General features: G+C 41.6%; 55 protein-coding genes and 4 pseudogenes (1 of these 59 running past the window's edge). 29 read left to right on the forward strand and 30 right to left on the reverse strand.

Features of this window, described 5'->3' with window-relative positions; genetic code table 11:
* Positions 1 to 225: 225 nt before the first annotated feature.
* The 4 genes and pseudogenes from acnB to HGO23_RS15685 all read left to right on the forward strand — a co-directional run.
* Entirely contained in the window at positions 226 to 2823 is a 2598-nt protein-coding gene (acnB, locus tag HGO23_RS15670; protein WP_209027208.1) for a bifunctional aconitate hydratase 2/2-methylisocitrate dehydratase, read from the forward strand.
* A 158-nt stretch (positions 2824 to 2981) separates the two neighbouring features.
* Complete coding sequence (locus HGO23_RS15675; protein ID WP_099136370.1) at positions 2982 to 3347, forward strand: YacL family protein; 366 nt, start codon at positions 2982 to 2984, stop codon at positions 3345 to 3347.
* Between the two features lie 168 nt (positions 3348 to 3515).
* The gene (gene mscS / locus HGO23_RS15680; protein WP_099136371.1) at positions 3516 to 4388 is read left to right on the forward strand and encodes a small-conductance mechanosensitive channel MscS; all 873 of its coding nucleotides are present in this window, start codon (positions 3516 to 3518) and stop codon (positions 4386 to 4388) included.
* 224 nt (positions 4389 to 4612) lie between these two features.
* Positions 4613 to 4882: pseudogene (locus HGO23_RS15685) on the forward strand (LysE family transporter); the annotation flags it as partial.
* Positions 4883 to 4922: 40 nt separating this feature from the next.
* On the opposite strand, the pseudogene HGO23_RS15690 reads toward HGO23_RS15685, so the two are convergent.
* A pseudogene (locus HGO23_RS15690) lies at positions 4923 to 5598 on the reverse strand (IS6 family transposase).
* Positions 5599 to 5793: 195 nt separating this feature from the next.
* Between HGO23_RS15690 and HGO23_RS19995 the strand changes: the two are divergent.
* Both HGO23_RS19995 and mutH read left to right on the forward strand, forming a co-directional pair.
* A pseudogene (locus HGO23_RS19995) lies at positions 5794 to 5884 on the forward strand (hypothetical protein); the annotation flags it as partial.
* A gap of 668 nt (positions 5885 to 6552) precedes the next feature.
* On the forward strand, positions 6553 to 7242 hold the full coding sequence (gene mutH, locus HGO23_RS15700; protein ID WP_209027209.1) for a DNA mismatch repair endonuclease MutH: 690 nt from the start codon (positions 6553 to 6555) through the stop codon (positions 7240 to 7242).
* A 253-nt stretch (positions 7243 to 7495) separates the two neighbouring features.
* Here mutH and HGO23_RS15705 read toward each other — a convergent pair whose 3' ends face one another.
* The 4 genes from HGO23_RS15705 to HGO23_RS15720 form a co-directional block, all read right to left on the reverse strand.
* Positions 7496 to 7894 carry a hypothetical protein gene (locus HGO23_RS15705; RefSeq protein WP_099136330.1) on the reverse strand — a complete coding sequence of 133 codons (399 nt, stop codon included), beginning with the start codon at positions 7892 to 7894 and terminating at the stop codon, positions 7496 to 7498.
* A 212-nt stretch (positions 7895 to 8106) separates the two neighbouring features.
* Entirely contained in the window at positions 8107 to 8613 is a 507-nt protein-coding gene (def, locus tag HGO23_RS15710; RefSeq protein ID WP_099136329.1) for a peptide deformylase, read from the reverse strand.
* A gap of 252 nt (positions 8614 to 8865) precedes the next feature.
* On the reverse strand, positions 8866 to 10020 hold the full coding sequence (locus HGO23_RS15715) for a trans-sulfuration enzyme family protein (protein ID WP_209027210.1): 1155 nt from the start codon (positions 10018 to 10020) through the stop codon (positions 8866 to 8868).
* A 20-nt stretch (positions 10021 to 10040) separates the two neighbouring features.
* Complete coding sequence (locus HGO23_RS15720) at positions 10041 to 11411, reverse strand: pyridoxal-phosphate dependent enzyme (protein ID WP_209027211.1); 1371 nt, start codon at positions 11409 to 11411, stop codon at positions 10041 to 10043.
* A 357-nt stretch (positions 11412 to 11768) separates the two neighbouring features.
* Between HGO23_RS15720 and HGO23_RS15725 the strand changes: the two genes are divergently transcribed.
* On the forward strand, positions 11769 to 12689 hold the full coding sequence (locus tag HGO23_RS15725; protein WP_209027212.1) for a lipase family protein: 921 nt from the start codon (positions 11769 to 11771) through the stop codon (positions 12687 to 12689).
* Positions 12690 to 12798: 109 nt separating this feature from the next.
* On the forward strand, positions 12799 to 12990 hold the full coding sequence (locus HGO23_RS15730) for a type II toxin-antitoxin system HicB family antitoxin (protein WP_099136325.1): 192 nt from the start codon (positions 12799 to 12801) through the stop codon (positions 12988 to 12990).
* Positions 12991 to 13256: 266 nt separating this feature from the next.
* On the opposite strand, the gene HGO23_RS15735 is transcribed toward HGO23_RS15730, so the two are convergent.
* The 3 genes from HGO23_RS15735 to galE all read right to left on the reverse strand — a co-directional run bounded on the left by HGO23_RS15735 (position 13257) and on the right by galE (position 15072).
* Positions 13257 to 13691 carry a GNAT family N-acetyltransferase gene (locus HGO23_RS15735; protein WP_099136324.1) on the reverse strand — a complete coding sequence of 145 codons (435 nt, stop codon included), beginning with the start codon at positions 13689 to 13691 and terminating at the stop codon, positions 13257 to 13259.
* Between the two features lie 49 nt (positions 13692 to 13740).
* Positions 13741 to 13905 (reverse strand): hypothetical protein, encoded by a 165-nt coding sequence (locus HGO23_RS15740; RefSeq protein WP_169923066.1) that lies wholly within the window; start codon positions 13903 to 13905, stop codon positions 13741 to 13743.
* A gap of 147 nt (positions 13906 to 14052) precedes the next feature.
* Positions 14053 to 15072 carry a UDP-glucose 4-epimerase GalE gene (galE, locus tag HGO23_RS15745; protein WP_209027213.1) on the reverse strand — a complete coding sequence of 340 codons (1020 nt, stop codon included), beginning with the start codon at positions 15070 to 15072 and terminating at the stop codon, positions 14053 to 14055.
* A gap of 203 nt (positions 15073 to 15275) precedes the next feature.
* Here galE and HGO23_RS15750 point away from each other — a divergent pair, with 203 nt between their 5' ends.
* Positions 15276 to 16016 carry a 4'-phosphopantetheinyl transferase family protein gene (locus tag HGO23_RS15750; protein WP_209027214.1) on the forward strand — a complete coding sequence of 247 codons (741 nt, stop codon included), beginning with the start codon at positions 15276 to 15278 and terminating at the stop codon, positions 16014 to 16016.
* Between the two features lie 143 nt (positions 16017 to 16159).
* On the opposite strand, the gene HGO23_RS15755 is transcribed toward HGO23_RS15750, so the two are convergent.
* Together HGO23_RS15755 and HGO23_RS15760 are read right to left on the reverse strand one after the other, a co-directional pair.
* Entirely contained in the window at positions 16160 to 16726 is a 567-nt protein-coding gene (locus HGO23_RS15755; protein ID WP_244967828.1) for a LeuD/DmdB family oxidoreductase small subunit, read from the reverse strand.
* The gene (locus HGO23_RS15760; RefSeq protein WP_099136400.1) at positions 16723 to 18021 is read right to left on the reverse strand and encodes a 3-isopropylmalate dehydratase large subunit; all 1299 of its coding nucleotides are present in this window, start codon (positions 18019 to 18021) and stop codon (positions 16723 to 16725) included. Before HGO23_RS15760 ends, HGO23_RS15755 begins: the two co-directional genes overlap by 4 nt.
* A 223-nt stretch (positions 18022 to 18244) precedes the next feature.
* Between HGO23_RS15760 and HGO23_RS15765 the strand changes: the two genes are divergently transcribed.
* Positions 18245 to 19162, forward strand: coding sequence for a LysR family transcriptional regulator (locus tag HGO23_RS15765; protein ID WP_209027215.1), 918 nt, complete (start codon positions 18245 to 18247; stop codon positions 19160 to 19162).
* A gap of 99 nt (positions 19163 to 19261) precedes the next feature.
* Here HGO23_RS15765 and HGO23_RS15770 read toward each other — a convergent pair whose 3' ends face one another.
* From HGO23_RS15770 to speA, 7 genes are all read right to left on the reverse strand, one after another.
* Positions 19262 to 20041 carry an L-threonylcarbamoyladenylate synthase gene (locus HGO23_RS15770; protein ID WP_209027216.1) on the reverse strand — a complete coding sequence of 260 codons (780 nt, stop codon included), beginning with the start codon at positions 20039 to 20041 and terminating at the stop codon, positions 19262 to 19264.
* Between the two features lie 43 nt (positions 20042 to 20084).
* Positions 20085 to 20570 carry a YbhB/YbcL family Raf kinase inhibitor-like protein gene (locus HGO23_RS15775; protein ID WP_099136320.1) on the reverse strand — a complete coding sequence of 162 codons (486 nt, stop codon included), beginning with the start codon at positions 20568 to 20570 and terminating at the stop codon, positions 20085 to 20087.
* Between the two features lie 235 nt (positions 20571 to 20805).
* Positions 20806 to 21732 (reverse strand): agmatinase, encoded by a 927-nt coding sequence (gene speB / locus HGO23_RS15780; protein WP_209027217.1) that lies wholly within the window; start codon positions 21730 to 21732, stop codon positions 20806 to 20808.
* 391 nt (positions 21733 to 22123) lie between these two features.
* Complete coding sequence (locus HGO23_RS15785; RefSeq protein WP_209027218.1) at positions 22124 to 22339, reverse strand: hypothetical protein; 216 nt, start codon at positions 22337 to 22339, stop codon at positions 22124 to 22126.
* 593 nt (positions 22340 to 22932) lie between these two features.
* The gene (locus HGO23_RS19785; protein WP_244589941.1) at positions 22933 to 23247 is read right to left on the reverse strand and encodes a GrpB family protein; all 315 of its coding nucleotides are present in this window, start codon (positions 23245 to 23247) and stop codon (positions 22933 to 22935) included.
* Positions 23248 to 23286: 39 nt separating this feature from the next.
* The gene (locus HGO23_RS19960) at positions 23287 to 23421 is read right to left on the reverse strand and encodes a hypothetical protein (RefSeq protein ID WP_280176111.1); all 135 of its coding nucleotides are present in this window, start codon (positions 23419 to 23421) and stop codon (positions 23287 to 23289) included.
* Between the two features lie 296 nt (positions 23422 to 23717).
* Entirely contained in the window at positions 23718 to 25628 is a 1911-nt protein-coding gene (gene speA / locus HGO23_RS15795) for a biosynthetic arginine decarboxylase (RefSeq protein WP_209027219.1), read from the reverse strand.
* 686 nt (positions 25629 to 26314) lie between these two features.
* Here speA and metK point away from each other — a divergent pair.
* Both metK and HGO23_RS15805 read left to right on the forward strand, forming a co-directional pair.
* Positions 26315 to 27469, forward strand: coding sequence for a methionine adenosyltransferase (gene metK, locus HGO23_RS15800; protein ID WP_099136316.1), 1155 nt, complete (start codon positions 26315 to 26317; stop codon positions 27467 to 27469).
* A 121-nt stretch (positions 27470 to 27590) separates the two neighbouring features.
* Positions 27591 to 28100 carry a SprT family zinc-dependent metalloprotease gene (locus tag HGO23_RS15805; RefSeq protein WP_209027220.1) on the forward strand — a complete coding sequence of 170 codons (510 nt, stop codon included), beginning with the start codon at positions 27591 to 27593 and terminating at the stop codon, positions 28098 to 28100.
* Between the two features lie 111 nt (positions 28101 to 28211).
* Here HGO23_RS15805 and HGO23_RS15810 read toward each other — a convergent pair whose 3' ends face one another.
* Entirely contained in the window at positions 28212 to 28568 is a 357-nt protein-coding gene (locus HGO23_RS15810) for a DUF6694 family lipoprotein (RefSeq protein WP_099135774.1), read from the reverse strand.
* Positions 28569 to 28964: 396 nt separating this feature from the next.
* On the opposite strand from HGO23_RS15810, the gene HGO23_RS15815 reads away from it, so the two are divergent.
* The gene (locus HGO23_RS15815) at positions 28965 to 30446 is read left to right on the forward strand and encodes an aldehyde dehydrogenase family protein (RefSeq protein WP_099135775.1); all 1482 of its coding nucleotides are present in this window, start codon (positions 28965 to 28967) and stop codon (positions 30444 to 30446) included.
* Positions 30447 to 30506: 60 nt separating this feature from the next.
* Here HGO23_RS15815 and HGO23_RS15820 read toward each other — a convergent pair whose 3' ends face one another.
* Positions 30507 to 31799 carry a dicarboxylate/amino acid:cation symporter gene (locus tag HGO23_RS15820; protein WP_099135776.1) on the reverse strand — a complete coding sequence of 431 codons (1293 nt, stop codon included), beginning with the start codon at positions 31797 to 31799 and terminating at the stop codon, positions 30507 to 30509.
* Positions 31800 to 32249: 450 nt separating this feature from the next.
* The gene (gene cysS / locus HGO23_RS15825) at positions 32250 to 33632 is read right to left on the reverse strand and encodes a cysteine--tRNA ligase (RefSeq protein ID WP_209027221.1); all 1383 of its coding nucleotides are present in this window, start codon (positions 33630 to 33632) and stop codon (positions 32250 to 32252) included.
* Between the two features lie 282 nt (positions 33633 to 33914).
* On the opposite strand from cysS, the gene ppiB reads away from it, so the two are divergent.
* From ppiB to purK, 4 genes are all read left to right on the forward strand, one after another.
* A complete protein-coding gene (ppiB, locus tag HGO23_RS15830; RefSeq protein ID WP_099135778.1) occupies positions 33915 to 34409 on the forward strand; it encodes a peptidylprolyl isomerase B in 495 nt (164 codons plus the stop codon).
* A 43-nt stretch (positions 34410 to 34452) separates the two neighbouring features.
* Positions 34453 to 35175, forward strand: coding sequence for a UDP-2,3-diacylglucosamine diphosphatase (lpxH, locus tag HGO23_RS15835; protein ID WP_209027222.1), 723 nt, complete (start codon positions 34453 to 34455; stop codon positions 35173 to 35175).
* A gap of 144 nt (positions 35176 to 35319) precedes the next feature.
* The gene (purE, locus tag HGO23_RS15840) at positions 35320 to 35883 is read left to right on the forward strand and encodes a 5-(carboxyamino)imidazole ribonucleotide mutase (RefSeq protein WP_209027223.1); all 564 of its coding nucleotides are present in this window, start codon (positions 35320 to 35322) and stop codon (positions 35881 to 35883) included.
* Positions 35880 to 36947, forward strand: a complete 1068-nt coding sequence (gene purK / locus HGO23_RS15845; RefSeq protein WP_209027224.1) for a 5-(carboxyamino)imidazole ribonucleotide synthase — start codon at positions 35880 to 35882, stop codon at positions 36945 to 36947. Before purE ends, purK begins: the two co-directional genes overlap by 4 nt.
* 126 nt (positions 36948 to 37073) lie before the next feature.
* Here the strand turns inward: purK and HGO23_RS19790 are convergent, their stop codons facing one another.
* Together HGO23_RS19790 and HGO23_RS19795 are read right to left on the reverse strand one after the other, a co-directional pair.
* Entirely contained in the window at positions 37074 to 37223 is a 150-nt protein-coding gene (locus HGO23_RS19790; protein ID WP_244967829.1) for a hypothetical protein, read from the reverse strand.
* Positions 37220 to 37549: a riboflavin synthase gene (locus tag HGO23_RS19795; RefSeq protein WP_244967830.1), complete on the reverse strand. Its 330-nt coding sequence runs from the start codon at positions 37547 to 37549 to the stop codon at positions 37220 to 37222. The genes HGO23_RS19790 and HGO23_RS19795 overlap by 4 nt, the downstream gene beginning before the upstream one ends.
* Positions 37550 to 37627: 78 nt before the next feature.
* On the opposite strand from HGO23_RS19795, the gene HGO23_RS19800 reads away from it, so the two are divergent.
* The 4 genes from HGO23_RS19800 to HGO23_RS15870 all read left to right on the forward strand — a co-directional run bounded on the left by HGO23_RS19800 (position 37628) and on the right by HGO23_RS15870 (position 39809).
* Entirely contained in the window at positions 37628 to 37870 is a 243-nt protein-coding gene (locus tag HGO23_RS19800) for a hypothetical protein (RefSeq protein WP_244967831.1), read from the forward strand.
* A gap of 138 nt (positions 37871 to 38008) precedes the next feature.
* Complete coding sequence (locus HGO23_RS15860) at positions 38009 to 39295, forward strand: MFS transporter (RefSeq protein WP_209027225.1); 1287 nt, start codon at positions 38009 to 38011, stop codon at positions 39293 to 39295.
* Between the two features lie 47 nt (positions 39296 to 39342).
* A complete protein-coding gene (locus tag HGO23_RS15865; RefSeq protein ID WP_244967832.1) occupies positions 39343 to 39519 on the forward strand; it encodes a hypothetical protein in 177 nt (58 codons plus the stop codon).
* On the forward strand, positions 39513 to 39809 hold the full coding sequence (locus HGO23_RS15870) for a fatty acid desaturase (protein ID WP_244967833.1): 297 nt from the start codon (positions 39513 to 39515) through the stop codon (positions 39807 to 39809). Before HGO23_RS15865 ends, HGO23_RS15870 begins: the two co-directional genes overlap by 7 nt.
* 243 nt (positions 39810 to 40052) lie before the next feature.
* On the opposite strand, the gene speD is transcribed toward HGO23_RS15870, so the two are convergent.
* From speD to ybbA, 6 genes and pseudogenes are all read right to left on the reverse strand, one after another.
* On the reverse strand, positions 40053 to 41558 hold the full coding sequence (gene speD / locus HGO23_RS15875) for an adenosylmethionine decarboxylase (RefSeq protein WP_209027226.1): 1506 nt from the start codon (positions 41556 to 41558) through the stop codon (positions 40053 to 40055).
* A gap of 287 nt (positions 41559 to 41845) precedes the next feature.
* Positions 41846 to 43208: pseudogene (locus HGO23_RS15880) on the reverse strand (ISKra4 family transposase).
* Positions 43209 to 43231: 23 nt separating this feature from the next.
* On the reverse strand, positions 43232 to 43792 hold the full coding sequence (locus HGO23_RS15885; protein WP_209027227.1) for a recombinase family protein: 561 nt from the start codon (positions 43790 to 43792) through the stop codon (positions 43232 to 43234).
* A gap of 139 nt (positions 43793 to 43931) precedes the next feature.
* The gene (locus tag HGO23_RS15890) at positions 43932 to 44549 is read right to left on the reverse strand and encodes a plasmid pRiA4b ORF-3 family protein (protein WP_425330501.1); all 618 of its coding nucleotides are present in this window, start codon (positions 44547 to 44549) and stop codon (positions 43932 to 43934) included.
* Positions 44550 to 44584: 35 nt separating this feature from the next.
* The gene (gene ybbP / locus HGO23_RS15895; protein ID WP_209027228.1) at positions 44585 to 47002 is read right to left on the reverse strand and encodes a putative ABC transporter permease subunit YbbP; all 2418 of its coding nucleotides are present in this window, start codon (positions 47000 to 47002) and stop codon (positions 44585 to 44587) included.
* Positions 46999 to 47685, reverse strand: coding sequence for a putative ABC transporter ATP-binding protein YbbA (gene ybbA / locus HGO23_RS15900; protein ID WP_099135785.1), 687 nt, complete (start codon positions 47683 to 47685; stop codon positions 46999 to 47001). The genes ybbP and ybbA overlap by 4 nt, the downstream gene beginning before the upstream one ends.
* Here ybbA and tesA point away from each other — a divergent pair.
* The 5 genes from tesA to HGO23_RS15925 all read left to right on the forward strand — a co-directional run bounded on the left by tesA (position 47656) and on the right by HGO23_RS15925 (position 51608).
* Entirely contained in the window at positions 47656 to 48288 is a 633-nt protein-coding gene (gene tesA, locus HGO23_RS15905) for a multifunctional acyl-CoA thioesterase I/protease I/lysophospholipase L1 (RefSeq protein WP_209027229.1), read from the forward strand. The two genes, ybbA and tesA, sit on opposite strands and share 30 nt — an antisense overlap.
* 66 nt (positions 48289 to 48354) lie before the next feature.
* Positions 48355 to 49131 (forward strand): SDR family oxidoreductase, encoded by a 777-nt coding sequence (locus tag HGO23_RS15910; protein WP_099135786.1) that lies wholly within the window; start codon positions 48355 to 48357, stop codon positions 49129 to 49131.
* A 110-nt stretch (positions 49132 to 49241) separates the two neighbouring features.
* Positions 49242 to 50120: a co-chaperone YbbN gene (locus HGO23_RS15915; RefSeq protein ID WP_209027230.1), complete on the forward strand. Its 879-nt coding sequence runs from the start codon at positions 49242 to 49244 to the stop codon at positions 50118 to 50120.
* A gap of 45 nt (positions 50121 to 50165) precedes the next feature.
* The gene (locus HGO23_RS15920) at positions 50166 to 51095 is read left to right on the forward strand and encodes an SPFH domain-containing protein (RefSeq protein WP_209027231.1); all 930 of its coding nucleotides are present in this window, start codon (positions 50166 to 50168) and stop codon (positions 51093 to 51095) included.
* 54 nt (positions 51096 to 51149) lie between these two features.
* A complete protein-coding gene (locus tag HGO23_RS15925) occupies positions 51150 to 51608 on the forward strand; it encodes an NfeD family protein (protein ID WP_209027232.1) in 459 nt (152 codons plus the stop codon).
* Here HGO23_RS15925 and cueR read toward each other — a convergent pair.
* Positions 51599 to 52003, reverse strand: coding sequence for a Cu(I)-responsive transcriptional regulator (cueR, locus tag HGO23_RS15930; protein ID WP_209027233.1), 405 nt, complete (start codon positions 52001 to 52003; stop codon positions 51599 to 51601). The two genes, HGO23_RS15925 and cueR, sit on opposite strands and share 10 nt — an antisense overlap.
* A gap of 86 nt (positions 52004 to 52089) precedes the next feature.
* On the opposite strand from cueR, the gene copA reads away from it, so the two are divergent.
* From copA to ybaK, 3 genes are all read left to right on the forward strand, one after another.
* Positions 52090 to 54642 (forward strand): copper-exporting P-type ATPase CopA, encoded by a 2553-nt coding sequence (gene copA / locus HGO23_RS15935; protein ID WP_099135791.1) that lies wholly within the window; start codon positions 52090 to 52092, stop codon positions 54640 to 54642.
* Positions 54643 to 54770: 128 nt separating this feature from the next.
* Positions 54771 to 55574: a TraB/GumN family protein gene (locus HGO23_RS15940; RefSeq protein ID WP_099135792.1), complete on the forward strand. Its 804-nt coding sequence runs from the start codon at positions 54771 to 54773 to the stop codon at positions 55572 to 55574.
* 74 nt (positions 55575 to 55648) lie between these two features.
* A complete protein-coding gene (gene ybaK, locus HGO23_RS15945; RefSeq protein WP_209027234.1) occupies positions 55649 to 56125 on the forward strand; it encodes a Cys-tRNA(Pro)/Cys-tRNA(Cys) deacylase YbaK in 477 nt (158 codons plus the stop codon).
* A 634-nt stretch (positions 56126 to 56759) separates the two neighbouring features.
* Here the strand turns inward: ybaK and ushA are convergent.
* Positions 56760 to 57671: the 3' portion of a bifunctional UDP-sugar hydrolase/5'-nucleotidase UshA gene (gene ushA, locus HGO23_RS15950; RefSeq protein ID WP_209027235.1), read on the reverse strand. 747 nt of this gene lie beyond the right edge of the window; 912 of the gene's 1659 nt are visible here — the last part of the coding sequence; its start codon lies beyond the right edge, outside the window — the gene reads right to left on this strand; it ends in the stop codon at positions 56760 to 56762.

The following is a 57671-nucleotide window of genomic DNA, read 5'->3' on the forward strand; positions in this document are numbered from 1 at the left end:
TCATATATCCAGAATCTTATCACGGTCCAATGTTGATTTTATGTGAATGAATTAACATACCATTCAAATTTTGGTATGCTAATTGCTCGAAGCTCGGCATAATTTTATTAGTGTTATGTGAGCAAAATCCTCTGACCTGGCATCCTTGATGGTCATTTCATGGTGATCGTTACCGGATGCAGACAGCCGGGCATATAAAATGACAATGAGAGCGAGGAGTAAGTCGTGCTAGAAGAATACCGCAAGCACGTAGCCGAACGTGCAGCGCAAGGCATCGTCCCTAAGCCATTAGACGCAGCTCAAGCAGCCGCGCTGGTCGAATTACTAAAGAACCCAACTCAAGGTGAAGAAAATTTTCTGTTAGACCTGCTGACAAACCGTGTTCCCCCCGGTGTTGATGAGGCGGCCTATGTAAAAGCTGGTTTCCTTGCTGCGATCGCTAAGGGTGAAACAACTTCACCACTTGTTACGCGGGAAAAAGCCATTGAGTTATTAGGAACCATGCAGGGTGGGTACAATATTCATGCTTTGATTGACGCTCTCGATGATGAAAAATTGGCTCCAATTGCAGTGAAGGGGTTATCCCATACTTTGCTGATGTTTGACAGTTTCTATGATGTGGAAGAAAAAGCGAAAGCAGGTAATCCACATGCTCAACAAATTATCCAGTCATGGGCAGATGCGGAATGGTTCCTGGAACGCCCTGAACTGGCAGAAAAAATTACAATTACTGTCTTTAAAGTCACCGGTGAAACTAACACCGATGATCTTTCTCCTGCACCAGATGCGTGGTCACGTCCAGATATTCCATTACATGCCCTGGCAATGTTGAAAAACGCCCGTGAAGGTATCGAGCCTGATCAGGCGGGTGCCGTTGGCCCAATCAAGCAAATTGAAGAACTCAATAAAAAAGGCCATCCTCTGGCGTATGTAGGGGATGTAGTGGGTACAGGCTCTTCCCGTAAATCTGCTACAAACTCCGTATTGTGGTTTATGGGGGAAGATATCCCGTTTGTGCCAAACAAACGTGGCGCTGGTGTTGTATTGGGTGGAAAGATTGCACCAATCTTTTTTAACACAATGGAAGATGCAGGCGCATTGCCGATTGAGGTAGATGTTTCCAAACTCAATATGGGTGATGTTATTGATATCTACCCTTATAAAGGTGAAATTCGTCATCACAATACTAATGAAGTGTTGGCGACGTTTGAACTGAAAACTGATGTACTGATTGATGAAGTACGCGCAGGCGGTCGAATTCCATTAATTATCGGCCGTGGTCTGACAGCTAAAGCTCGTGAATCTTTAGGATTGCCACACAGTGATATTTTCCGTCAGGCAAAAGCGGTTGAGAAGAGCAGTCGTGGTTTCTCGCTGGCACAGAAAATGGTTGGCCGTGCTTGTGGTACTACTGGGATCCGTCCGGGAGAATACTGTGAACCGAAGATGACTTCTGTCGGCTCTCAGGACACCACTGGCCCAATGACTCGTGATGAATTGAAGGATTTGGCTTGCCTTGGTTTCTCGGCAGATCTGGTTATGCAGTCATTCTGCCATACAGCGGCTTATCCAAAACCTGTTGATGTGACGACTCATCATACTTTGCCTGATTTCATCATGAACCGTGGTGGTGTATCCCTGCGTCCGGGAGATGGAATTATCCACTCATGGTTAAACCGTATGTTATTGCCGGACACTGTAGGTACAGGTGGCGATTCTCATACTCGTTTCCCTATCGGTATCTCTTTCCCGGCGGGTTCTGGGTTAGTGGCATTTGCCGCTGCGACGGGGGTTATGCCGTTGGATATGCCTGAGTCTGTATTAGTTCGTTTTAAAGGCAAAATGCAACCAGGTATAACCTTACGTGATCTGGTTCATGCAATTCCTTACTACGCGATTCAGCAAGGTTTGTTGACTGTAGAGAAAAAAGGTAAGAAAAATATTTTCTCTGGCCGCATTCTGGAAATTGAAGGTTTGCCGGAACTCAAAGTTGAGCAGGCATTTGAGTTGGCAGATGCATCCGCAGAACGTTCCGCAGCAGGCTGTACGATCAAACTGGATAAAGCACCGATCATTGAATATCTGCAATCCAATGTTGTATTGCTGAAATGGATGATTGCAGAAGGTTATGGTGATCGCCGGACATTAGAGCGCCGTATCATCGGTATGGAAAATTGGTTGAAAGATTCACAATTACTGGAAGCAGATGCAGATGCAGAATATGCAGCAGTGATTGAAATTAATTTGGATGACATCAAAGAGCCTATTTTGTGTGCACCAAATGATCCGGATGATGCTCGCCTGTTATCAGAAGTTGCCAACAATAAAATTGATGAAGTATTTATCGGCTCTTGCATGACGAATATTGGTCATTTCCGTGCGGCTGGTAAGTTACTGGATCAACATAAAGGCCAGTTACCGACCCGCCTGTGGGTTGCTCCTCCAACGAAAATGGATGCTGCTCAACTGACAGAAGAGGGCTATTACAGTGTCTTTGGTAAGAGTGGGGCGCGTATTGAGATCCCTGGTTGTTCACTGTGTATGGGAAATCAGGCTCGGGTTGCAGATGAAGCGACGGTGGTATCCACTTCTACGCGTAACTTCCCAAACCGTTTAGGCGCGGGAGCCAATGTATATCTGGCATCTGCGGAGTTGGCTGCTGTGGCTGCATTGCTAGGTCGTCTGCCAAAGCCAGAAGAGTATCTGCAATTCATGGCTAAGGTTGATGAAACAGCGGCAGATACTTATCGTTATCTCAATTTTGATCAATTGAACCAATATACCGAAAAAGCAGATGATGTGATCTTCCAAACTGCTGTGTAAAAAATATATTGCAAAGACATGGGAGGCGGAGGCCTCCCTTTTTTATGTCTGTTTTTTGTGGCAAATTTTGTGTCAGTTTGTGGACAGCCTCTGAGGTGGAAATCGGAAATGTTTAAAATCCAGATGTGGCTGATATAACAAAAATGTGGAGGTATGTGATGGAATATGAATTTATGCAGGATGTCACTGGTCAGGTGATAACAAATTTCTCAATGGATCATGAAGCTATTGGTCACTGGTTGAATGAGGAAGTGAAAGGCGATTTGAGGGTTCTAGATAAAATAATTTCAGCATTGACGGATATAAAAGGTAGCGAACGTCAGTGGCAATTGAACGGTCATGAATACACACTGTTAATGAGTGAAGAAGAAATTATGATCAGAGCTAATCAACTCCAGTTTGATACAGAGATGCTGGAAGAGGGTATGAGCTACTATGATAATGAGAGCCTGGCACTTTGCGGTACAGATGATTTTATCGATATGTTGGTCATTTACAGAGATTTTGTTTTGCAAAACAATTAAAGGTAAGTGTTTATGTTCAACCAATGGCAGCTTTCTGCCATAATCGATATTTCATCACTTTTGTGTGACGTATTTGTGTGACATCGTATTGACTTTTTATTTATAAACAGGAACCTATGCTGTTAAGAGATTCTTCCCGGCAGGTTCCAACAAAAAAGGTAGGCTTTTATGGAAGAGATCAATCTATCAGGTGAGATTGGTAAGGCAGCTAATTGGCTTGTCAGTAATCAAAATCTACTTATCCAATATGCAGTGAATATTGTGTTTGCCATTTTAATTCTGATTGTAGGTTTGGCTGTTGCCAAACTGGCAAATAAAGCAGTGAAACGAATCATGACGCTACGTGGTATTGATGCGACTATTTCTGACTTTTTGTCAGCAATAATTCGTTATGCCATCATCGCGTTTACTATTGTTGCAGTGCTTGGAAAATTAGGTGTTCAGACCGCCTCTGTGATTGCCGTTATTGGTGCCGCAGGTTTGGCTGTCGGTCTGGCATTACAGGGTTCACTGTCAAACTTTGCCGCTGGTGTGTTGTTGGTAATTTTCCGTCCACTCCGTACTGGTGAATATGTCATTATTGGTGCAGTAGAAGGAACGGTTGTCCAAGTACAAATTTTCTCCACAACATTACGTACTACGGATGATCGTATTATTGTGATCCCTAACGGAAAGATTATTGCGGACAATATTATCAATACCAGCCGTGAACCAAACCGCCGTACTCAGATAATGGTCGGTGTAGCTTATGACGCTGATATTGATGAAGTAAAGAAAGTGTTGGGTGACGTCATCAAAGCTGATAAGCGCATTCAGCATGAGAAAGGTGTCACTATTCGGTTGCATGAAATGGCACCCTCATCACTCAATTTTATTGTGCGTGTGTGGACAACTAATGGAGATGCTTGGAGCGTTTACTGGGATCTGATGGAAAACTTCAAACGAGCTTTGGATAAACACAATATTGGTATTCCTTTCCCACAAATGGATGTTTATCTGCATCAACAGCAAGTTGCTCTACAGAAGAAAACGGATCAATAATCAATATACTTGGTGTGAGAAATAGAAGTACTCTCACACTAAGTCAGCACTGCTTAAATAGCTTGGGCGTGTCACTCTTTCTGCTCTATTTCTTCCAATACCTTTTAATTGCTCAATAAGTTTCTTTAATGATAGATAAGAAATATTCATTTCTACTAATGAATGAATTTTCCTAATATGCAGATAGAACTTATCTGATTGAATAAATATTAGGAATTTTTGGCATGTTTTCAACATTGATTCAGGGCTTTTTTCTCAGTGCTGCGATGATTATTCCACTTGGACCACAAAATGTTTTTGTGATGCAGCAGGGTAGTAAAAAACGGTTTCATTTGATGAGTGCAGCATTATGTTCTGTCAGTGACATTATTCTTATCATGGCAGGAGTCTTTGGTGGTAGTGCCTTGCTTGGGCAGTCAGCGTTTCTGCTGCAAGCTGTGACATGGGGAGGCGTTGCATTTTTGCTATGGTACGGATGGGGAGGTTCTGTCGCATTAACGACGGCAAATTAGCAAAAATTGCGGTGATTATTTTTTAGGCGAGCAGCAGATAGAAGTATTCTGCGGGAGAAATCGAGATCCCGTACTGTTGCACATACTGACCTTTGCTGAGCATGCAAAGCAATTCTATGCCCGCCAGCAGGGTCTGTCCCCAGCATCAGGCGGATACGCCGTTTAATCCGCCGATGATCCTGCTCTATCAGGTTATTCAGGTATTTGCTTTGCCGAATTTTGATACGATTTTTCTTCGGCTTGCCCGCATTGAGGCCAGCCAGCGCCGCTTTGTTGGCCCCGCTTTTATCGAGGGTCACGACCCCCGGTCGTCCGTGTTGACGAATGCCCTTGTTGAAAAAGCGACGGGCGGCATCGGCATCCCGGTTGGCGGTCAACAGGAAGTCTACCGTATTGCCGGCCGAATCCACCGCCCGGTAAAGATAGCGCCACTGGCCTTTAATTTTGATATCGGTTTCATCCATTCGCCAGCGGCCGCCAACCGCAGGCATCCGGCGTCGGTAACGTTTGACAATCAGTGGAACCAGTCGATGAACCCAGCGGGAGATGGTAGCGTGGTCAACCTCAATCCCCCGCTCCGCCATCATTTCCTCGAGATTGCGCAGGCTCAGGGCGTAGGCCAGATACCAACGAACACATTGGGCCATGATATCGACAGGATAATGGAGGCGTTTAAACGCGTTTCGGATCAGGGACATCGTTCTGGACTCGCTCAAAAACAGGGGAGCTTACCTGATGACCGCTTAATGCGACAGAACCTAAAATACCATTACTCAAAAAATCGGGAGTTAGTAAGTGAATTTTCTACTTATAAATGACTTTAAATCTGATTTATTATCGGTTTAATATAAGGAAATAAAAATTGATGATAAAATCAGTGGAGTTCCTCTTTTATGCTGAACCTTCGCTTGCAGCAACAATTCATCCATTTGTGGCAGCACTATCAGGATAAAAACCCTGAAACCACCCTACAGACACTCGCCGATAGTATGAGAGAGGTAAAAATGAACACTTTTGGATGGTTTGACTTTAAATCTGCATGGCTTACACCTCTGAAAGGATAATTCACAGAAAAAGCCAAAGTTATAAACAATTATAGTCTGACAATGATAATTTTATTCACTTTTTCTGTGGATATGTATGTGAAAAAGTCAGGGGTAAGACAGGTATAATTTTCTTTCGCATTTTACAATGTCTTATAAGATTAAATAAATACCTATTATTTTTCATTACGTTAATGTTTATATCTCCCTTTTTCACAACCTGTGCGATACATCACAATTTCTCGCGCTTCTCTCACTGAGCAAAGATCAACCAATGGTGAATTTATCCACAGGATATGCCTTTTAGTTAAACAAAAATTGCTTATTTTTGTAGAAAACTACCTTTGATAAGGCTGTAAATCAAACCAGTAATCCCACTTTTTACTACTTATCCCATAAATCTGTGGATAACATGGTGTAAGATCCTGTTTATTATCACTGGGAATAGGTGAACAATAATAATGAGTCTATTTTTAATACTGAAAATACACGTGAAAAAATCTTTTATATCATGCTATTATCAAGTCAATCAGTATACTAATAAACTTATAATGAACTTCCACAACCATGTGTTCATTTTTTGAACATCATTAAATATATCTTATAAACATGCAATTCATACCGCCGGTACCACCAGAAAATGAACAGCAATTACTCGAACGTGCCCAATCTCTGGCAGGTTTAAGCATGGGAGAGCTAGCCGCACAAGCTAATCTCCCTATACCACCTAATTTGAAACGTGATAAAGGTTGGGTAGGTATGTTGCTTGAATATTATCTGGGCGCAAATGCGGGCAGTAAACCTGAGCAGGATTTCGAACATATCGGTGTTGAATTGAAAACAATCCCGGTGGACAGAAAAGGTACACCTCTGGAAACAACCTTTGTCTGTGTCGCGCCTTTAACCGGAAACAGTGGTATCACATGGGAAAATTGCCATGTCAGACGCAAATTGTCACGTGTTCTATGGGTGCCTGTTGAAGGAGAAAGAGAAATTCCACTTTCTGAACGTCGTATTGGTTCTCCACTCCTCTGGAGCCCAAATTTGGTTGAAGAAGAACTACTAAGATGTGATTGGGAAGAGTTAATGGATTTAATTGTATTAGGTAAAGTTGAGAATATTACCGCCCGTTATGGTGAAGTACTCCAATTACGCCCGAAGGCGGCAAATAGCCGGGCATTAACAGAAGCTATTGGTGAACATGGTCAACCAATTATGACACTTCCCCGCGGTTTCTATTTAAAGAAAAGTTTTACAGCACCATTATTGGCCCGTCATTTTTTCGTAGGATCTGATTAACGCAGCCAACAAAACTACAACTTGAAAAACGAAGGGGATAAAACAGTTAATAATCATACCCAATATCGTTCTTCCATAATTCCGTATTGACTTAGATTTAATATAGCTCCATTCGTATTTATGGATACGCTAAGACCAGAAACTGCCGCTAAATTCACAATGGCATAATTATTTTTTGTCTGATTTATTGTAATCCTGCGGTGGCCTGGGTATGACCACCTTGCTTAACTTTCGGCATAATAAACCAAATTCATTACCTTTTTCTCAGTATAAAATGAAATTTAGTGTTATCCACTTGATCAATAACTAAGTCGAGCAGAGAGTTTGGAGATATCTTGATTTCAGTAATATCAATATGTCCCGAAGATGGATGGTAGTGAACATAGATAGTTCCAACCAGAGGATAACTACCATTATCCCTGTCCTGAATATAAATAGAACAAGTGATTCGATTACTACTCGCTATTGAAGGAATGTGGGCATACCTGATTTCATTTCCGGTCTTAACCGAAGAAACCTTCAAATGATTAATACCTTCTGCTTCAATCATCATCACATAATTACCGTCCTTAGCATCAGTGGTATCTATCAAGCTCAGGCTGATAATAAAATTAGATTGCTGATAAAATACAATTTCACTTGTCTCAATCACAATAACTCCCCTGTTTATTTCACCATCTAAACAATCACTCAAAAACCAAAACAATTTTATTGCCGCGATAGTTCAAAACCTATTGGGTATAGATTTTAAATCTTTTAATATGTATTTATAATGAATAATTTAAATAATACCAATATATAAATCACACTATTCAATAGTGTTGAAATGAAACTAAAGATACTATTTTCACTGGTAACAATCAGTTAATTTGCTCTGCTATTCAAATACTTTTTCACTTTTTTTAGCGCCATTTGTCTTTTTAATGGCGATAAGTAATCTATGAAGATAATACCATGCAGGTGGTCAATTTCATGCTGCATAACGATAGACAAAAAATCCTCACTTGCCACTGTAATAGCTTCACCATGCCGATCCAGAGCTTCCACCTTTACTTTTTCAAATCGCTCTACGTCTGCGTAATATCCGGGAATAGATAAGCATCCTTCTTGATTTATAGCCCGACGCTCTTTTTCAACGATTTTAGGGTTGATTAAAACCAGAGGTTGATTGCGTTCTGGTGAAATATCAATGACTAACACAGCTTCTTTTCTCCCCACTTGAGGAGCTGCCAACCCAATACCATTACCCGTGTCATACATTGTTTCCAACATATCATCAATCAGAGTTTGAACATCCTCTACATGAGTGACATCAACGCATTTCTGCTTCAATCTCTCATCAGGAATTGTGAGTATATCTAAAACAGCCATAACCATTCTCCTTTGTTCACGAGGCGGCTAAAACACCTCTTACGTCTGATTCAGAAAAAGTAGTATCTCTTCCCATCCGGATGGATTGAAAAATACTTTACCACTAAAAGGCAAGCACGCTATACCCAATAATGGATTTCAAGATAGAGGATACAGGCAATTTTAATCAAAATCGGTAAATTATAGTGATAAAAAATGCCAACCGAGAAACCCAGCCAGCATATGACTTTTTATTGTGACCTTATATTTTTTCTACAGATTTTCTGTTCCCAGCGCCTGCGACAAATCTGCAATCAAATCATCCGCATTTTCGATACCCACTGAAATACGAATTAGTTGTGGTGTAATACCTGCCGCCAGACGTTTTTCCAACGGAATAGAAGCATGAGTCATCGTAAATGGCTGACCAATCAGACTTTCTACACCTCCCAGACTTTCTGCCAGCGTAAATAATTTCAGAGCCTTAATCACCCTGTTCGTATAATTATTATCACCTTTCAGCACGATAGAAATCATACCACCAAACCCTTTCATCTGATGTTTTGCCAGTTTATGCTGAGGATGGGAGGCAAGACCGGGATAAAAAACTTTTTTTACTTGTGGTTGCTGCTCTAACCAATGAGCAATCTTCTCTGCGTTGCTGATATGTCGCTCCATACGCAGTGCCAACGTCCGTATTCCACGCAGGACAAGGAAGCTACTGAAAGGATCAAGAATTCCACCAATCGAATTTTGCAGAAAAGCAACCTGCTCTGCCAGTTCAGAATTATTACCTACCACCGCAAGTCCTGCGACAACATCCGAATGGCCGTTCAGGTACTTAGTCGCAGAGTGAACAACAATATCAAACCCTAAATCAAGCGGACGTTGAATATAAGGCGAAGCAAATGTATTGTCCGCAACACTGATAATCTTATGGTGTTGAGCTATCCGGGCAATCGCCGCTAAATCAGCCAGTTTGAGTAGCGGATTAGTGGGTGTTTCAACCCAAATCATTTGGGTATCTGGTTGAATGGCCGCTTCCAGTGCCTCAATATCTCCCGCTTCAACATAGGTAACGCGCAAACCAGCCGTCCGGCGGCGTACTTTTTCCAGCAAACGATAGGTTCCGCCATACAGATCATCCACTGCAACAATGTGGCTGTCTTTATCCAGCAACTCCAGAATAGTCGAACTGGCCGCCAGACCAGAGCCAAAAGCATAACCCCGGCTACCATTTTCCAGTTCAGCAATTGCACACTCCAAAGCATCACGTGTAGGATTACCACTGCGGGAATACTCATATCCTGTATGCTGACCCGGTGCTGGTTGTGCATAAGTGGATGTTGCATAAATTGCAGGCATTACAGCACCAGTATGGTCAGGGACGTAGCCAGCATGAACGCTTTTAGTATCAAATTTAGTCATTAAATTATTCCTGAAAGAGATTAATTGAGTTGTTGACGCCATGCGTTCAGCACATCGGTACGGGTAACAAGGCCGATGAAGTGATTACCATCATCAACAATCAGCGCCACATGGCCCGCATCAAAAGTCGCGACCAACTGCTCTAATGGCGCTTTTTTATGAAGAGTATTAACCTGACTGGTCATTGCCTGACTGACAGGCAAAGAGAAATTACGGGAATCAGCCTGAATAGCATGCATCAAATCCCACTCATCTATGATGCCGACAACCTGCCCATTATCAAGCACAGGAAGTTGTGAAATGTCATACAACCGCATTCGCCCATGAGCAGTTTGCAAGGTATCCTGTGGAGAAACAAAAACCGTCGCACCATCCCGGTAACGATACGTTACATAATCGCTTAAATCGTTCTCTTTCTGCTGTGAACGTAATCCCTGCTCCAATAACCAGTAGTCATTGAACATTTTGGATAAATATTTATTGCCACTGTCACAAGCTAAAGTAACCACCCGTTTTGGTGTTTTTTGTGCACGACAGTAGCATAAAGCAGCAGCCAATAACGTTCCTGAAGAAGAACCAGCAAGGATACCTTCCTGTAGCAGTAGTTCTCTTGCACAAGAAAATGCTTCTGCGTCCGTGATCCGATAGGCATGACAAATTTGGGTGAAATCTCCAAGCGGAGGGATAAAATCCTCCCCAATACCTTCAACAAACCAACTTCCTGCTTCATCGTAGTGACCATATTCAACGTAATCAGCAAGAATAGAGCCTTTGGGATCAGCAAGAACAAATTCAGTCTTAGGAGAAACTTCCTTGAAATATTGGCTTAAGCCGCCCAGTGTCCCACCAGAGCCAACTCCCACAACCACTGCATCCACGTTATGTTCCATTTGCTGCCATATTTCAGGGCCAGTCGTTGTCGTATGGGCAAGCGAATTCGACGAGTTATTGAACTGATCGATATAATAAGCTCCACTGATTTCCTTTGACAAATGTAATGCATAGTCCTGATAGTATTCCGGGTGCCCTTTACATACATCAGAACGAGTCAAACGAACATCCGTTCCTAGTGCTCTCAGGTGATATATTTTCTCTTTGCTCATCTTATCCGGCACAACCAGGATCAGCTTATAGCCTTTCATAGCAGCAACCAGCGCCAATCCGATACCGGTATTACCCGCTGTAGCTTCAATGATAGTGCCACCAGGCTTCAGTAACCCCTGATTTTCCGCCTGCTCAATCATTGAGAGTGCAACTCTGTCTTTAATAGAACCACCTGGATTTTGGTTTTCTAACTTAATAAATAACTGACATGGGCCAGTGTCCAGATGAGTCAGTTCCAGTAACGGTGTATTGCCTATCAGTTCCAGAACCGAACGTGGTGCTGACATATTAGCCTCTTAATATTCAGTAATATTTAAAAATAATACTTACAGATTACTAAAGGATAACGCTGCATAGCGGCAGATTTAAAAGAACAAATCAAAACTACATATAACAAAATGTAATTAATTAATTCTATATTGATAAATAGAAAATATTTCCCCGATAGTTCCCTTAATTCAACAAGTTTACTAATTAGTTACTGGTCAAAAACATAGTGGGATCAAATTCCCAGAAATTCTGACAGAATGATATACGCTTAAATTAACCCTTTTATATTTTTTTATGCTCAAGATATTCGAATTGCAGTATGCCAGAGATGTTCATGATACACACAGCCAACAATAATAAAGAGGAAATAGATTATGTATAACATAACGCTATCTAAAGAAGCCCAATTGGCATCATTAATACTGTACGCAGCAGATATGAACATACAATATTACAACAATCCGACTCCCCCTCCTGATCCGCGTATAGAAGAAGATGGCTGGAAACTTGTCGGTTATATTAGTGGTAATGATCTGTCTTTCTCTGTAGATCCAAAAACTAATAAGCAATTTTTAATTATGCTGCCTGTTAGTGTCTGTTATGGATATATCGCAGAAAATAAAAAAACGCCAAAAGAGTATATTATTGTTATTCGCGGGACAGATATTTCAAACCTATTTGAAGCTCTACATGACCTTGTTCCTGTTTTCACCTCACCATGGGCAGATACTCCGGAACAAAAAGTCAGCATGGGTTTCTATAGTATTTATAACTCATTAAAACTTACTATTGTTGATCCTGAGTATAAAGGTGATCTCCAATATCTCAGATTCTCCAACGCAATCGCACAATTCATAGGAATCAACACACCATATACCATACTTGGTCATAGCCTTGGTGCTACCATTGCAGCTTATCTTATGAGAGATATTCCGTTACTTGGTGATAAACATAAAGCCTGTTTGTTCGCCAGCCCAAAACCAGGAAATCATGAATTTGTTACCTATATCGACAATCATTTCTCCAATTATGAAGTCTTCAACTATGAAAAAGATCTGGTTCCACATCTTCCCCTGCATATTCCACTCATACTGGAATATGAATCCCTGTCAAAAGTGACCTTACTCAATCCACCAGATGGCCTGAACATAGCTGACAGTTTGGGGTGTAACCATTATTTAGCCAGTTACATTGCAATATTGGATCCCAATCAATTCAACCATCTGATCTTAGAATCTAAAACTCCAGACTCAGAAAAGCATAAAATGGCATCGTCTTGCATATCCTTAACATAATCATCCGATGAAACAACAATAGGCAACTTTTCGGCGGGTGATTCAATGGAGGACGCAATAAAAAACGCCAAAGGAAACTATCACAGGGCATTTAGAGTCATTAGCCGAAATGAACCAATTACCCCCAGAAGCAAAGTCATTGGATTACTGGATTAAAGATGAAGAAAACGTCACTCTGCCTGATTTGTTATCAAAGAAAATCGATGATCAGGTTAAAACAAGCCCAAACTTGTACAAGAACCGTAGCCACTTTTTGCAAATGGCTGCTTTGCATGAATTGCAAAACGGTATTCAGCAATAACTATGATCAATCAGCCTCATATTTTTTCTGACTACTATGAACGGTTTTCGCATAAGCATAATCAAGATGTAACGGTTTTTCTGTTGTTAATTCAATTGTACGGTGACCGTTTGTAAGAATAACGCAATCTGGTTTTACCGCTTCGACGGTAAAACGATCTCCATTGGCAATATCCAGATCTCTATCATTGCGTGTGACTTTTTAGACCCCGTCTGACAAGTTTGTATATATTGAACCGATGTTGGTTGAGGTCTAAAAAATCACACCTAAATCTTGATAACAGCTAGCATCTCTTCAACTTCCGCATCCATACCAACCTCAACGAAACCAAAACTGGCATAAAGATTTTTCGCAACGAGATTATTCGGATCATAACTGATTGCTATTGCTTCCAACTGATCTGTGCGCCTGATTTCATCAAGCGCCAGCGATAGTGCTTTACGCCCAATACCCTTGTTTTGATGGTTTTTATCCACCATAAACCGCCAAATCGTTATTCTTTGGTCAGCATCGGGTACCCACATGAAAAAACCAACAGGCTCCCCATCCAGGCAAATTGCGCGCGTTTGGTATAAAGGGTAAAATTTAGATTGAACAAGGGACCACACATTTTCCGCGATATAGTCAAGCTGATCATCAGTGACTGATAGGCCGCAGACAGCTTCATAATTGTTCTTGTTTACGTCAGTTAAGGTAATCAACTACACCGCTCCAATATGGGATTGTAAGTCAGAACCGTCAAAAATATTGTTATACTGTTTTTTTAAGCATTAAGCCAAATAAAGGGTTATCAATAACAGGAATAACGGCAATATCGAATTTGTCTGGCTCCGGCAAAAAATCAATATTCATTAATGCGGCAAATTGTGACGTTGCCAAATAGGCTTCTTCAATATCGTCGACGTAAATCACCATCCCAAATTCTTTTTCAGAAGGCGACTGCACACTTTGTCAGAACTCGGCTGCACTCGATTGCTGGAGTTGTGTAATTACATGAATCGATGGGCATAAATGCCTTTATGCCCGCTATACTTGCCATGTTTATGTGATACCGGACTTGTGTTATCCGGCTTTATAACCATCAGGATTCTGTGACTGCCAACGCCACGCATCATTGGTCATTTCTACAATGGTACGACTTGCTTTCCAACCCAGTTCACGTTCGGCTTTCTCCGGGCTTGACCAGCATTCAGCAATATCGCCCGGACGACGTGGGCAAATTTCATAAGGAACAGACTTACCACATGCCTGGCCGAATGCTTCCACCATTTCCAATACACTCGTTCCTTTACCTGTTCCCAGATTGTAGATATGCAGACCTGATTTCCTGCCAACTGCATTCAATGCTGCTATATGTCCATCAGCTAAGTCAATGACATGGATATAATCACGGACGCCTGTTCCATCCGGTGTAGGATAGTCATTACCATAAACAGACAACTTTTCCCGGCGCCCTACCGCCACTTGGGCGATATACGGCATTAAATTGTTAGGAATACCTTGCGGATCTTCTCCCATCGTACCAGAAGGGTGTGCCCCGACCGGATTAAAATAGCGCAGTAATACCACTGACCAGTCATTTTCCGCATGATGGAAATCAGACAGGCAACGTTCTACCATATATTTACTTGTACCATAAGGATTTGTGGTATTACCTACCGCAGATTGCTCTGTGATAGGCACAATCGCAGGATCGCCATACACAGTTGCCGATGAACTGAAAATGATGCTTTTCACACCTACTTTGTGCATGCTACGCACCAATACCAAAGTTCCATTAACATTATTATCGTAATATTCAAGAGGTTTTGCGACTGATTCCCCAACTGCCTTCAAGCCAGCAAAGTGAATAACTGACTCAATTGAGTGACGGGAGAAAACAGAATCCAGGAATGCTTCATCACGAATATCACCTTCGTAAAACAGCGGCCTGACATCGGTTAGTGTTTCAATGCGATTCAAAACTTCACAATTAGAATTACACAGATTATCGACAATAATCGGAGTCATTCCCGCTTCAATCATCTGGACACAGGTATGGCTGCCAATGTACCCCATTCCACCTGTCACTAATATTTCCACATTTACCTCTTTTTCAATTGGACTGATTAAAAAATCCATTTAATCAATAGGATAGTATCTATTTTCAGTTTCTTATCGATATATACGATAACAAAGCACAGTATAAAAAGAGTTAACAAATTAGTGAACTAAAAACCAAGTATGGCAAAATCAGCCGAAGACAATTTACCAATATTTCCAATGAACAATACCCACGAACAACAATGAAAAAAATGACTTTTATCCCTGTACAAACGAACTCCATCAATGAACCTTTTTTCACGGACATACAAAGAGGCCAATTATCTGATCACCCTGAGATTCAGGTTATGCTGACTTATTTTGCCCCCAGCTTCTATCAGGATAATTTATTTGATAAATATGGCATTACTTATCCCACACGGTTGCATAATTCTGTCACCAAACGACGGGCAGAATATCTGGCAGCCCGTTACTGCACCCGACAGATATTGAAGACTATGGGATATCCTGAGTTTCAGGTAGAAACAGCAAAAGATCGTTCCCCTGTCTGGCCTGAAAAAATTTACGGTTCCATCTCTCATTCAACCAATTGCGCTATCGTTTTTGCTGCTTCCAGCGATAAATATCAACTAATAGGCATTGATATCGAAAAGGAAATCAAACAGGACACCATCGACAGTGTTTCAGCCAGTATTATCAATGAAGCTGAGGCTGAATTACTTTCGAAATGCTCCTTTTCTTTTATTCAAGCTTTTACTCTCGTTTTTTCCATTAAAGAGAGTCTTTTTAAGGCGCTCTATCCCCATGTAAAGCTATTTTTCGATTTCCATGCAGCAGAGATTATGGAAATTGACTGTATCCATCGCACTATGACCATCAAATTACTACAAACATTATCTGATGAATACCAAGCTGGTTGCCAGTTTCATGGAAATTTCGTTCTGATGCCACAACAACAGATATTGACCTATATTGTGGGGTAAAAATAAGGGATGAAAAACCCGGAAGATTTGGCGACGCAGCTTACAAAACTGTAACTTGCAAGATGAGATGACAAAAATACATGCCAGTTCATAATCTACTGGCATGTTACGTCAATATTATTTGGTATTATTTGGTTCCAGTATTACTTAATTCTTACGGTTGCCCGCGCATAAGAGAACAGTCCACCAGCAGCAACAATATTGGCAAGTTCTCCCACAGGGTCAGTCGGATATTGTTCACCACTTTTCAACACAGTCACCGTCTGGTTTTCAATATCAATCTCAACATTGTCTCCCGTGACTAATTTGTCACACAAACGCTCCTGTGCCGCAACAGGTAATAATTCTCCGGTAGAAACGCAATTACGGAAGAAAATACGGGCATAAGATTGGGCTAAAACCGCCTTTACGCCAGAAGCGCCCAAAGCAACCACTGCATGTTCACGGGAAGAGCCACAACCAAAATTCTGCCCTGCTACAATAATCGGATATTTTGCTTTTCCTTTTTCTTCATCAATAAAAGGCAACGATCCTTCCGGTAATCCGCACATCGCCAATGAAGCCAACTGCACATAGCCTTCAGGCGTAGACGGATTTACTTTGATATATTCTCCGGCCAGAATCTGGTCAGTATCAATATTGTCAGCCAATACATAGACCTGACCACGAATGATATTTTCCTTTTGTTCATTCATAACAACATCGCTCATAAAAATTCTCCCGGATTGGTGATCTGACCAGTAATCGCTGCCGCAGCAACAGAATAAGGGGAAGCAAGATAAATATTAGCGCGCTTATGCCCCATTCTTCCGACAAAATTACGGTTGGTGGTGGATATCACCGATATCGGATCATTAACACGACCAAAGGTATCCGGTGGGCCACCGCAGCAAGCGGCACATCCAGATTCAGCAGAAAGTTTCACTCCTGCATCGCTTAAGATTTGATAGACAGACATACCATCAATCTGGGTGGTGATAGTTTTATGGAACACTTCTTTTGTTGCTGGCACAGCATAAGTCGGAATTTTGACTTTATGCCCTTTTATAATACGGGCAGCGGCAACAAAATCTTCCAGTTTGCCACCTGTACAGGAGCCGATATACGCCTGTGAAATCGCAACATTGGCAACCTGTTCAATAGAAACAACATTATCCGGCGAATGGGGTTTGGCAATCTTCGGCTGCATATCAGAAACATCGATATTTAACACCCGGGTATATTGCGCATCCTCATCGGGGTAAACGATGTCAAAAGGAATATCATTTCTCTCTGCCAGATAATCGAGCGTCGCCTGATTCGGCACCATAATGCCATTTTTAGCACCACATTCAACGACCATATTGCAAATTGTCATGCGTTCTTCGACAGATAATTCATCAATGACATTTCCACCAAACTCAATAGCCTGATATGTTGCTCCATCCACAGTTAACTCCGCCAATACCGCCAGGATCATATCTTTAGCCAGAACATGAGCTGGTTTAGTACCGATAAAGTTCACACGAATAGTGCTCGGAACTTTGAGCGGAATTTCTCCCGTCCCTATTGCATAAGCGGCATCGGTAATACCTAACCCAATCGCAAATGCACCAAAAGCCCCCGCAGTTACCGTATGGGAATCTGTACCCAACAGGACTTCTCCGGGACGGGTATGCCCTCCCTCAGCCAGCCCGATATGACAAACCCCCTTATAATTGGGAGTCCCAACATCGTAGAAATATTTAATATTCTGCTCAGCGGCAAATTCACGCATTACCCGAATATTCTGATTAGCCTGTGGATCAGCGGAATAGACAAAATGATCGGGGATCATAATAAAACGGGCAGGATCCCATATCCTGGCATCCTGTCCGAACTCTTTTTTAAACACGCTGGCTACACCCGGAGTACAGGGATCGTGAGACATTAAAATATCCACTTTCGCCCAAACCACCTCACCCGGAGTGACATGTTTGCGCCCACTTGCTCGTGCGAGGATTTTTTGTGTTATAGTTTGGTTCATCTCACATTGCCCTCCAAAAGATTTAGACATGCTGAAAAGGAAAAAATTGTAATCCTGATAAGATTACTACTCTTTATTCTGGGGAAATGCCATCATCTAGCACACTGTTTCTATAATGAAACAGTCGTTCGCCACATGAAAAATTGCCACCAGGAATATTGGCATTTCTTCGCAGAACCTGTGATATGTTATGGTTTTTCGGAGTAAATCATCAGGTTACTTTATGAATAATATTGAGAATCTTACCTCAATGGTGATCTTTGCTCGCGTAGTGGAGACACTGAGTTTTACCGAAGCTGCAAAATCATTAAGGCTGTCCAAGTCTTCTGTCAGCCGTGAAATTTCACAGCTAGAGGTAAGATTGGGCACTCAATTACTCAACCGAACCACACGCAAAATCCAGGTGACAGAAGTCGGGATGAATTATTACCAGTACTGCCACCGTATTCTTGATGAAGCCAAAAACGCTGAACGTTTTATCCGCAATTTTCATGAAGAGCCAATGGGTAGCCTCCGTCTGATTGCCCCGGTGTCTTTTGGTAGCCAATGTATTGTCCCTGTCCTGAACAATTTTGTCGCCGGGAATATCCATGTCAGTGTTGATATGGAACTGACAGACAGAATTATTAATATGGAAGATGATCACTGCGATATAGCAGTTGTGATAGGGCGTGAAACACCAAATCATCCACTTGTTATGCCTCTGATTGATATCACTTGGGGGCTTTACGCCGCTCCAGACTATATCAGCCAGTTTTCAGCCATCAAGAAACCGGAAGATCTCCCCCACTATGATTACCTGCTCTTCCGTGGCCCCGCACATACTATTTCTCTGCCGTTTAGAAAAGAGAGACATAAATTCGATATTGAAGTACGTAGCCGTTTTCGCATCAATAACAGTGTAGCATTGATGAGTTCTGCACTGGCTGGTGCCGGTATTGCCTATCTGCCGGATTACATCACCCGTGAATCGGTAGCAGCCGGAAAGCTGATACGACTTCTTCCCGAATGGAACATGGATATCTATCAATCCTGGATATTGTTTAAATCAGAAGAGACACTCTCTTCACGTGTGCGGCTTTTTGCCAACACTTTACAACATAAGCTGAAACAAGATCTGGAAAATGACAGGCAGGAATAAGCCAAGAAGATTTTTACGAGTACAGCACTGTATCCACAATGCTGTACCCGTAACAAATATCATCCTGCTAGCCCAACAATTACCAGTGACAGTTATCTATCAATAATAGTTACCATGACGGTAATCCCAAGTCGTGAAAATATCAGACATCATTACCATAATTTTGTTTACATCCAAACCTTTACGAATCAATACCGGACACGGAGTAATATCACGCTGACCATTTTGTACCGGAACTAATTTGCCGTTTTCATCCACCATTGAAATCATCACACCCTGCTCATAACGGGTTTGTTCAGTTTCATTTGGCTGGATAGATTTAACATAATCATTAGCGGCAATAATCAAATCTGCACGCTCTTCAATACGTTCACCGATACATTCAACCAATCCCCGATTACCTTTACCTGATGGATTAGCTGAACTGGCAAAAGAGAATTTACCATATTTTTCCCACAGCTCTTTCGCCAGAATTTCGCCGGGTCTGCCGAATTTAATCACGAAACAGCTTGTACCACGATTATCCATCATCAATTCTTTGGAACCATCATCGGGAATGCGTCCTACAGCTTTTGCTTTCCATGGCAAAATACAACCTAGCAATACATCTGCATCCCAATGCTTTTGATAAAGTTCTTCAATTTCCGGGTTAAGCTGAGCCAGCTCTTTCAGTTGTTCCAGAGATCCACACAGTACCACTCCTGGTTTATTACGATTACGCTGCTTGGCTTCAAATTTACGTTCCAGCCCTTTCGCATCGGAAGTCATAATGATGTAGCCCACTTTAGTTGGACAAACAATCATTCCACCATCATTAGAAAGGATCTCTACCGCTTCCTGCTGTAACTCTTGATTCCATTGAATTTTTTTACCGCTCATATATTGATACCCTTTGACTTAAAACTGAAGAACGATTAATCCGTTAACGCTGGTAGTAACCGGTAATAGTGGCTGTTGCCAGAGTGTTGGCCTGGATCACAAAACGCGCAACCGCATTTGTTGTTTCTGAATCAATACCCAGTTTCTCTACCGACAAGGCATGCACCGTGAAAATATAGCGATGAGCTTTATCTCCCTCAGGTGGACAAGGCCCGCCAAAGCCGAATACTCCATAATCATTTTTGCTTTGGATCATGCCGACTGGCTGCTTATTACCATCACTCAGTCCCGAATCTGCAGGCAAAGTTTGTATTTCCAGCGGAATATCAAAAACAACCCAATGCCAGAAACCGCTGCCCGTTGGCGCATCCGGATCATAAACCGTAATAGCAAAACTTTTTGTTCCGACTGGAACATTTGTCCAGGCAAGCTCAGGTGAACGATTACCACCATTGGCACCAAATTCGTTAAATTCATGTTCTTTGCGCAAGAAATCATTATTCTTAAATTCAGTTGAAGTGATTATCACGCTTATCTCCTCATAGGAATGCCTTTAAAAACATCCTAGCGCAGTTTTTTTATGCTGCAAGATTAAGCTATAGTTTTACCTGATTGTTTCAATTTGGCAACAATAAGTGCGTTTTTGGGCATTTTTTTATTCATATGGCTACTGGATATAGTAACGATCAGTAAAGGCGGTAAAAAAAGAAAAAACCCGTCATTGGACGGGTCTTAAAACAGCGCTTATTTATGGCTGAATTATATTAAACACTCTTTTTCGAAGCCTGCAAATACAACAATTCTAATCCAATCGTCGCTGCCGCCAGCGCGGTAATTTCTGATTGGTCATAGGCAGGAGCAACTTCCACGACATCCATACCAACGATGTTCAAAGGTTGCAGACCACGCAGGATTTTCAACGCACGATCTGAAGTCAGGCCACCGATCACTGGTGTCCCTGTGCCGGGTGCAAATGCCGGATCAAGACAATCAATATCGAAGGTCAGATATACAGGCAGATCACCGACAACAGCTTTGATCTGCTCAACAACATCTTCAACGCTACGATCATTAACCTGTCCGGCATCTAATACCGTGAAATCATTATCGATATCGTGCTCGGTACGAATACCGATTTGTACTGAATGGGCAGAATCGATTAGCCCCTCATTTGGTGCATGGTAAAACATCGTACCGTGATCAAACTTGCTGCCATTCGGGTAGGTATCCGTATGAGCATCAAAATGCACTAGAGCCATTTTACCGAAATGTTTTGCATGAGCGCGCAAAAGTGGCAATGTAACAAAGTGGTCACCACCAAAAGAAAGCATCTTCTTACCTGACGCCAGCACTTTCTCAGCATGAGCCTGCAACTTTTCGCTCATATCCTGAGCATCACCAAAATTAAATACCAGATCACCACAATCCACGACATTCAGGCGTTTACGCAAGCTGAAGTTCCATGGCCAACGGCTGCTTTCCCAAGCCAGATTAGTCGATACCTGACGAATGGCTGCTGGCCCGTGGCGACTGCCGGCTCGTCCCGATGTAGCCATATCAAAAGGCACGCCGATAATCACCCATTCTGCATCACTGAAATAAGGTTGGAAATTCAACGGGAAGCGCAGGAAGCCAAAGGCATTTGAAACCAAGGAGTTATCGATTTGGTTTCCTAAGGAACTAATACTCATGATATTTCCCCAAAAGCCCCATGTTTAATGAACACGGAGCTTGATTACGCTAACTTCAAAATAGTCTAGGTTTTAAAATTAAATTTAAAAACAATAAATTACTGCCTAAAGAGAACAGATATGTACTTATTCATGTACAAACAGAAAAAGTCCCAAACACTCTAGCTTGGTAACTACTTCTATAGTATTAGACATATTTTTTTCTTACCACTATTTTGAGCAGAATTACATTAAATAAATGCTACGATGACCTGAAAGAAAAACGAGGATTTGTTCAATCATGAGACAGCTCCGTTGTTTGATAACCTACCTGAAATGGGTTGACTTGAATTCGATTAGATGAAAATCATGGTCTTACTGTGTGAAACGAAATGGGAACTGAAATCAATCATTACCAGCTAACTCTCATTTGCTGGACATGTTTATCCGCTAACCCTTCATTGATCAAAGCATCTATATTGCCCTCAGAAAGTGCGCGGTATTGTGCTGGTGTCAGTTGATATTCTTGCATTACCTTTTCTGGTTCATTTTCCCAACGTGCCTGTACTTCAGGTTTAGAAATTAAATCATCAAGCAAGTCATTCACATCTTTCATTTTATTCTGCATAGTTAATTTTCTCACTGATTCATATAAAAGCGTTGTATGGTATGTAAAAACACCTTTAATATATGAGGTAAATTATAAAAAATGTTCAAATTAACTGCTTAAAAAAACATATTTAGCGGTTCTCTTAAGATGCTATTTATTAACAATGATGCTTAAATTTATAAAAAGCAATTAGATTTTTTTTATGGTAATTAACCAAGAGTTAATTAAGGTAAACATCTATTCGGCTTCAAAAAGCTCTGATAAAAATCCGCACTCTCTGCTCTCATAGTTGCAACAGACTTAACAGACTAAGTTATTAGTTCTGAATTAGATGTGGAATGTTGATTAGAATCAATTTGGCGAAATGGGAGGTGATTTTCAATTATCACAGACCACACAGTGGCTTGAAAGGTAAAACGCCTTATAGGGGGCCTGTAAAAAATGAGAACGTAAAAGTGTTCTGTCAGTCGAAATCAAAACAGACTTGGATTCGACTAATAATTATCAAACATTATTACAGCAATCCCTTACTTTGAAATATACGTTGATAAATTTCATGTACCACTTTTTCTTTTCTCTTATTATAGTCCATTACCTGTTTAACATTATTTTTAGCAGTTCTTCGCAGCTATATATCGTTCACAATCTTCAGGATGTTCTCTAAGCCAATCACGAAACCAAATATGTCGGATGTGTTCAGGGCAATCAAGACCAAAAACATGAAGATTAACTCTAGGTTTTGCCAAGCGAAGGCATCGATGTTGATAAAAATTCGGTTCACGAACCGTTAAATCATAACCAAGCCGCTCCAATGCTGGTACATATTTTTCTTCTTGAGTTGGATCTTCCACAATAAGATCAATATCAATAACAGGTTTGGCAACCATCCCAGGAACTGCCGTCGACCCAACGTGCTCAATATTCAAGACAACGTTACCAAGTGTTTCTTTGATAACCGAAGAAAGTTATTGCCATGTAACTAACCATTCAGGATTGTATTCTACAACGTCAATCGTCTCTTCAGCAGGTTTACCATGTACCCAGGGACTTTCATTAGGATCAGGCTCCGGGAAGAAGGTAATATCTTTAATATTTATCACTAACTCGCTCCTTATTTCTTTGCTTAAGAAGGAAAGGGAACTTCTAATTTCTAAGTGAAAGTATCACTTTTATTACGATAACCAAAATCAGTGTTCCACATCACATAAGAGCTATCAAAATATTTAGACATTTCTTTGTTAAATTTACCCGCTATTTTTGTGTTCGAACTTATCGCAAAAAAAGTTCACAGAAAAAGTGCGACTTCGCATAGTGATTAAATAAATAGCCATCCCAAATCAAATGATTATTTAAAATCCATGATAAAGAATGGCTATTAATGAAGATTAGTAACTAATCAGAATGACTCATCTTCCAAGTAAGTGTAACCATACAGGCCATTTTCAAACTCTTGCAGGAATTGCTCTTGCAAATTTTCACCTAAATCAGTCGATTTCACTTGATCACGAAAACGAGTCAATAGCACTTGTGGCTCCAGTTTCACATATTGAAGCATATTGGCTACCGTATCACCCTCTTCACTCTGCTGATAAGTGACTTCACCGTTTTCTGAAACGTAAACATCAATGGCCGCTGTATCACCAAACAGGTTATGCATATTGCCCAGAATTTCCTGATATGCCCCGACCATAAAGAAACCAATCAATGGAGGGTTTTCCGGATCGTAAGCTGGCATTGGCATTGTTGTTGCCACACCGTCGCCATCAACATAATGATCAATAATACCATCAGAGTCACAAGTAATATCCAGCAATACAGCACGACGATCTAATGGCTTATCCAGTCCCTCAAGTGGCAGGACAGGGAACAGTTGATCGATTCCCCAAGCATCAGGCATAGACTGGAACAGGGAAAAATTAACATAGAATTTATCCGCCATGCGCTCCTGTAATTCATCAATGATCGGTCGGTGAGCACGGTTACTTGGATCAAGATCCTGCTGAATATGACGGCAGATATTTAAATATAATTCCTCTGCCCAGGCTCTTTCAGAGAGGCTTAATATCCCGTGCGCATATTGGGTATGAACATCGTGCAGGTCAAACTGACTGTCATGCAACCATTCACGCAAAGAACGCTTATAGCCCCCTTCCTGCATCTCCCGCCATGTATCCCATAAACTTGTCAGAGGACGTGCCGCATCTTCTGCTGGTGGCGTTGTATCGGTGAACTCATTACGTTCAACCCCAATAACATTGGAGATCAAAACAGTATGGTGAGCCGTCAATGCCCGACCGGATTCAGTGATCACGGTTGGATGGGGCAGGCCATGTTCCTCACAGGCATCACCAATGCCCCAAATGACATTGTTCGCATATTCATTCAGGCCATAGTTAACAGAACATTCTGACTGGGAACGCGTACCTTCGTAATCAACGCCCAGTCCTCCGCCAACATCAAAACACTGAATGTTAACACCCAGTTTATACAGCTCGACATAAAAACGGGCAGATTCACGCACACCTGTTGCCACATCCCGGATATTCGCAAGCTGAGAACCCAGATGGAAATGCAGCAGTTGTAAGCTGTCCAGCTTCCCGGCCGCACGGAGGGTTTCAACCAATTGCAGCACTTGCGCCGCTGCCAGACCAAACTTAGATTTCTCACCACCACTGGACTGCCATTTACCTGCTCCCTGTGAAGCAAGACGCGACCGTACTCCAAGGCGGGGAATGACATTAATGCGTTCCGCTTCTTCCAGCACCATCTCTATTTCGGACATTTTCTCGATAACCAGATACACTTTGTGTCCCAGTTTTTCACCGATCAGTGCCAGACGAATATATTCACGATCTTTATAGCCATTACAGACGATGACAGTCCGCGTCATGCCTGCATGAGCCAACACAGCCATCAGTTCGGCTTTGGAGCCCGCTTCCAACCCAACAGGCTCACCAGAATTTGCCAACGATTCGATCACACGGCGCTGTTGGTTTACCTTAATCGGATAAACCAGAAAATAATCACCTTTATAACCATAAGATTCACGGGCGCGTTTAAATGCAGCATTGATGGAACGCAAACGGTGTTGCAGGATCTGAGGAAAACAAAACAATGCAGGCAATCGTAACTGTTTTTTCTCTTCCTGAACTTTTCTTACCAGCTCGACAAGCTCAACTTGTGCTTCCGGCAAATCAGGATTTGGACAAACACTGACATTACCCAGATCATTGACGTAGTAATAGTTACCGCCCCAATATGCAATATTGTAGGTCTGTCGCATTTTACGTGCGATATTATCATTCATGGCAGTCTCCTTCATGGAGTAGAGATTTGCCTTCACCTGTAGTCAATAACCCAAGACGCTATTTATTGTGCGTATCTTGCGCATTAATAAATGTCAGGGAACAGCATGCTCTTAAATTATAGAAACGTTTAGAGGGAACTAAACAATATGTATTTACTGTTTGCAATATAACTTCAGTTCAAAATTACCCGTCTGCTTGAACGCTTCAGGTAACATCGGATTGAGTTCATATCGATAAGAGAGGAACAAGATGTGGATACATCAATGGCATAATGTGGCTGTTGGCCGTTAACAATCAGCAGATAATGGTTCATAACCCCATTCACCCCACATGGCTTATTATCACGAAAGCCGTTTCTCAATTGAGAAGCAGAACACGCATAAACGCACCCTGCAAACGCCCATAACTTGAAGTGCAAAAAACCTATCAGTTACGGGCGCTGTTTATACCTGTAATCCTGCAAAATTGCAAAACGAAATTTATTTATACTTAACAGATTTAGATAGATTTACTCGATAGATTTCGAATCTAAAGAAATACAGAGGAGAAACCTAAAATGTCATACTGTGAAAGATATTTAAAACCAAAAAAACTGGTATATTCGGCAATAGTAACTTAGACTAGCCGTCTAGATGGTAAAACATCCACCCTTAAACCGAAATTATATTTAAGGTAACGAAATATAATGACTACACACCTTTTTACTTCTGAATCCGTTTCAGAAGGTCATCCAGATAAAATTGCTGACCAGATTTCCGACGCTGTTCTTGATGCGATCTTAGAACAAGATCCCAAGGCTCGTGTAGCTTGTGAAACTTATGTGAAAACCGGTATGGTTATGGTTGGTGGTGAAATTACCACCAGTGCTTGGGTTGATATTGAAGAAATTACCCGCAGTACTGTGCGCGAAATTGGCTATACCAGCTCAGACATGGGTTTTGATGCTAATTCTTGTGCAGTAATTAGTGCGATTGGCAAACAGTCACCTGATATCAATCAGGGTGTTGACCGGGCTGATCCTCTGGAGCAAGGAGCTGGTGATCAGGGATTGATGTTTGGCTATGCAACCAACGAAACCGACGTATTGATGCCAGCACCTGTTACATATGCTCACCGTCTGGTTGAACGTCAGGCTCATATACGTAAAAACAAAACCCTGCCGTGGTTGCGTCCCGATGCCAAAAGTCAGGTTACATTCCAGTACGACAACGGTAAAATTGTCGGTATTGATGCAGTCGTACTCTCTACTCAGCATTCTGAAGAAATCGGCCAGAAAGAACTGCATGAAGCAGTTATGGATGAGATCATCAAGCCTGTATTGCCGGCTGAATGGCTCACTCCGATGACTAAATATTTCATCAACCCAACAGGCCGTTTCGTGATCGGGGGACCAATGGGTGACTGTGGTCTGACAGGTCGTAAGATTATTGTAGATACCTACGGTGGTATGGCTCGTCACGGTGGTGGAGCGTTCTCAGGTAAAGATCCATCTAAAGTTGACCGTTCTGCAGCTTATGCTGCACGTTACGTGGCTAAAAACATTGTCGCGGCAGGTCTGGCTGATCGCTGTGAGATCCAAGTGTCTTATGCTATCGGTGTTGCTGAACCAACTTCCATCATGGTTGAAACGTTCGGAACTGAAAAGGTGCCAACATCAACACTGATCCAATTGGTACGCGAATTCTTTGATCTGCGTCCTTACGGCCTGATCAAGATGTTGGATCTGTTGCATCCGATCTATCGTGATACAGCGGCATACGGTCACTTTGGTCGTGAGCAATTCCCGTGGGAAGCGACAAATAAAGCCGCGATCCTACGTGATGCAGCAGGGTTGAAATAACCTCTGTTATACCTAAAAAGCCCGCCCATACCGGCGGGCTTTTTAGTATTGTATTAGCCCGTAGCTATACCTATGAACATACATATTCGTTAGCTAAGTTACTCTAATAATTATTGCTGTTATGAAATTCGTTAAAGTTCCACTTCCTCTTCAGCAAGCAGTCATGCGTACTTTGCGACAAAAAATAGTTCAGGCAAGTGATTTTCTTGAACAAACCTTTCCCGAACCCAATGTGACCTATCAACAACGAGGTACAATTGCGGGAAGTGCTCGTCTACAGGATTGGGAAATTCGCCTTAACCCAATTCTGCTCATTGAAAATCAACAATCATTTATTGATGAAGTGATCCCCCACGAACTGGCTCATTTATTAGTTTACCATCAGTTTGGCAAAGTAGCGCCTCATGGCAAGGAGTGGCGTTATGTCATGGAAACTGTGTTTAAAGTTCCAGCTAATCGAACACACCAATTTTCAGTCCAATCCGTTTGTAGTAAGACATTCATTTATTCTTGCCACTGCCAACAGCATGAACTGAGCATCAGGCAACACAATAAAGTGATCAGGGGAAAAAATTGTTATGTTTGCCGCCAATGCGGAGAGCGATTAACTCTATTAGAAGATCATAAGTAACGGTAACAAAATGCCCTATAATCAGGGCACTTCACTTAAGAAATCAGTAGTTATAATTGAACACACCCAATAGAACTTGCAACTTGAAAAATGACGGGCATATGATTGTGTTCATTTGTTAATAGCACTTTTATTCGTATTCGACTTAATTCTTCCTGCTTCGCTAATAACCTGATCTGCTGTTTTTCCATTCAGTGATTGATAAAACTTCTTTTCCAGCTTTTCCATATCTTCATATTTGATACTTCCATGCTTGTTATTTTTAAATAATTCATCAAAATCGATACTATTAAGCATGACAGTATTCAATGAATCATCAAATTTTAATTTTTTATCTTCAGATAAAGTATCCCTTATCTTTTCGATGGATATTTTTACTGCCATTTCATTTGTACCATCAATCTTAAGTTGATTATCGCACCCGACCAATGTAAAACTTAACAAACAAATTAATAACAAATTTTTCATAATCATCCCCGCCAATGACTTGTCGTATAATAATAGCAGAGTGCTGAGAAAATAAATCACCTTAACTAAAAAAATTGTCATTAAATATAAACGCATTGATAAATTGTTTATTTATTATGTTGTATCATTAAACTGTATATCGTCATTTAAACTACTCTTCCGATAACATCTTAAAAAAGACAGCAAAAATAGACCACACAAACTGTAATCACATATCAATAATAATTCTCAAAATTTATTTCACATGTTTATTATTTTATTATAAAAATCAATTACCCCCCCTTATTTATTGATACAAGATTTTTATATTTAAATCCGAATTTAAGAATTAATCCAATAATACTCTTTGAACAGATGGTTTAGCATACCCAAAAATCAAAGTACCTGGAGAAGATAATGAAGAAATTGCATGATATCGCAAAAGAACTATTACCTGCTAAGTCTTATAAAATGCTGATTGACGGTGAATGGGTAGACAGTGTTTCAAAAGAAACAATGAAAAGCTATAATCCGGCAACTGGCGAATTACTGACTGAATATGCGGCGGGAAATGCTCAGGATATTGAACTTGCCGTCCAGGCAGCAACCAAAGCCTTACCCACCTGGAGCAAAACTTCAGCGGCAGAAAGGCAATCTATTTTGTTGAAAATTGCTGACTTATTGGAAGCAGAAGCAGAGCGTTTTATCACCCTTGAAACATTAGATGGTGGTAAGACACAAGCTTTATGCCGCAATTTTGACATTCCTTTTGCTATCGATCATTTCCGTTATTTTGCAGGTGTGATCCGCTCTCACTCTGATGCAATGGATATCATTGATGATGATAACCTGAGTCTGGTGATCAGAGAGCCAATCGGTGTAATCGGGCAAATCATTCCCTGGAACTTCCCACTGCTAATGGCAGCCTGGAAACTTGCTCCTGCCCTAGCTGCGGGTAATACGGTGGTTATCAACCCTGCCAGCCTGACTCCTATTAGTTTGCTGGAATTGGGACGTATCATAAATCAAGTTCTTCCTGCAGGCGTTGTCAATATTGTCACAGGTCGTGGTTCTGTTGTCGGTCAGGCAATCCTTGATCATGAAAGTATTGACAAAGTGGCCTTTACAGGCTCAACAGAAGTCGGTTACAACGTTGCCGCCGCCGCCGCTAAGAGACTTATTCCGGCCACGCTGGAGCTGGGAGGAAAATCAGCCAATATCATTTTCCCTGATGCCAATATGAAAAAAGCTGTCAAATATGCAGCTAACGCTATTTTGCTGAATCAGGGACAGGCTTGTGAATCTGGTGCACGTCTATTCCTGCATAAAGATATCTATGATTCATTCCTGCAATCGTTGAAAACTGTTTTCGAATCCGTTCGAGTCGGCGATCCAATGGATCCTGCAACTGAAATGGGCTGTCAAGTCAGCGAAGAACAAATGAATACGATCCTAGGCTATATTGATCTTGCCAAACAGGAAGGAGCAACCATCCTTACTGGCGGCAAACGCATAACAGGAACAGGATATGACGATGGGTTCTTTGTTCAGCCGACAATTCTCACTAATGTGACCAATGATATGCGTGTAGCACAGGAAGAAATCTTCGGGCCGGTTCTCTGTGTTATTCCATTCAGTGATGAAGACGAAGTCGTGGAGATGGCTAACGATTCAGAATATGGTCTGGCTGGTGCGGTCTGGACACAGGATATTAATCGTGCTCTGCGTGTCGCTAAAGCTGTTAAGACTGGTCGTATGTGGATCAATACCTACCATGAACTTCCTGCCCACACACCATTCGGTGGTTATAAAAAATCAGGACTTGGGCGAGAAACACATAAAATGATTTTGGATGCTTATACTCAGGTCAAAAATATCTATATCAGCACCAAAGAATAATCATAAGAGAAAATCATCCTGAAAAATAATCGCCACCTCAAAGGTGGCGATTCAAAACACTTATAACTCTTTTACAGAGCCTGGCACTTCACCATTTAATGCTCGATTCATTTTTTCTTTATCCAAAGCACCTTCCCAACGAGCTACAACAATACAAGCACAGGCATTACCGACGAAATTGGTCAATGCACGACATTCAGACATAAATCTATCAATGCCTAAAATAAGTGCCATGCCAGCTATTGGGATACTTGGTACAACAGATAGAGTCGCAGCCAAAGTAATAAAACCAGCGCCTGTAATACCTGCTGCACCTTTTGAACTGATCATTGCAATTAATAATAAAGAAATTTGCTCTGTGATACTTAAATCAATACCAGTGGCTTGAGCAATAAATAATGCAGCCATTGTCATGTAAATATTAGTACCATCAAGATTGAATGAGTAACCTGTTGGGACAACTAACCCTACAACAGATTTCTCACAACCAGCATTTTCCATTTTCCTCATTAAGCTAGGTAAAGCAGCTTCAGAAGAAGATGTACCTAATATTAAAAACAGCTCATCTTTAATATATTTCATTAATTGGATAATAGAAAATCCGTTATATTTTGCAACTCCCCCCAGAACAACCAAAACAAAAATTAATGATGTAATGTAGAAAGTGGCGATTAGTATTATCAGATTACCAATAGATGAAATACCATATTTACCAATGGTAAATGCCATTGCTCCAAATGCACCAATTGGAGCCAGTTTCATTAACATACTTACCATCTTAAAAACAGGTTCAGAGAGACTTTGTAAAAATACTAATACAGGCTCCGCTTTTTTCCCTGTTAATGCTAGCGAGAGGCCAAAGATAACAGAAATAAAGAGAACCTGGAGAATATTGCCATTTACAAGCGGGCTGACAACGGTTTCAGGTATCACATCCATAAGAAAACCAACAACAGATGATTCGTGAGCTTTTTCCACATAATCCGCGACCTTACTCCCATCCAACGATTCAGGCGAGATATTCAGCCCATCACCGGGGCGAATAATATTAGCGACAATTAAACCAATAATTAAAGCAAGCGTTGAAAATGTCAGAAAATATAACATTGATTTTCCGACGACACTCCCCACTGCTTTCATATTACTCATACTCGCTATTCCTGTTACAACGGTCAGAAAAATAACAGGAGCAATAATCATTTTCACGATCTTGATGAAAGCATCACCTAACGGTTTAAGTGATTCACCTATATCCGGATAAAAATGACCAAGAGAAATACCCAGTACAATTGCAAAAATGACTTGTACGTAAAGGATCTTATACAACGGTTTTTTCTTTAAACTATGATGCATAGTGTGCCCTATTGTTAATGTTATTACGGCTCAATCCCACTCTTCTTACTTTATGATATTGAATTTTATGGTGGTGTAGATGAAATAAACTGATTTCCATCGCAAGGATACCAAAATATCAGCATACATATAAAACACCTACCGTATTTTATTAGTTATACAAACAACTTAATGCTATAACTGTCACTATTATCAAATGTTACTGTATCTAGCATTTACAATAAAATATCTTTTATTTTGTTTCATTTAATTTGTTCTGGAAAATGTATTCAATGTCACAAAATTCGCAGATTTTTATTAAAACACCTGATTAATATTAAGAACCTTCCTAATCACTAATACGCACTTTTTTATCAAAAATTTTGGGGCGTTTTTCAATACTCATAAATGAAATCGCCACCTAAAAGGTGGCGATTTCATTTCAGATTATTTACAACTCAGAAAAATTAATTACTTACGGCGCCATGTTGTTCCCTGTGGGCCATCTTCCAGTTCGATACCCATTGCATTAAGCTGGTCACGCGCGGCATCAGCCAAAGCCCAATCTTTGTTTTTACGAGCATCGTTACGCTGTTTAATCAACGCTTCAATTTGGGCAACGTCACCATCCGCATAAGCACTACTTTGCAGGAACTGGTCAGGATCTTGCTCCAGCAGACCCAGAATACCCGAGAGTTTACGCAGCTCAGCCGCCAGACCATTTGCCGCAGCCATATCATCTACTTTCAGGCGATTGATCTCGCGAGCCATATCAAACAGCACGGAATAGGCTTCCGGCGTGTTGAAGTCATCATTCATTGCTTCCACAAAACGGGCTTCAAAGGCTTCACCACCAGCAGGCTGAGCAGATTTATCTGTACCACGCAAAGAAGTATACAGACGCTCAAGTGCAGTACGAGCCTGTTTCAGATTCTCTTCTGTATAGTTCAACTGGCTGCGATAGTGACCAGACATCAGGAAATAACGCACAGTCTCAGCATCGTAATAATCCAGCACATCACGAATAGTAAAGAAGTTGTTCAGAGATTTGGACATCTTCTCTTTATCCACCATCACCATGCCGGAATGCATCCAATAGTTCACATAAGGGCCATCATGAGCACAGGTAGATTGTGCAATCTCATTTTCATGATGCGGAAACATTAAATCTGAACCACCGCCATGAATATCAAAATGATGTCCTAACTGTTTGGCATTCATAGCAGAACATTCGATGTGCCAACCCGGACGGCCTGAACCCCATGGAGATTCCCAGCTAGGTTCACCCGGTTTGGACATTTTCCACAACACAAAATCCATTGGATTACGTTTTACATCAGCAACTTCAACACGCGCCCCCGCCTGCAATTGCTCAAGATCCTGGCGAGAAAGCAGCCCATAATCAGGATTGGTGTCAATGGAGAACATCACATCACCGTTATCTGCAACGTAAGCGTGCCCACGCTTGATCAACTGTTCAGTGAGCTCAATAATTTCAGGGACATGCTGTGTTGCACGCGGCTCTGAATCCGGACGCAGGATATTCAGTGCATCAAAATCGCTGTACATCTCATTCAACATACGTGTAGTCAGCGCTTCACAGTTTTCATTATTTTCAATAGCACGCTTGATGATTTTGTCATCTATATCCGTCACATTACGAACATACGTCAAATCATAGCCTAAATAACGCAGGTAACGGGAAATGACGTCAAAAGCAACAAAAGTTCTGCCGTGACCAATATGACACATATCATAAATGGTGATGCCACACACGTACATGCCCACTTTCCCTTTATGGATCGGCTTAAATTCTTCTTTTTGGCGACTGAGAGTATTGAAAATTTTTAGCATCGGTGGGTTTTCCGTAAAAATTGATGTACGTGTAATAAAAAACAAAAGCGAACAAATCCGCTGATTATAGGCTTCCTTATCAGCTATATAAATAAACTATAATATAAAAAGCCAGGTGGGCTATTTCACCTTGATATGGTGAGCTTTGCAAGCATTGCGATCCGCCTTGTTCACATGAGATTGTAGAGTACTGACTCAAGATCACAGATATGGTATAAAAGCCCTTGTTCCGAATACTCTAGAATATTAGGGTCAATCAAAATTATTATTAGGATTTCTATTATGGTGACTTTTCATACCAATTTCGGCGATATCGTAATTAATACTTTCGCTGAAAAAGCGCCTGTAACTGTTGAAAATTTTTTGAATTACTGCCGTGAAGGCTTCTACGACAACACTATTTTTCACCGCGTCATCAATGGCTTCATGATTCAAGGTGGTGGTTTTGAACCTGGTATGAAGCAAAAAACTACTCAATCCCCTATCCAGAACGAAGCCAATAATGGCCTGAAGAACAGTCATGGTACTATCGCAATGGCACGTACCAATGATCCACATTCTGCAACGGCTCAATTCTTCATCAACGTTGTTGATAATGATTTCCTGAATTTCCGCTCAGAGCGCCCGGACGGCTGGGGTTACTGTGTATTTGCTGAAGTTGTGGAAGGCATGGATGTGGTTGATAAAATCAAAGGTGTTTCCACCGGCCGCAGCGGCATGCACCAAGATGTGCCACACGAAGATGTGATCATTGAACGTGTCACTGTCAGCGAATAATTATTTATACAATATCCACAATTAGAGAATAGTTAATCGTTACATGAGTACACTGTTTATTGCAGATTTGCATCTCAGTGCGCAAGAACCGGCAATTACTGCCGGTTTTCTACGTTTTTTGCGTGAAGATGCAATTCATGCTGAAAGTCTGTATATCCTCGGTGATTTTTTTGATTACTGGATTGGTGATGATGATCCCAATCCCCTGCACACTGAAATAGCCCAGGCACTTAATGCACTGAGACAAAAAGGGGTTTCCTGTTATTTTCTTCATGGTAACCGTGATTTTTTGTTAAGTTCCCGGTTTGCCAAAGAGAGTGGCCTGATTCTGCTGCCGCAAGAAAAGGTATTGGAATTATACGGTAAACGTATTCTGATCTTGCACGGCGATACGCTCTGCACCGATGATGCAGGTTATCAACAATATCGTAAACGAGTACATACCCCGTGGATCCAGCGGCTGTTTTTACTTCTTCCTCTGTTTATTCGGCTAAAAATTGCGGCCAAAATGCGGGCCGGAAGCCAATATGCTAACCGCCAGAAATCCGAATCAATCATGGATGTCAACCAACAGGCTGTTATTGAACACTTTAACAAATATCAGGTCGATTGGATGATCCACGGGCATACTCATCGTCCAGCGATCCATGATATCCAAATCAACGATAAAACCATGCATCGTGGCGTATTAGGGGCCTGGCACAATCAAGGTTCGATGTTTAAAGTGACAGAAGCATCTATTGAACTGATATTTTTCCCTTTTTGAATTCTCTGATCTTTTACTGGAAAAATCGACGAATCAAGCAACGCAAACGTTTTCCTTGTGCAATTCGCATGATATGATCCACCGTCTTACAATATTATTTTGATCTTGGTTCTGGTGGACATCCAATACAGGAGCATCTGATTTATGACGGCAAGCCCTGAGCCCCAAAAAACTATTTCCACAACAGCGGTTACCTTTACAGCAAAAACACCACATCATGCCAAAATTGCTATTGTCATGGGTTCAAAGAGTGACTGGGCAACAATGCAACATGCAGCCGATGTTTTAACCTCCCTTGATATTCCTTTCCATGTTGAAATTGTTTCGGCGCACCGAACACCCGATAAACTTTTTCATTTTGCCGAACAGGCGAAAGCAAACGGTTTTGATGTAATTATTGCTGGTGCAGGTGGCGCAGCTCATCTGCCAGGAATGCTGTCAGCTAAGACCTTAGTTCCTGTATTTGGTGTCCCTGTACAGAGTGCTGCACTGAGTGGTGTTGATAGTCTCTATTCCATCGTCCAAATGCCAAAAGGCATTCCGGTTGGTACGCTGGCTATCGGCAAAGCGGGAGCAGCAAATGCAGCATTGTTGGCGGCTCAGGTATTAGCATTACATGATGATGCCCTATTCCAACGTCTGTCAGATTGGCGTCAGACACAAACTCAGGATGTTCTGGATAATCCAGATCCTCGGGAGGATGCATGAAACCTGTTTGTGTACTGGGTAATGGTCAATTGGGTAGAATGCTACGTCAGGCAGGTGAGCCATTAGGAATAGCTGTCTATCCGATTGGGCTGGACGCTGAACCAGAATCCGTTCCCTATCAGAGCAGTATCATCACCGCTGAAATTGAGCGTTGGCCTGAGACGGACTTAACCCGTGAACTCGCTCATCACAATGCTTTTATTAACCGTGATATTTTTCCACAACTGGCTGATCGCCTGCCACAAAAGCAACTCCTGGATAGTCTTGGATTGGCGACAGCTCCGTGGAAGTTATTAGCTGATCCCAGCCAATGGCCGCAGTTGTTTAACGAGTTAGGTGATTTCATTATCGTTAAACGTCGTACCGGGGGTTATGATGGCCGTGGTCAATGGCGCATCCGACCGGGTGATGAAGATACATTGCCGCCCGAAATTTACGGTGAATGTATTGTAGAGCAAGGTATTCCATTTTCAGGGGAAGTTTCACTGGTTGGTGCCCGTAACGCTCAGGGAAAATCGGTATTTTATCCATTGACCCATAATCTACATCAGGAAGGTATCTTACGTACAAGTGTTGCTTTGCCAAATGCACATCATCAATTACAACAACAAGCAGAAAAAATGCTGTCCATTATCATGGAGCATCTGAATTATATGGGTGTCATGGCGATGGAGTGCTTTATTGTTGGTAATGATTTGCTGATTAATGAGCTGGCACCACGGGTACATAATAGTGGTCACTGGACACAAAATGGTGCTTCCATCAGTCAATTTGAACTTCATCTACGGGCAATTCTCGATTTACCTATACCTCAACCGGAAATATCGGCTCCTTCAGTGATGGTCAATCTGATCGGTACAGAAATAAACCCTGAATGGCTCAGCTTACCGCTCGTTCGTTTACATTGGTATGATAAGGAAGTTCGCTCAGTGCGTAAGGTAGGGCATCTGAATCTGGTTCATTCTGACAGAAATATATTAAGAGCTGCACTACAAACATTAAGCTCGTTATTGCCTGAAGAGTACCAAACTGGCCTGAAATGGGCACAAGACAAATTAAACTGAAGAAAACCGTAGGAAGTGGTAATCATTTTAAATAAATTACCACTTCTTATATCAACTGCAACAAGCTATTTCTTTAATAACGTTCTGGATAGTGTATCTACAATCGTTCTTGTGGTTTGGTCGATTTCATAATTGAGGAAATCTCCTACATTTGATCTTACTAAGATTGGTTAATCTTAAGGTTTCAGGGATCAAATTTAAGGCAATGGTTTTATTCTCTTCATCAATACCATTGATAGTTAAACTACAGCCATGAAGCCCGATGAAACCTTTCAAGAAAAAATATTTATATTGTCTTGGGGGATCCGAATAACCAACCGATAAGTTTCACTTGTTGCAGTAAATTCGACTACTTCAGCAATCCTTTCCACATGTCCATAAAGATTATGCCCCCCATTTTCCTTATACATATGGTGTGAGCGTTCAATATTGACTTGATCCCCAATGGAAAGAAACTTTAACGTTGTGATATCAGCAGTAAAATCGGAAATATCAAAAGTGATTTTATTTTCGCTAAATTGAGTGACAGTCAGACAAGTGCCATCAATAGCAACACTGGCTCCAATAGCAATATCATCAAAAAAATGATTATTATTACTCATTACTAAATAAAGTTGCCCCTGAGAAAACCATCTCCCCTATCGTCGAAGGCTTCGGTGATTACAAAATCGGTAATATATATGTCTACAGTATTTGGCAAAATTCACTACAAAATGACTATAAAAGGCGATAAAAGCACCTATTACTATAAATTTGTACCCAGACTCAGTACCAGTAAAATCACAGGGTATGACTTTTCCTATGGTCCATTGAAAGATGTGCTGTTTGCTCAGTGGATTGCCAAAACCAAAAAGGTAAAATATGACTATTTCCCCGGTATCAGCCCGGTCATCTGTGGACAGGTATTGCCATCAATCCGGTAAAAATAAGTACAAAATAAAAGATATGCCTTACTTTCGCACAAACCAATTTAGCTATGGGATGTTTATTCGATACAGCTTTTTTTAATAAGCACTTAGAATAGAGCCGTTTTTAATGATTTATTCCTTGATGGGGTCACAATGTCCATTCAACACGACAAATTCGGGCGTATTTATCAGTGGTTTTTGCTGATACTTTTAGGCATGGTCTATTTTCTGTCCACAGCAACAACCTTTACGTCATTGGGTGTTGTCCTGCCCAGCATGATAAACGAGCTGGACTGGAGTTGGACTGATGCCGGCCTGGGGTTCACTCTGCTTGGCCTGACTTGCGGGCTATCCAGTTTCCTGCCAACGGTTTGCATTCGCAAAATTGGTGTTCGCTTCACGCTATTTATTGGCCTACTGATTTTTCTGGCTGGCTTCTACAGCCTTTATCACACGCATACTATTTCATCGTATTTTATCGGAACGGCTTTAATTGGGGTCGGATTTACCTTTCTGGCAACAGTACCGGGCACCTATGTTATTTCACGATTATATGAAAAACAGTCCCTTGCTTTTGGTTTCTATTTTACGATTGGCGGACTGGGAGGCGTGATTGGCCCATGGATCTATTTTCTGGCAACCCGTGTCTGGGGAACGTGGCGAATGCACTGGATGATCTCTGCCGTCGTTCTGGCTGTTTTTGTTATCCTGACCATTCTTACTCTTCAGGAAGGAGATCGGGAAATAGCCCATGCTAAGGCAGTCAATCAAAAGCACAATAGCGAAAATTCCCCCAGTATCTATCGTACCAAGCAGTTATGGACAGCCCGACAAGCACTGCGCACCTGGCAATTTTATGTCATTGCCGCAACCTATACGGCGTTTCTGTGGTGTGGTATTACAGTGAATAGCTTTGCCGTCGCCCACATTATCGAAAATGGTTTCAGTGAAGTGATTGCCGCTGGGTTACTGAGCGCTATGGCTTTCATCAATGCTTTTTCAAGGTTGGCCGGTGGTGCCGTGGGAGAGTGGCTTGATCCGAAAAAACTGCTGGTTGGCAGTCTGGCTATCATTATTTTTGGCTTAATCGCCTTGAGTATCGCCTCTTCATGGTCATTCCTGATTGCCTTCACGCTGTTTGTCGGCATGGGTTATGGTATGACTTTCCTCGCTTCCAGTGTCCTGCTCGCCAATTATTTTGGCCGTAAGCCTTATCTGGAACTATTCTCGATCATGAACCTGATTTCTACTCTGGCGTGTCTGGCCCCTTTTTTTGCCGGTGCCATAAAAGATTGTTCCGGTAGTTTTACCTGGGCTTTCCTCATCATTGCTATCCCTGTATTTGTCGTGTTAGTTGTAACACTGATGATGAAACCCCCCAGCCAAAAAATGAGAGACGATTCAGTCGAAAATGAGAAGCTCACTGACGAAATTCACTAAATAATGATTACTATACTCTGAAACAGCACACAAATAAGGAAATAGTGATGTCAAAGAAAGAGTTCGGTGTATTCCTGCCCATCGCCAAAGGTGGGTGGATTATTTCCAAAAACACACCACCACTGGATGCGTCTTATAAACAAAACCGTGAGGCGGCTATTCTTGCCGATCAAATCGGCCTTGATTTCATTTGCCTGCATCTGAAAATGAGGCATTATTGCTAACACGAAATACAAAAGGTATTTGGTGGGAACGCTTCTTGTTTGGAAAACATTATGATAATTATCATTTAGTACATCACTTGTATCCGGGTATTCCTCATTGGAACATCAAGAAAGCACATATATATTTATTGAATGATTCCAATTATCAAAAATGGGATGACCTATGGGGAGGGATATTTATCCGTGAATATCCGCACCAAGAAACCATGCTAAGCTACGCATCAAAGTATAGAAAATTCAAAAAAGAGAATAAAGAGGGAAGTTTTGCAAAACGTCTACTTTCTATTTGAATATTTTTCATACAAAATAATTTAATCTAAATGGGGCTTTCAGGGCCCTATTGTGATTTTTTGGTATCAGGTAATCAGTTCCAGGAGATTTATTCAAAATAGCATAACGATTTAGGTTCCTTATTCTGTAACTGATTGTCTTTCACGCCCAGCTAATTAACAATCAGTTCCTTCGTTGAGTGAATAAAACTAATGCTTCAACGTTGAGTAAGGTGTTAAGAATATATTCTACTTATCTTAAAATTAAAAACCCCGCTGTAGTATTTTATATTCATATTCTTGAGCATTAAGCTGCGTTTGTAGCTGTATCATAAATGTATCTTGATGTTTAAATTCATTGCAAACGAATAAATCAAGAGCGGCATATTGGTGTTCAGGCCATGTGTGAATAGTAAAATGTGACTCTGCTAATATTAGTGCACCACTGACACCCCATGGTTGGAATTGATGGAAGTTATGAATAATCACATTCAGCTCACATTGTTGGGCAATATCAAGCATGATTTTTTCAATGGCTGATACAGATTTCAATACCTCTACATTACAATCTTTCATATCTATGATCATGTGAGTGCCAAGTTGTCGTGTATTATCCGATGTACTGACTTTTTCCTGACCACGATATTGAAATTTAGTGCCGTGACATTTATTACAAGTTGCTTCTATGAGCTGCTCTATCGTTAATATATTCTTTCCATATCCAATGGTTATCATGTTATTACATGATTTACATTGGTAAAATTTTATACGAGGATTAATTTCTCCGGTATAGATTTTATCTGAATAATTATTTTCCCCTGAGATTGTCGGGTACGTTTGAGGTGTAACAGAAAGAACATAGAGATCGCTGACATTACTGATAATACTTCCACCATGATATTTATTGAATTGCGGATAAATATGTTTGATAAGAAGATTCTGATTATTAAATAACCTTTGAACTTCTTGGTTTTCGATTGGTTTTTTTTGACCAAAGGAGAGTAAAATCTCACTATTATCATTTTTAGTGAAACTAATAGCGCGTGATAAAAATAGTTTTAATCCGCTCAATGTATAAGGGGGATCTGTCAAGACGATATCAAAATTTTTAGTGTATACATTAGAGAGTTTTAGATCTAAATATTCAGTATTAATGACAAAATTATTTTGCTCTGCGACATCTCGAATAAATGTTAGTAGGTCCTGATCGATATCCTTGACAAAAATATTTCTTGAGCAGTCGTAGCCGAGCTTTTTAAATGCCATCATCAGGGCTAAGGAAGTCAAATCATCATCACCCAAAAATAAAATATTTCGTTTAAATACTCTTGGGTTATTAAGTAGTAGAATTACCCGGCGTATTGATGTCTCTAATGTAGCATGTGCTTGATCTAACAAAACATTGACTTGAGGTCTACTGTTATATATAGGCTCCAATAAAACGGAAAGCTCTTTCTCAAACTCTTCTCGTTTCTCTTCTGATGATAGCAAATTATATTTATTTATATTAATTGATTGGTATCCCAGTTCATCTTGTACGTATTTTACGCCGATAGAGTTTAACTTAAAAACACCTTTATTTTCAGCATAATCATATTTTATTAATTCTTTTTTAAATGCTGAGATGATAGGGATAGGTAATTTACTATTTAATGAAAGGTCTCTATTTGAGGTATGGCCATATAAATATAGTCGTATTAATAACTCTTCTAGTATCTCAACTGGATGTGATAATTTCATATTATCTTTTATATTATTAAGTTTGTTCATTTTAATCTCTTTTTTGATATATTATTTCGTTCGGATTTTTTCGATTATCTTCAAAAATATTATTTTTATTTCTCTAGCTCTATAATTTTATCTTCCTGTAAATTATTTATTATGATTTTCATTATATAGAGCTGAATGAGTTTCAACTAGTTTTTATTATTTATGAAATAATAAACCTAAATTATATTATTTGATCATATACTGAATATTAAGCTTGGATTCGCCTAGTAAGTGCAATTTCTAAAAAAGGCGGTCAGTTGCGAGAGCATAAAAATCTGTGGGGTATTTTACGCCGCTATAGCATCCAGCTCTGTGTTCTTCAATTTAGGATACCAACGATGAAATATACTTTCCAACTCACCATTTAAGACCGCTACCCGTGTTTGCAAAAGATAATGCGCACCTTGCTGGCTCCATTGCATCTGTTGCTTTTTCGCCATACGTTTTGCTATCACTTCATGAACCGTGGATTCTACAAATGCCGTTGATATTGGCTCCCCATAACGATACCTCTCCCCATAATTTGGGATCATAAATTGGTTATTGGCAATATAAGTCATCATTTCATCTAAATAGCGTCCCATTTTTTTGTTTTTGCTATTTTTACAGTGTGATCCCTCTTCATCGCAATCACAAATACACAAGCAACTATCCCGTTGGTCGAGGGCATTTCCCACATTACCATGCCATAAATACCATTTCGTTTTTTCGAGTCGGCTTTGTAATTCTGTGCCAATATCGACTGATTTTGTTAAAATACCTTTAATGCATTGATTCAGTACGGTTAACCGCATACTGATATGAAACCAATCTAAAATATGCTCTGCTTCTGGGTAGATACCTATTTGCATCATTCTCAGATTATCGGCGCCATCTGATAAAAAAGTGATCTGCTGATTAGTTTGCACACCTTGGGCATTCAATACTGACAGTAATCGTTTTCTTGGATTATCTTCTAAAACATGCACGTAACCAAATCGCTTCGCCTGAACATTTTCGGAGTACGCTTTTCCTGTAATAATTTCAAAATTATTTTTCCGATTATGGCAATCCCTCACATAACCGCCATCAAGCCCAATTACCATGGGTTTTCCTGGTCGGGGTAATTTTTCACTATCATATGCGCTTTTTTCAAGAAAATCAGCTTGCGTGGCAAGCTCCGTTTCTTGTTGTTTAGCAACGCTAACTAAGTGATTACGTACTGTCGCGGAATTAAGTGTTTGACTTATCGGTAAAATATCTTTTAATCGTTCAACAGTGAGATCATATGACATGTTCGGGGTGCGTATTATCCAGCAACCATTCGCTGAGTAAACTGACTGATTTTGTTGTGGCTTGTTCGCACTGACAACGATATAGGCGAAGACCTTTAATGGGAATAACGCCAAATAAAGTATGATAATGGCGGGTTTGATGATCTTTTATTTGACGCGGTTTTTCACAGTGAGGGCAACATCAATGGGCTTGCATATACGATTGGCTTTGAGCACGAATTATCGATAACTGTGCGGTATTGAGTAATTTTTTGGATTCGTGAATTGATAACCCTAAAGGCTCATCTTGTTCGGTTGTTTTATGTAACGTCAATAAGGTTTCTTGATGAGTTGAACCATCATCCTGTATCACAACCGCTTTTATTATGACTTTCATCATCCCCTCCGATTTTTAATCGTTCATCTTTTCCTTAATTTATAATAGGTTGAAACGCCAATCCCCACGTTATCACATGCTAATTTCAGGCGAATACCTTTTGATTTTAATTCATCAACCATGGCCACTTTTCGCTTGTCTGCCGGCGGACGGCCAGTGTTTTCTCCTCGTCCTTTTTTAGCCGCAATGCCTTCAGCTTGACGCTCTCTAATGAGCGCACGCTCAAACTGGCTAAATACCGACATCATATGTAATTGTAGCTCTTGTAATGGATTACTCTCGCTAGCAGAAAAATGAATATTTTCCTTGAGAAAAACAAGCGAAATGCCTCGTTGTTTCAGATCAATGGTTAAATTACACATATCCATCATATTTCTGCACAAGCGATCTATCGAATGAACAATGAGTGTATCTCCACACTCTAATATCGATAATAATTGTTGCAGATTTGGGCGATGTGTATCTTTGCCACTGGCAATATCGATAAAAACAGTTTTTATCTCATAACCCGAATTTTGAATGGCAACTTCTTGTCGGGCTGAATTTTGTTCTGCTGAGCTGATGCGTATATAAGCATAAATCATAAAATAGTCCATAAAGGTTACAGAAGTTTTTGTAATATTCTCTAAACCTTATTTTAGATTACCTTTAGAGACAATTTTGACACTGAGATCTCTATTTACGTAAAAGTATACCTTTGTGGATACCGATCATCACTATCCACTACAGCCCTATCTCGATGGATTCAAGTTCCGGTGAATCAAGGTTGAGTCTACTTAATTGGCGGTTAACCTTTGGACGGTTGAATCTGACGGCATCAAGTGCCTCAATCAAGGGACGAATCTCTCCGACTGTGGTCGTTTCATCAGCATGAATAATCGCGTTGAGCAATGCCAGTGTTTTAGTAGTTTCATCGGCTAACGTCGCGCCAGGCATTCTGTTCCCGGCCAAACAAAAGGGGGACTTCAGGTCAGCGTTTTCGAGAACAGTTTCAATACGAATATCGTGAAGCCAGTGCTCGAAGAAGTTGTACTCGTAGGTAAAACGGTCATCGGCATCAAATTCAAAGTCATCCAGCGCGATTTTGTAAGGGTTATCAAGAAATGTAATCCCGCCGGAGTAGGAAATGCCGTAATTTTTACCATAAATACGGAATTGGTGAAGGTGCTCATCCTGCCATCCCTGCGCGATCTGAATGATATAATGAAAAGCGGCTAAAGATGTCTCGCCTGATAGCCTGAATCGACGCCAGACCATTGGGCTGATCCCCCGAAGAGCCACTTTCACAATATAGGTTTTCATGGCGAGCGACGACCCCGAAAAATAGGCTTGGTTGCTCATTCTATCGCTAATTGAACAGAGTGCCCCACGCTTTTTTATGCTCTCCCCTGACTGCGCAATAGTCGGATACCCAGCCAACCACCACACAACGAAAGCAACAGGCTGCTGATAATCGGCAACACGAGCCACATCAGCCACTGCGGTTGCCACGGAAAATCAAAAACTTTTGTCTGCAACAACCAAAGTGCAATTTCGGCACCAAATGCCGCAGCCAAACCCGCCATAAAACCGAGCAAGGCGAATTCACTCCACAATGTACGACGCAACAGTTTTTTACTGGCTCCTAACGTTCGATAAACTACCAGTTCAAGTTGTCGTTGGTTCATACCAACCTGAATCTGTGCCAATAAAAGCAATCCACCACAGACCATCACCAGCACAACCATAATTTCCAACGCCCGACTAACTTGCTGCAAGATACCTTGTATCTGCTTAATCATAGAGCCAATATCCAGCATACTGATTGTTGGGAAATGACGATTCAGTTCCGTTAACAGTCTTCCATTCCCCTCATAATGGAAGCTGGTCAACCATGTTTGCGGTTGGTGCTCCAGTGTTTCTTTGGCAAAAATAAAGAAGAAGTTCGGATGCAGGCTTTCCCAATCCACTTTGCGAATGCTGCTGACTGTCACCGCAAAAGTTCGGGTGTCTCCGGTAAAAGTCAATTTATCCCCAACCTTAATCTGTAATCGCTCTGCAACCCCCTGCTCCATGGAAACTTCTTTTGATTTCGGCGGCCAGCTTCCTTCCACAAGGGTGTTAAACGGTGGCAATTCTTTTTTCCATGTTAAATTGAGTTCACGACGTACTGTTGTACTTTTGGGATGCTTTTCATCAGCCCATTCAATTGCCAACTGCCCATTAATTTCCGTTAAACGTGCCAACACTACAGGATAGTATTCCGTTGGCTTCACGTTATAGTTTGCCAATAAATCATTTACCTGAGCAAGTTGCGGCTGGGTCATGTTAATCAGGAAATAATTCGGGCTATCTGGTGGTAACTGCTGCTGCCATCGCCCCAGTAAATCCCCTCTCACCATGATAAGCAGTGCCAATAACATGAAGGAAAGTGAAAATGATGCTAATTGTGTCATCGTCTGGAATGGGCGGCACAACAGTCGGCTGACCGCCAGACGCAGGCTCAACTGGCGAAATGTAATACGGCGCAGCAACCACAAACCACTCCAGCCCAGTATGCCTAATAACAATGCAACAATTGGTACACCTGCCAGCAATGACCACAACAGTGGCTCAGTTCCTGCCAATAATACTAATCCACCAGTAATCAGCAGTGCTACCGCAGGCAGATAATAACGTAATGGCCAGATAGACGCGGTGACTTCACTTCGTAATACTCTTGAGGGCTGAGTTGCCATCAGTTGGCGATAAGGTCGAATGCCCACCAGCAGAGCAATACTGAACAGCGCTCCAATCGCCCATACCCACGGCCACATCCCTGCTTCCGGTAACATCTTAGGTAGCATGGCGGCCAGTACCCGAATCAATAGCGATTCAAAAACCAGCCCCAGAATGGAGCCGACAATCGTAGCTGCAAGCAATATCACCAACCACTGCCCAACGATCCACTGACGCAACGCCCAACGACCTGCCCCCAGTGTTTTCAGGATCGCAACCAGATTGTGTCGGCTACGGCAATAGTGAGTCATGGAGACGGCAACCGCCGCCACGGCCAGCAATAATGTCAGTAATGCCGACAACAACAAGAATTGTTGGGCACGTTCGATGGATTGTGCCAACGCGCCATTATCCTGTTTTAGTGTCAACCAACGCTGATCCGCTTTTAACTGTGGATCGATCAGTTGCCGGAATGATTGAACCGCCTCTGGCGAACCAACAAACATATAACGATAAGTCAAACGGCTTCCCGGCTGAATTGCGCCTGTCGCTCTGGCATCATCAATATTGATTAAAATACGGGGAGAAAGCTGGAATGGATTAAAACCACTATCGGGCTCTTGCAACAGTTCGCCACTGATTTTCAATGTGGTATCACCGACATCAAGGTTATCCCCAACTTTAATATTCAATAGTGCCAACAAACGGGGGTCGGCCAGTACAGAACCTTTCTCTGGTTTTAATCCCTTTGGATTAGTTTCCAGTTCACCATACAACGGGTAACGTTCATCGGTTGCTTTAACCTGAGCCAGTTGCGGGGTATCTCCTGCATAAGTCATGGTTGAAAATGAGATTTGACGGCTTAATGTCAGTCCTTTTTCCTGAGCCAGCTTTAGCCAGGATCCATCAACCGGATACGATGCACGTAATACCAGATCGCCGGCCAGAAAATCGCGGCTTTGATAATGGACACTCTGATCAATGCGATCACCAATACGCCCCAATGCCAATACACACGCTACAGCTAGTGTCAGGGACAACCAGACAATCAATAGCGATGGTGTACGCCATTCACGCCAAAACCAGCGCCAGATCATGCTTCCTCCCGTAATTTTCCATCCACCAGACGTAAACGACGCTGGCAACGTGCTGCAAGCTGGTTATCATGTGTCACCAGAATCAGTGTCGTAGCATAATCGTGGTTGAGCGAAAAAAGCAGATCTGCGATACGGTCACCAGTTTGACGGTCGAGATTGCCCGTCGGTTCATCCGCAAACAGAATTTTTGGGCGAGTACTGAATGCTCTGGCCAATGCAACTCGTTGCTGTTCTCCGCCCGAAAGTTGGGCCGGCATATGTTTCAGGCGTTTTCCCAATCCTAACTGTTCAAGTAATTCGCTAGCCTGTTGACGACTATGACTTTCGGATTCTCCCCGCAAAAGTGCCGGAAGCTGAACGTTTTCCAACGCATTCAGAGTAGGGATCAACATAAACGATTGGAAAACAAAACCCACATTTTCTGCCCGCAGTTGTGCCCGCTGTTCTTCGTCCATACGGCTGATATTCTTTCCCAGTAAATGCACTTCCCCTGAGCTACCATCATCCAAACCGGCAATAATGCCTAGCAAAGTGGATTTCCCTGAGCCTGACTCACCAATTAATGCAATTGTCTGTGCCGGCTCGACAAGTAGCTCAACACCTTGCAATATATTAATTACCTGTTCCCCTTGACCAACATGTTTAATGAGATTATGAACTTCAAGAATACTTTCTACAGCCATGTACTTTTCCTTTTCTTGTTGATGCTATGCAGTGCCAGAGTAGTGGCAGCTGATACTCTACTTATATTGGGAGATAGTCTCAGTGCTGGCTATCGCCTGCCCATTGAGCAGTCATGGCCCACCCTAATGGCAAAAAAATGGCAGCAAGCAGGTAATAAAATAACCGTCATTAATGGCAGTATCAGCGGTAATACCGCAGTACAGGGGCTTGAACGTCTACCTGAGTTACTGAAACAACACAATCCTAAATGGGTTCTGATCGAACTCGGAGCGAACGATGGTTTACGTGGTTTTCCAGTCCAGCAAATAGAACAAGATCTGCAAAAGATCATTACTTTGATAAAGCAAGCCAACGCTAACCCATTATTGATGCAAATCTATATTTCGCCGAATTATGGAAAACGCTACACCGAATCTTTCGCCAAAATTTACCCTTCTTTATCAAAACACAATCAAATCCCTTTATTACCCTTTTTTATGGAGCACGTTGCTATCAAGCCAGAATGGATGCAAGATGATGGGCTGCATCCCAATCAAACCGCACAACCTTTTATTGCTGATTGGATGTTCAATAGACTGTCAGCATATATCACCCATAAGTAAAAATATTCATTAATTAATAGTAAATCATTTATTTCAGTAAGCTGATGTAATTTAACAGGTAAAGTTATGCAAAAAGCAGTTCTTATTACTGGCTGTTCCAGCGGTATCGGATTAGCCGCCGCCAAAACCCTTCATCAACGCGGTTATCGTGTTTTGGCTGCTTGTCGCAAGTCTGCTGATTTAGCACATATGCGTGAATTAGGTTTAGAACCTATAGAATTGGATTTGGATGATAAAGAAAGCGTCAAAAGAGCTGCTGAACAAGTGATTGAATTAACCAATGGTCGTTTGTTCGGACTATTCAATAACGGAGGGTTCGGGGTTTACGGATCGTTGGAAAGCATTTCCCGTGAACAGATGGAAAAACAATTTTCCACTAATTTCTTTGGCACCCATCAACTAACATGCCTGTTATTGCCAGCCATCCGGGCCAATGGTGAAGGGCGGATAATCCAAACCAGTTCTGTTCTGGGATTAATTTCTACACCCTGCCGTGGTGCATACTCTGCCAGCAAATATGCGCTCGAAGCCTGGTCTGATGCTCTGAGAATGGAATTATTCAGAACAGGGATCAAAGTCAGCCTGATAGAACCGGGGCCAATTAATACACGTTTTACAGAAAACGTTGCTCAGGCCGAAAGCGACCATCCTGTCGAGAATCCTGAGCTTGCACGTCGTTTAACGCTTGCTCCTGAAGATGTTGTCACAAAATTAATTCATGCACTGGAAAGCTCCAACCCTAAGTTACGCTATCCTGTAACATTATTGTCTCACGCTATCACGGTTCTTCGTCGTCTGTTACCCGCGAGGCTAATCGATAAGATTGTGTATTGGCAAAACTGAGATTGAAAAAGACATAGGTCATCCCTATCTATTGTTCATATATACCCATTCATATATTTGCAAAATGAAGGGGACAATCGCCTGATAACGCACTTAAAGAGAGACATCCCATGGAATCGACAATGAATACTAACAGCAACACTGCTCAGATTGTTCACATCAATGAATCTAATATTGCTCCACTTGTTCAGCAGTCCTTAAATCAGCTTGTGGTATTCTATTTCTGGTCACCACAAGATCTCCATTGTCACGAGTTAGAAGTGACTCTTGATAAGCTCGCACATGAATATGCGGGGCAATTTATTCTGGCTAAGGTCAATTGCGATCAATTAAGTCATATCTCTGCACAATTTGGTGTACGTACCGTACCAACAGTGCTTTTTGTACGTGAGGCCCGCCCGGTTCATGGTTTTGAAGGGTTACAGACAGACGAAAACATCAGAAAAATGTTTGCCCAACTTTTGCAGCAACATGAAAAATCGCCGTTGGAACAAGCAAGTGAATTGCTTGCTGAAGGCAAAAATCTGGAAGCCTTACCTTTGTTGAAAGAAGCATATCAGGCAGATCCGCAGGATACTGAACTGGGTTTATTCTTGGCTGAAGTCCATATTTCACTCAATCAGTTAGAAGACGCCCAAAAGATACTGGAAACTATTCCATTGGAAAATCAGGATCAGCGTTATCATGATTTGCTGATGGCCATTGAATCACATAAACAAGCTGCTGATTCACCTGAAATTCAAAAGCTTCTGCAAGAAATGGCAACACAGCCAGAAAATGCAGAACTTGCGATTCAATTGTCATCGAAATTACATGAAGTCGGACGTAATGAAGAAGCCCTTGAACTGCTGTTAGGTTTCCTGAAAAAAGATCTCTCTGCTAGCAATGGAGAAGTGAAAAAAACGTTGATGGATATTATCTCTGCACTCGGAGCCGGAGATGCACTGGTATCTAAATATCGTCGTCAAGTATACTCCTTACTCTATTAATCAGAGATTTTTTGTATTCCATGATTAACTAATAGAGGAATTATTATGGATTTACTCTCTCTTGGGGCTGTCCCCATTCTGATCATTATTGCGGTTGTCATCGTCTTTACTTGTGTGAAAACCGTTCCACAAGGATATCAGTGGACAGTAGAACGTTTCGGCCGCTATACCCGAACATTGACCCCGGGGCTGCATATCCTAATACCATTTATTGATCGTATTGGCCGTAGAATCAATATAATGGAGCAGGTACTGGATATCCCATCGCAAGAAGTTATTTCCCGCGATAACGCCAATGTCACCATTGATGCCGTCTGCTTTATTCAGGTTGTCGACCCGGTACGTGCTGCCTATGAAGTCAGCAATCTTGAACTGTCAATTATTAACCTGACCATGACTAACTTCCGTACTGTTCTGGGTTCAATGGAACTGGACGAAATGTTGTCTCAGCGCGATTCAATCAACAGCCGTTTACTGACAATCGTTGATGAAGCCACTAACCCGTGGGGGGTGAAGATCACCCGTATTGAGATCCGCGATGTACGTCCACCTAAGGAATTGATTTCCGCAATGAATGCTCAAATGAAAGCTGAACGTACCAAACGTGCAGATATTCTTGAAGCAGAAGGTATTCGTCAGGCAGCCATTCTGAAAGCTGAAGGTGAAAAACAGTCTCAGATCCTGAAAGCAGAAGGTGAACGTCAATCAGCATTCCTGCAAGCAGAAGCCCGTGAGCGTGCCGCAGAAGCAGAAGCACGGGCAACAAAAATGGTCTCTGATGCTATTGCTGACGGTGATATGCAAGCGATTAACTACTTTGTCGCTCAGAAATATACCGATGCCCTGACCAGCATTGGCACAGCAAATAACAGCAAAGTGATCATGATGCCGTTGGATGCCAGTAATCTGATGGGTGCTGTAGGAGGCATTGCTGAGTTGATCAATGAAAGCAAGAAGGGCAAGCAGGATATATAACGGCTCGGTATAAACGACCATTTCAGGATAACTACTATTTCAGGATAACTAACTATGATTGAACAGATTGCCACTCAACCAGTCTGGTTTTGGCTCTGTTTTGGTGGGTTACTATTAATTGCAGAGCTGCTGGGAACAGGGGGATATTTGCTGTGGACAGGGAGCGCTGCCGTAATTGTCGCCCTGATCACATGGCTTTTCCCTGAAATGAGCTGGGAGCTGCAAGGCACTCTGTTTGCTGCCTTGACACTACTCTCTGCCATTGCGTGGCGTAGCTGGCTACGTTACCGCCCGCGCAATAGCGATAAGATGCTCAATCAGAAAAATCAGCAGTTAATTGGGCTGCACGCTCGTTTAATCGCAGATACCGAAAATGGCTATGGGCGTATCAAACTGGCTGATGGCAGTTGGCGCATTTATTGTGACAGCGAATTGACTGCCAATACCGAAGTTGAAATCATTGCCGTTGACGGGATCACATTAAAGGTTAAGCCTGTATCTCATCAATCGTGATTGGCATAGCAACCAGATAGTTGTTCAATGATAGGGCAATCTGCCCTATCATCTCCCGGACATTCGGCAGCCAACGCTAATAGCTTTTCCCTGATCTGCTGTAATTTCACAATTTTTTCTTCTATTTCAGCCACTTTTTGTAGTGTCGCTGTTTTCACATCTACACTGTGACGATTGGGATTACGGGATAACCGTAATAACTCCCGGCACTCTTCAATCGTAAACCCTATTTCTCTTGCCTGACGTAAGAGTACCAATTCATCAATATGCTTCTGTTGGTAAAAACGATAGCCATTATCTCCCCGCTCCGGCACAGTAATCAGATCTTTCTCTTCATAAAACCGAATAGCTTTGCTGGTTAAACCAGTCTTACGGGCAATTTCACTGATATTCATATTTTCCCCTTGACCTTCCCCTTGCAGGAAGGTTTAGCCTAAAAGGATAACGATAAGTATATCACTCTGTTTCAGGAGATTTTATTATGTCCACAACAACCATTCTCGCACTTCAGGGCTTGACCTGTATGCACTGTGTCGGCAGTGTCAAAAAGGCACTGGAAAATCTGCCCGGTGTTGAACAAGCAGAAGTCACTCTTGAATACGCTAAAGTGAGCGGCAGTGTAACTCCAGATACATTGATTGCTGCCATTACTGATACGGGTTATCACGCTGAATTAGCAGGGGAAACTTATTTCCCAAAAAATAAGCCGCTGACAACATCTGCCTCAGAATCTACTTCACAAACACCGGAGTTTTTGGCAGCGGCAATAGATCCTACTCCGGATATACGATCCACTTCAAACGACCATGATAGTATCCAGCTTCTATTAGATGGTATGAGCTGTGCTAGTTGTGTCAATAAAGTACAAAAAGCCCTGCAATCTGTTACAGGAGTTGAAAACGCCAAAGTCAACCTTGCAGAGAGAAGTGCATTGGTTACGGGGACAGCATCTCCCAATGCTCTGGTCGATGCTGTTATCAAAGCTGGTTATGGCGCAGAAATCATTCTGGATGAAACCGAGCGCCGGGAACGTCAGCAGCAAATTGCTCAGGCCAATATGCGCCGTTTCCGCTGGCAGTCAGCCCTCGCTCTGGCTGTCGGGGTTCCGGTCATGATTTGGGGCATGATCGGTGACAATATGATGCTCACCCCAGATAACCATACAATTTGGCTGAGCATCGGACTGGTTACTCTTGCCGTCATGATATTTGCTGGCGGACATTTTTATCGCAATGCGTGGCAAAGCCTGAAAAATGGCAGTGCCACAATGGACACATTAGTTGCACTAGGAACGGGGGCCGCATGGCTCTACTCTATCAGCGTTAATTTATGGCCGGATATTTTCCCGCCTCAGGCGCGCCACATTTATTATGAAGCCAGCGCTATGATTATTGGCTTAATTAATCTCGGACACGCCTTAGAGCAACGTGCACGCCAACGCTCCTCAAAAGCGCTTGAGCGATTGTTGGATTTAACACCTCCAACAGCCCGGATCATCATAGAAGGTGGTGAGAAAACCTTGCCATTAGCTGATGTTAAACCTGATATGACATTGCGGCTGGTAACAGGGGATCGAGTTCCCGTGGATGGTGAAATCATCCACGGTACAGTCTGGTTAGATGAAGCGATGCTGACAGGTGAAGCGGTTCCTCAACAAAAATCAATTGGCGATACAGTTCATGCGGGAACTGTAGTACAAGATGGAACTGTACTCTTCAAAGCCTCAGCAGTGGGTAGCCAAACCACTTTGGCAAGAATTATCAAGCTGGTACGTCAGGCACAAAGTAGTAAACCTGAAATCGGCCAATTGGCGGATAAAATATCCTCAATATTTGTACCTGTTGTCGTTGCTATCGCACTAATTGCGGGGGCAATTTGGTTTTTCATCGGCCCGGCTCCCCAAATCATGTACTCACTGGTTATCATCACCACAGTGTTGATTATCGCCTGCCCTTGTGCACTCGGCCTGGCAACACCAATGTCCATCATTTCCGGTGTCGGAAGAGCGGCAGAATTGGGTGTACTGATACGTGATGCTGATGCCCTACAACAAGCCAGCCAGCTCGATACCCTTGTTTTCGATAAAACGGGAACATTGACTGAAGGGATGCCACAGATCACTGAAATTCAAACTTTCAACGGATTCACAGAAGAACAAGTATTACTGTGGGCTGGTGCACTGGAAAGCGGTTCAAATCATCCTTTGGCAAAGGCCATTCTTCTGAAAGTTGAAAGTGAACAAGTTGAAGATCAACAATTACCTGAAGTAACACAATTCCATACTTTAGCCGGAACTGGTGTACGCGGGAATGTTGGTAATACAACACTGTTGTTAGGAAATCTGAACTTACTCGAACAAAATCAAATTGATACAACAGAATTTAAATCACAGGTGGACAAACAGGCAGAAAAAGGTGCTACTCCCGTTATACTGGCAGTCGACGGAAAAGTGGCCGCTCTGTTTTCAATAGGTGACCCACTACGTCAGGATACCGTCTCCGCCCTGCAACGCTTACATCTTCAGGGTTATCGTTTAGTCATGCTGACAGGTGATCATCCTGTAACAGCCAATGCTATAGCCAAAGAGGCTGGTATTGATCAAGTCATAGCAGGAGTGCTACCTGATGGTAAAGCCGCAGCCATTCAGAATCTCCAGTCTGAAGGTAAGAAAGTCGCCATGATTGGTGACGGCATCAATGATGCACCTGCATTGGCACAAGCAGATGTGGGGATTGCCATGGGGAGTGGTAGTGATATCGCCATTGAAACTGCGTCAATTACCCTGATGCAACATAGCCTGCATGGTGTTGCCGACGCAGTTGAATTGTCCAAGGGCACATTGCGTAATATGAAACAAAATTTATTTGGCGCATTCATCTATAATACGCTGGGTATCCCGATTGCAGCAGGTATTCTCTACCCCCTAACCGGAACATTATTGAATCCAGTAATTGCCGGAGCTGCCATGGCTCTCTCTTCAATTACTGTGGTCAGTAATGCCAATCGGTTACTGTACTTTAAAACTAAACGCTGATATTCCACATTAATCATGCAGACATCGAAAAGCTAAACAACGCCGAGTTTAGCTTTTCATTTATCACTTTCTTGTTAACCTTTAACGCGTTAGCATACCCATTCACGCCAATTACCGGAGTATGTAGTATGGGAAAACTAATGACATATCTCAGCAATGTATTAGGCCTGAATTCCCAACGATATTACCCCTATCCTGCTTTTGACGTTACTCTGCCGAAAAATAGACAATTACATATTGTTGGTAGTATCCATATGGGTACAGAAAATATGTATCCACTTTCTGAAATCCTGTTGGAACAACTGGAGCAGTGCGATTCTTTGATTGTCGAAGCAGATATCACCCAATCTGGTTCACCATTCGGAAAAATATTTCCTGAACAGGTCATACTGTCACAACGTTTATCAGCTGAACATTTTGGTGTCTTACAGCAGTACTGCCACGAGATCCAACACCCGGTAGAGTCACTGGATCCATTACCTTCATGGCAAGTAGCCCTGATCCTACAGGCCGCTCAGGCTCAATACTTAGGACTGCGTCCCCAATACGGCATTGATTTTCAACTACTGAGTAGTGCAAGGGCCATTGATAAAAATATTATCGAGCTGGAAGGAACCGATACTCAGGTTAATTTACTCGCCAAACTACCGAATGGTGGCATCTCTCTGCTAGAGGATACTCTGGTTCACTGGCATACTAACGCCCGTGCTTTACAAACAATGATTAGCTGGTGGATGAATTACAAACCAAACCAAACAAATGAAGCATTACCACAGACTTTCTGTGAAGTTATTTACCAGACCTTGATGACTGAACGTAACCGCCAATGGAGTGAACAATTACATGACTTACCCGCAGGAAAATATTTAGTAGCTGTCGGAGCATTACATCTCCATGGTGAAAACAATTTACTGAAACTGTTACAACAATAACCATTACAAGAACAGGAATAAAAACTATTTCTAATAGTTACTATTTATACAGATAATTTTACAGGAAATACGACATGACTCCTGCTGTTACTCTACTGGAAAAACACAAAATTAATTTCAAACTTCATCCTTATGAACATGATGTTAATGAATATAATTTCGGTGATGAAGTGGTTAAAAAACTTGGGTTAGATGCTAAGCAGGTTTTTAAAACCCTCTTAGTTTCATTGAATGGTGATCCTAAAAATTTGGCTGTTGCTGTTACTCCGGTCGCGGGACAACTGGATTTAAAAAAAATCGCCAAAGTATTTAAAGCGAAAAAAGCTGATATGGCTGATCCACAGTTGGCACAAAAAGTGACAGGCTACCTGGTGGGTGGCATCAGCCCATTAGGACAAAAAAAGCGTCTTCCCACTGTCATTGACAGTCAGGCTCAAAGCCTCCCGACTCTGTTTATCTCTGGTGGTAAACGTGGCCTGGATATTGAACTGGCACCGACTGATTTGAGCCAACTACTTAATTGTCCATTTGCTGATATTGCCAAAATTTGAAAACTAATTGTAATTACCACTGAATTTTTCGAGCTGGCTCTGTTTTCTTGAAAACAGGGTCTTGTTCAATTATCTAATGCCGATATACTTCCCATATAGCAAAAACAATATCATTTACCCTTTCAAGTAACTTAATTTTAAATAAAAAAGGGCTAATTTTTGCTTATTTTTCATTGACTTTTAAGGAGCTGAGAGCATATTCATTTTCTATTTCAAAAAAAATCAGGAAACTCAATGGCATCAGTAAAAACGCTAATACGATAAAAGTTTACTTAATCGGCCAAATAGCAAAGAACTTTTTATTCAATCAAAAACCAATAAAATTCGAAGATATTTTTCTTTATATAAGGAATATTATTAACACAGCAAAAATTCTAATTGGAGGAAGAGTTATTGCCTTGGAATGTGAAAACAATCCTAAACTCATAGCATTATACTTGAAACATGGATTTAAAAAACTATCGGAAAAAGAAGGAGGAAAAAATTCACTGATAACCATGATATTCAATAATTAGATAACCATTTATTTTCAACCATTCCTATTTTAGCTTATTTATCACCGTTTCCAATAGTAAGTAAAAGACCATCTATCTTACGATGGTCTTTTTTACCAATAATTAATCTTCACCAATTATCATTTGTTAGCAATTTCGCCGTTCGGTTCATAGTCCGCCACTTTCAGCGGAGAGTGTTTCTCAATGTATCCTTTTAATACTTCTGCATCGACAAAACCGGTATTAACATATCCCGGTAAATCATCAACTCGCGGATAGCCGTCACCACCGATAGCATTGAAGTTCAACGTTGCCATCCGGTAAGTTTTATTCAGATCCAGTAGTTTTCCACCAATTTTGACATCACTGATATTTTTACCATCTTTCACAAAACTGACATTGTAGAACTGACCATAAGCACCAGAATCAGCTTCCATATTCGCAGCAGCAGTCAAATAAGGCAGAACTTCACTTCCTTTGAAGTCTACATAAACCAATTGATTAGAAAATGGATGAACTTTTAATACATCTTTATAAGTGATATCCCCAGCTTCAATAGAATCCCGGATCCCTCCTCCACTCATCACAGCAAAATCAGCGTTTGCCCGTTCCATTTGTGCTGCCAGCACGAGGTGAGCCATATTGGTCTGTATAAAACGAACTTTGCTGCGATCGCCCTCCAATTGACCGTCAACAGATCCAATTTTGACACCTAATTTCTGATCCCCTTTATCCTGATAAGGTGTCAACAATTTCAGCATTTCAGAGTTTTGAGGAATTTGGTGAGTGTAGTAAACACGCTCTGTGCTCCCGTCTTCTTTTTTGACCCTTTTATTTAAATTGATGGGAATTAATTGATAGTGAACTAGCTTAAATTCACCATTGCGAAACTGGAAATCAGCCCGACCAACATATTTTCCCCACTCATGTGCCTGAACAATCCATGTCCCATTTTGACGATCCGGAGAACAAGGCGTTCCAGGGACATAATTCACCTGTTTATAGTTTTTATTTTCCGCAGACATACAAACCGGATCTTGTGAATGTCCACC

The sequence above is a fragment of the Xenorhabdus budapestensis genome (assembly GCF_017743015.1).
Lineage (GTDB): Bacteria > Pseudomonadota > Gammaproteobacteria > Enterobacterales > Enterobacteriaceae > Xenorhabdus > Xenorhabdus budapestensis.

What these genes read in the sequence shown, in the direction of transcription:
- HGO23_RS15820 (WP_099135776.1), bottom strand. Translation starts at nt 31,799, where the DNA reads ATGCATCATAGTTTAAAGAAAAAACCGTTGTATAAGATCCTTTACGTA.
- HGO23_RS15925 (WP_209027232.1), top strand. Translation starts at nt 51,150, where the DNA reads ATGATTGAACAGATTGCCACTCAACCAGTCTGGTTTTGGCTCTGTTTT.
- HGO23_RS15760 (WP_099136400.1), bottom strand. Translation starts at nt 18,021, where the DNA reads ATGAACCAAACTATAACACAAAAAATCCTCGCACGAGCAAGTGGGCGC.
- HGO23_RS15810 (WP_099135774.1), bottom strand. Translation starts at nt 28,568, where the DNA reads ATGAAAAATTTGTTATTAATTTGTTTGTTAAGTTTTACATTGGTCGGG.
- speB (WP_209027217.1), bottom strand. Translation starts at nt 21,732, where the DNA reads ATGAGTATTAGTTCCTTAGGAAACCAAATCGATAACTCCTTGGTTTCA.
- HGO23_RS15750 (WP_209027214.1), top strand. Translation starts at nt 15,276, where the DNA reads ATGAAAAAAATGACTTTTATCCCTGTACAAACGAACTCCATCAATGAA.
- lpxH (WP_209027222.1), top strand. Translation starts at nt 34,453, where the DNA reads ATGAGTACACTGTTTATTGCAGATTTGCATCTCAGTGCGCAAGAACCG.
- HGO23_RS15805 (WP_209027220.1), top strand. Translation starts at nt 27,591, where the DNA reads ATGAAATTCGTTAAAGTTCCACTTCCTCTTCAGCAAGCAGTCATGCGT.
- HGO23_RS15860 (WP_209027225.1), top strand. Translation starts at nt 38,009, where the DNA reads ATGTCCATTCAACACGACAAATTCGGGCGTATTTATCAGTGGTTTTTG.
- ppiB (WP_099135778.1), top strand. Translation starts at nt 33,915, where the DNA reads ATGGTGACTTTTCATACCAATTTCGGCGATATCGTAATTAATACTTTC.
- HGO23_RS19795 (WP_244967830.1), bottom strand. Translation starts at nt 37,549, where the DNA reads ATGAGTAATAATAATCATTTTTTTGATGATATTGCTATTGGAGCCAGT.
- HGO23_RS15885 (WP_209027227.1), bottom strand. Translation starts at nt 43,792, where the DNA reads ATGATTTATGCTTATATACGCATCAGCTCAGCAGAACAAAATTCAGCC.
- def (WP_099136329.1), bottom strand. Translation starts at nt 8,613, where the DNA reads ATGGCTGTTTTAGATATACTCACAATTCCTGATGAGAGATTGAAGCAG.
- cysS (WP_209027221.1), bottom strand. Translation starts at nt 33,632, where the DNA reads ATGCTAAAAATTTTCAATACTCTCAGTCGCCAAAAAGAAGAATTTAAG.
- speA (WP_209027219.1), bottom strand. Translation starts at nt 25,628, where the DNA reads ATGAATGATAATATCGCACGTAAAATGCGACAGACCTACAATATTGCA.
- ybbP (WP_209027228.1), bottom strand. Translation starts at nt 47,002, where the DNA reads ATGATCTGGCGCTGGTTTTGGCGTGAATGGCGTACACCATCGCTATTG.
- HGO23_RS15890 (WP_425330501.1), bottom strand. Translation starts at nt 44,549, where the DNA reads ATGAGCAACCAAGCCTATTTTTCGGGGTCGTCGCTCGCCATGAAAACC.
- HGO23_RS15770 (WP_209027216.1), bottom strand. Translation starts at nt 20,041, where the DNA reads ATGAGCGGTAAAAAAATTCAATGGAATCAAGAGTTACAGCAGGAAGCG.
- HGO23_RS15815 (WP_099135775.1), top strand. Translation starts at nt 28,965, where the DNA reads ATGAAGAAATTGCATGATATCGCAAAAGAACTATTACCTGCTAAGTCT.
- HGO23_RS15940 (WP_099135792.1), top strand. Translation starts at nt 54,771, where the DNA reads ATGGGAAAACTAATGACATATCTCAGCAATGTATTAGGCCTGAATTCC.
- mutH (WP_209027209.1), top strand. Translation starts at nt 6,553, where the DNA reads ATGCAATTCATACCGCCGGTACCACCAGAAAATGAACAGCAATTACTC.
- HGO23_RS15785 (WP_209027218.1), bottom strand. Translation starts at nt 22,339, where the DNA reads ATGCAGAATAAAATGAAAGATGTGAATGACTTGCTTGATGATTTAATT.
- HGO23_RS15920 (WP_209027231.1), top strand. Translation starts at nt 50,166, where the DNA reads ATGGATTTACTCTCTCTTGGGGCTGTCCCCATTCTGATCATTATTGCG.
- cueR (WP_209027233.1), bottom strand. Translation starts at nt 52,003, where the DNA reads ATGAATATCAGTGAAATTGCCCGTAAGACTGGTTTAACCAGCAAAGCT.
- copA (WP_099135791.1), top strand. Translation starts at nt 52,090, where the DNA reads ATGTCCACAACAACCATTCTCGCACTTCAGGGCTTGACCTGTATGCAC.
- purE (WP_209027223.1), top strand. Translation starts at nt 35,320, where the DNA reads ATGACGGCAAGCCCTGAGCCCCAAAAAACTATTTCCACAACAGCGGTT.
- HGO23_RS15715 (WP_209027210.1), bottom strand. Translation starts at nt 10,020, where the DNA reads ATGACTAAATTTGATACTAAAAGCGTTCATGCTGGCTACGTCCCTGAC.
- HGO23_RS15740 (WP_169923066.1), bottom strand. Translation starts at nt 13,905, where the DNA reads ATGGTGATTTACGTCGACGATATTGAAGAAGCCTATTTGGCAACGTCA.
- HGO23_RS15730 (WP_099136325.1), top strand. Translation starts at nt 12,799, where the DNA reads ATGAACCAATTACCCCCAGAAGCAAAGTCATTGGATTACTGGATTAAA.
- mscS (WP_099136371.1), top strand. Translation starts at nt 3,516, where the DNA reads ATGGAAGAGATCAATCTATCAGGTGAGATTGGTAAGGCAGCTAATTGG.
- HGO23_RS15725 (WP_209027212.1), top strand. Translation starts at nt 11,769, where the DNA reads ATGTATAACATAACGCTATCTAAAGAAGCCCAATTGGCATCATTAATA.
- ybaK (WP_209027234.1), top strand. Translation starts at nt 55,649, where the DNA reads ATGACTCCTGCTGTTACTCTACTGGAAAAACACAAAATTAATTTCAAA.
- purK (WP_209027224.1), top strand. Translation starts at nt 35,880, where the DNA reads ATGAAACCTGTTTGTGTACTGGGTAATGGTCAATTGGGTAGAATGCTA.
- speD (WP_209027226.1), bottom strand. Translation starts at nt 41,558, where the DNA reads ATGAACAAACTTAATAATATAAAAGATAATATGAAATTATCACATCCA.
- HGO23_RS15765 (WP_209027215.1), top strand. Translation starts at nt 18,245, where the DNA reads ATGAATAATATTGAGAATCTTACCTCAATGGTGATCTTTGCTCGCGTA.
- HGO23_RS15910 (WP_099135786.1), top strand. Translation starts at nt 48,355, where the DNA reads ATGCAAAAAGCAGTTCTTATTACTGGCTGTTCCAGCGGTATCGGATTA.
- ybbA (WP_099135785.1), bottom strand. Translation starts at nt 47,685, where the DNA reads ATGGCTGTAGAAAGTATTCTTGAAGTTCATAATCTCATTAAACATGTT.
- HGO23_RS15865 (WP_244967832.1), top strand. Translation starts at nt 39,343, where the DNA reads ATGTCAAAGAAAGAGTTCGGTGTATTCCTGCCCATCGCCAAAGGTGGG.
- metK (WP_099136316.1), top strand. Translation starts at nt 26,315, where the DNA reads ATGACTACACACCTTTTTACTTCTGAATCCGTTTCAGAAGGTCATCCA.
- HGO23_RS15755 (WP_244967828.1), bottom strand. Translation starts at nt 16,726, where the DNA reads ATGAGCGATGTTGTTATGAATGAACAAAAGGAAAATATCATTCGTGGT.
- HGO23_RS15720 (WP_209027211.1), bottom strand. Translation starts at nt 11,411, where the DNA reads ATGTCAGCACCACGTTCGGTTCTGGAACTGATAGGCAATACACCGTTA.
- tesA (WP_209027229.1), top strand. Translation starts at nt 47,656, where the DNA reads ATGAACTTCAAGAATACTTTCTACAGCCATGTACTTTTCCTTTTCTTG.
- HGO23_RS15915 (WP_209027230.1), top strand. Translation starts at nt 49,242, where the DNA reads ATGGAATCGACAATGAATACTAACAGCAACACTGCTCAGATTGTTCAC.
- HGO23_RS15675 (WP_099136370.1), top strand. Translation starts at nt 2,982, where the DNA reads ATGGAATATGAATTTATGCAGGATGTCACTGGTCAGGTGATAACAAAT.
- HGO23_RS19800 (WP_244967831.1), top strand. Translation starts at nt 37,628, where the DNA reads ATGTCTACAGTATTTGGCAAAATTCACTACAAAATGACTATAAAAGGC.